Source organism: Psychrobacter sp. AOP3-A1-26 (assembly GCF_052378235.1).
In the GTDB taxonomy this organism is placed as follows: Bacteria; Pseudomonadota; Gammaproteobacteria; order Pseudomonadales; family Moraxellaceae; genus Psychrobacter.
This window is the reverse complement of the sequence record NZ_JBQSXN010000005.1, coordinates 1-57,671: the sequence shown is the minus strand read 5'-3', so window position 1 is coordinate 57,671 and position 57,671 is coordinate 1. Positions and strand designations below refer to the sequence as shown.

Annotated in this window: 41 protein-coding genes (1 of these 41 running past the window's edge); 24 read left to right on the top strand and 17 right to left on the bottom strand. The window is 43.3% G+C overall.

The window, feature by feature from the left end; genetic code table 11:
- Window positions 1–442 carry the start of a GntP family permease gene (locus ACT3TU_RS02020; protein WP_192528891.1) on the bottom strand. It extends 974 nt beyond the left edge of the window, so the window shows 442 of its 1,416 coding nt (coding positions 1–442); it begins with the start codon at window positions 440–442; the stop codon falls past the left edge of the window.
- 361 nt (window positions 443–803) lie between these two features.
- Here ACT3TU_RS02020 and ACT3TU_RS02015 point away from each other — a divergent pair, with 361 nt between their 5' ends.
- The 7 genes from ACT3TU_RS02015 (at window position 804) to dcd (ending at window position 8,236) form a co-directional block, all read left to right on the top strand.
- The gene (locus ACT3TU_RS02015; RefSeq protein ID WP_192528890.1) at window positions 804–1,517 is read left to right on the top strand and encodes a CoA transferase subunit A; all 714 of its coding nucleotides are present in this window, start codon (window positions 804–806) and stop codon (window positions 1,515–1,517) included.
- 178 nt (window positions 1,518–1,695) lie between these two features.
- Complete coding sequence (locus tag ACT3TU_RS02010) at window positions 1,696–2,325, top strand: 3-oxoacid CoA-transferase subunit B (protein ID WP_192528889.1); 630 nt, start codon at window positions 1,696–1,698, stop codon at window positions 2,323–2,325.
- Between the two features lie 71 nt (window positions 2,326–2,396).
- On the top strand, window positions 2,397–3,197 hold the full coding sequence (locus tag ACT3TU_RS02005) for a 3-hydroxybutyrate dehydrogenase (RefSeq protein WP_192528888.1): 801 nt from the start codon (window positions 2,397–2,399) through the stop codon (window positions 3,195–3,197).
- Window positions 3,198–3,395: 198 nt separating this feature from the next.
- Window positions 3,396–4,748 (top strand): magnesium transporter, encoded by a 1,353-nt coding sequence (gene mgtE / locus ACT3TU_RS02000; RefSeq protein WP_192528887.1) that lies wholly within the window; start codon window positions 3,396–3,398, stop codon window positions 4,746–4,748.
- Between the two features lie 221 nt (window positions 4,749–4,969).
- On the top strand, window positions 4,970–6,196 hold the full coding sequence (gene apbC, locus ACT3TU_RS01995) for an iron-sulfur cluster carrier protein ApbC (RefSeq protein WP_192528886.1): 1,227 nt from the start codon (window positions 4,970–4,972) through the stop codon (window positions 6,194–6,196).
- A gap of 155 nt (window positions 6,197–6,351) precedes the next feature.
- Complete coding sequence (locus ACT3TU_RS01990) at window positions 6,352–7,503, top strand: DUF2804 domain-containing protein (protein WP_225735189.1); 1,152 nt, start codon at window positions 6,352–6,354, stop codon at window positions 7,501–7,503.
- A 157-nt stretch (window positions 7,504–7,660) separates the two neighbouring features.
- A complete protein-coding gene (dcd, locus tag ACT3TU_RS01985; protein ID WP_192528884.1) occupies window positions 7,661–8,236 on the top strand; it encodes a dCTP deaminase in 576 nt (191 codons plus the stop codon).
- A gap of 105 nt (window positions 8,237–8,341) precedes the next feature.
- Here the strand turns inward: dcd and ACT3TU_RS01980 are convergent, their stop codons facing one another.
- From ACT3TU_RS01980 to ACT3TU_RS01955, 6 genes are all read right to left on the bottom strand, one after another.
- Window positions 8,342–8,779: a ClpXP protease specificity-enhancing factor gene (locus tag ACT3TU_RS01980; RefSeq protein WP_192528883.1), complete on the bottom strand. Its 438-nt coding sequence runs from the start codon at window positions 8,777–8,779 to the stop codon at window positions 8,342–8,344.
- A gap of 309 nt (window positions 8,780–9,088) precedes the next feature.
- Window positions 9,089–9,703: a glutathione S-transferase N-terminal domain-containing protein gene (locus ACT3TU_RS01975; RefSeq protein ID WP_192522809.1), complete on the bottom strand. Its 615-nt coding sequence runs from the start codon at window positions 9,701–9,703 to the stop codon at window positions 9,089–9,091.
- A gap of 243 nt (window positions 9,704–9,946) precedes the next feature.
- Window positions 9,947–10,654 (bottom strand): cytochrome c1, encoded by a 708-nt coding sequence (locus tag ACT3TU_RS01970; protein ID WP_192528882.1) that lies wholly within the window; start codon window positions 10,652–10,654, stop codon window positions 9,947–9,949.
- Complete coding sequence (locus tag ACT3TU_RS01965) at window positions 10,654–11,859, bottom strand: cytochrome b (protein ID WP_192528895.1); 1,206 nt, start codon at window positions 11,857–11,859, stop codon at window positions 10,654–10,656. Before ACT3TU_RS01965 ends, ACT3TU_RS01970 begins: the two co-directional genes overlap by 1 nt.
- Before the next feature lie 22 nt (window positions 11,860–11,881).
- The gene (gene petA / locus ACT3TU_RS01960; RefSeq protein WP_192528881.1) at window positions 11,882–12,466 is read right to left on the bottom strand and encodes a ubiquinol-cytochrome c reductase iron-sulfur subunit; all 585 of its coding nucleotides are present in this window, start codon (window positions 12,464–12,466) and stop codon (window positions 11,882–11,884) included.
- A 504-nt stretch (window positions 12,467–12,970) separates the two neighbouring features.
- Window positions 12,971–14,911 (bottom strand): ATP-binding cassette domain-containing protein, encoded by a 1,941-nt coding sequence (locus tag ACT3TU_RS01955; RefSeq protein ID WP_192528880.1) that lies wholly within the window; start codon window positions 14,909–14,911, stop codon window positions 12,971–12,973.
- A gap of 158 nt (window positions 14,912–15,069) precedes the next feature.
- Between ACT3TU_RS01955 and ACT3TU_RS01950 the strand changes: the two genes are divergently transcribed.
- From ACT3TU_RS01950 to ACT3TU_RS01915, 8 genes are all read left to right on the top strand, one after another.
- Complete coding sequence (locus ACT3TU_RS01950; RefSeq protein WP_192522805.1) at window positions 15,070–15,330, top strand: SlyX family protein; 261 nt, start codon at window positions 15,070–15,072, stop codon at window positions 15,328–15,330.
- Window positions 15,331–15,554: 224 nt separating this feature from the next.
- Window positions 15,555–17,045, top strand: coding sequence for an OmpP1/FadL family transporter (locus ACT3TU_RS01945; protein WP_192522804.1), 1,491 nt, complete (start codon window positions 15,555–15,557; stop codon window positions 17,043–17,045).
- 518 nt (window positions 17,046–17,563) lie between these two features.
- Complete coding sequence (locus ACT3TU_RS01940) at window positions 17,564–19,045, top strand: outer membrane protein transport protein (protein ID WP_192522803.1); 1,482 nt, start codon at window positions 17,564–17,566, stop codon at window positions 19,043–19,045.
- Window positions 19,046–19,528: 483 nt separating this feature from the next.
- A complete protein-coding gene (locus ACT3TU_RS01935) occupies window positions 19,529–20,914 on the top strand; it encodes an OmpP1/FadL family transporter (RefSeq protein WP_192522802.1) in 1,386 nt (461 codons plus the stop codon).
- Between the two features lie 291 nt (window positions 20,915–21,205).
- Window positions 21,206–24,934: a transferrin-binding protein-like solute binding protein gene (locus tag ACT3TU_RS01930; protein WP_192522801.1), complete on the top strand. Its 3,729-nt coding sequence runs from the start codon at window positions 21,206–21,208 to the stop codon at window positions 24,932–24,934.
- Between the two features lie 668 nt (window positions 24,935–25,602).
- On the top strand, window positions 25,603–25,872 hold the full coding sequence (locus tag ACT3TU_RS01925) for a hypothetical protein (protein ID WP_192528879.1): 270 nt from the start codon (window positions 25,603–25,605) through the stop codon (window positions 25,870–25,872).
- Window positions 25,838–31,684 carry a transferrin-binding protein-like solute binding protein gene (locus tag ACT3TU_RS01920; RefSeq protein ID WP_444783995.1) on the top strand — a complete coding sequence of 1,949 codons (5,847 nt, stop codon included), beginning with the start codon at window positions 25,838–25,840 and terminating at the stop codon, window positions 31,682–31,684. Before ACT3TU_RS01925 ends, ACT3TU_RS01920 begins: the two co-directional genes overlap by 35 nt.
- Before the next feature lie 126 nt (window positions 31,685–31,810).
- Window positions 31,811–33,388 carry a surface lipoprotein assembly modifier gene (locus tag ACT3TU_RS01915; RefSeq protein ID WP_192528877.1) on the top strand — a complete coding sequence of 526 codons (1,578 nt, stop codon included), beginning with the start codon at window positions 31,811–31,813 and terminating at the stop codon, window positions 33,386–33,388.
- Between the two features lie 91 nt (window positions 33,389–33,479).
- Here ACT3TU_RS01915 and putP read toward each other — a convergent pair whose 3' ends face one another.
- Complete coding sequence (putP, locus tag ACT3TU_RS01910; RefSeq protein ID WP_192528876.1) at window positions 33,480–34,979, bottom strand: sodium/proline symporter PutP; 1,500 nt, start codon at window positions 34,977–34,979, stop codon at window positions 33,480–33,482.
- Window positions 34,980–35,630: 651 nt separating this feature from the next.
- Window positions 35,631–36,503, bottom strand: a complete 873-nt coding sequence (locus ACT3TU_RS01905; RefSeq protein ID WP_192528875.1) for a LysR family transcriptional regulator — start codon at window positions 36,501–36,503, stop codon at window positions 35,631–35,633.
- A 382-nt stretch (window positions 36,504–36,885) separates the two neighbouring features.
- Here ACT3TU_RS01905 and leuC point away from each other — a divergent pair, with 382 nt between their 5' ends.
- The 6 genes from leuC (at window position 36,886) to ACT3TU_RS01875 (ending at window position 43,256) form a co-directional block, all read left to right on the top strand.
- Window positions 36,886–38,304: a 3-isopropylmalate dehydratase large subunit gene (leuC, locus tag ACT3TU_RS01900; RefSeq protein ID WP_192528874.1), complete on the top strand. Its 1,419-nt coding sequence runs from the start codon at window positions 36,886–36,888 to the stop codon at window positions 38,302–38,304.
- 25 nt (window positions 38,305–38,329) lie between these two features.
- Window positions 38,330–38,794 (top strand): hypothetical protein, encoded by a 465-nt coding sequence (locus ACT3TU_RS01895; protein WP_192528873.1) that lies wholly within the window; start codon window positions 38,330–38,332, stop codon window positions 38,792–38,794.
- 46 nt (window positions 38,795–38,840) lie between these two features.
- A complete protein-coding gene (gene leuD / locus ACT3TU_RS01890) occupies window positions 38,841–39,503 on the top strand; it encodes a 3-isopropylmalate dehydratase small subunit (protein ID WP_192528872.1) in 663 nt (220 codons plus the stop codon).
- Between the two features lie 140 nt (window positions 39,504–39,643).
- The gene (locus ACT3TU_RS01885) at window positions 39,644–40,381 is read left to right on the top strand and encodes a hypothetical protein (protein ID WP_192528871.1); all 738 of its coding nucleotides are present in this window, start codon (window positions 39,644–39,646) and stop codon (window positions 40,379–40,381) included.
- 142 nt (window positions 40,382–40,523) lie between these two features.
- A complete protein-coding gene (gene leuB, locus ACT3TU_RS01880; protein ID WP_192528870.1) occupies window positions 40,524–41,627 on the top strand; it encodes a 3-isopropylmalate dehydrogenase in 1,104 nt (367 codons plus the stop codon).
- Between the two features lie 414 nt (window positions 41,628–42,041).
- The gene (locus ACT3TU_RS01875) at window positions 42,042–43,256 is read left to right on the top strand and encodes a L,D-transpeptidase family protein (RefSeq protein ID WP_444783994.1); all 1,215 of its coding nucleotides are present in this window, start codon (window positions 42,042–42,044) and stop codon (window positions 43,254–43,256) included.
- Between the two features lie 276 nt (window positions 43,257–43,532).
- Here ACT3TU_RS01875 and infA read toward each other — a convergent pair whose 3' ends face one another.
- From infA to dinB, 7 genes are all read right to left on the bottom strand, one after another.
- Entirely contained in the window at window positions 43,533–43,754 is a 222-nt protein-coding gene (infA, locus tag ACT3TU_RS01870) for a translation initiation factor IF-1 (RefSeq protein WP_068036477.1), read from the bottom strand.
- Window positions 43,755–43,875: 121 nt separating this feature from the next.
- Window positions 43,876–44,715, bottom strand: coding sequence for a tRNA pseudouridine(38-40) synthase TruA (truA, locus tag ACT3TU_RS01865; RefSeq protein WP_192528868.1), 840 nt, complete (start codon window positions 44,713–44,715; stop codon window positions 43,876–43,878).
- A 106-nt stretch (window positions 44,716–44,821) separates the two neighbouring features.
- A complete protein-coding gene (locus ACT3TU_RS01860; protein ID WP_192528867.1) occupies window positions 44,822–45,907 on the bottom strand; it encodes an asparaginase in 1,086 nt (361 codons plus the stop codon).
- A gap of 193 nt (window positions 45,908–46,100) precedes the next feature.
- Entirely contained in the window at window positions 46,101–47,669 is a 1,569-nt protein-coding gene (locus ACT3TU_RS01855) for a FimV/HubP family polar landmark protein (protein WP_444783993.1), read from the bottom strand.
- A 51-nt stretch (window positions 47,670–47,720) separates the two neighbouring features.
- Window positions 47,721–49,586, bottom strand: coding sequence for a type IV pilus assembly protein FimV (locus ACT3TU_RS01850; RefSeq protein WP_444783992.1), 1,866 nt, complete (start codon window positions 49,584–49,586; stop codon window positions 47,721–47,723).
- A 144-nt stretch (window positions 49,587–49,730) separates the two neighbouring features.
- The gene (queA, locus tag ACT3TU_RS01845; RefSeq protein ID WP_444783991.1) at window positions 49,731–50,936 is read right to left on the bottom strand and encodes a tRNA preQ1(34) S-adenosylmethionine ribosyltransferase-isomerase QueA; all 1,206 of its coding nucleotides are present in this window, start codon (window positions 50,934–50,936) and stop codon (window positions 49,731–49,733) included.
- A gap of 394 nt (window positions 50,937–51,330) precedes the next feature.
- The gene (gene dinB, locus ACT3TU_RS01840; protein WP_444783990.1) at window positions 51,331–52,416 is read right to left on the bottom strand and encodes a DNA polymerase IV; all 1,086 of its coding nucleotides are present in this window, start codon (window positions 52,414–52,416) and stop codon (window positions 51,331–51,333) included.
- A gap of 420 nt (window positions 52,417–52,836) precedes the next feature.
- Here dinB and ACT3TU_RS01835 point away from each other — a divergent pair, with 420 nt between their 5' ends.
- Complete coding sequence (locus ACT3TU_RS01835) at window positions 52,837–53,100, top strand: hypothetical protein (protein WP_225735188.1); 264 nt, start codon at window positions 52,837–52,839, stop codon at window positions 53,098–53,100.
- A gap of 592 nt (window positions 53,101–53,692) precedes the next feature.
- The gene (locus ACT3TU_RS01830) at window positions 53,693–54,676 is read left to right on the top strand and encodes a formylglycine-generating enzyme family protein (protein WP_444783989.1); all 984 of its coding nucleotides are present in this window, start codon (window positions 53,693–53,695) and stop codon (window positions 54,674–54,676) included.
- A gap of 209 nt (window positions 54,677–54,885) precedes the next feature.
- On the opposite strand, the gene ACT3TU_RS01825 is transcribed toward ACT3TU_RS01830, so the two are convergent.
- Window positions 54,886–56,175, bottom strand: coding sequence for a DUF2931 family protein (locus tag ACT3TU_RS01825; protein WP_444783988.1), 1,290 nt, complete (start codon window positions 56,173–56,175; stop codon window positions 54,886–54,888).
- Between the two features lie 638 nt (window positions 56,176–56,813).
- Between ACT3TU_RS01825 and ACT3TU_RS01820 the strand changes: the two genes are divergently transcribed.
- A partial coding sequence (locus ACT3TU_RS01820; RefSeq protein WP_444783987.1) for a DUF6708 domain-containing protein occupies window positions 56,814–57,671 on the top strand: 858 nt, incomplete at its 3' end.

Genomic DNA, 57,671 nt, shown 5'->3' with positions numbered 1-57,671 from the left:
CAATTGCTGCTGGTATCAAGCGTTTAGGAATATCAGCCGCCTTGAACAAGTCTTTGGCGATAGGGTAAATGGCAAACGCTACGACAAATAACGACACGCCGCCGTAGGTTAAAATGGCGCAGACTAAGATAACCGCTAAAATCGCTTTACTGGCACCGAGTTTTTCTACCACGGTTTTGGCAATGGCTGTCGCCGCCCCAGAGTCTGCCATCAAACGCCCAAATAGTGCGCCTAATAAGAAGATAGGGAAGAACTTGAGCAAGAAGCCACTCAATGCGCCCATAAAGATATCGGTATAGGCGGGAATGCTGCTTAAAAAGTCGCCTGACAATAATACCGCTAACATCGCCATAATCGGTGCCAAAATCAGCACGGAATAACCGCGATAAGCGAAGAACATCAATAGTAACAAAGTAATGATAATAGCGAATGTGCTAAACATGAGAGCCTCTCCTTGGCCGGTGTTAAATCGCGAATAATTAATGTTTGCTGCTACTGCTCAATAAAAGAATCTTATTCAACTGTGGTTGGTATTTTGATAACAAAAGGTGAATACGAAAGCGATATTAATATCGCTATTATCGAGTAGCGCAAGCACTAAGCACCGCTCCCATTTCCTTATGGTTATTCTCTAGTCGCTGCGAGAATAATATGTTAAGTTAGCATAAGTGTCTTTTATATGATATATCGATATAGAATGTATTAATATAAAATTAAAAGATAAAAGGGTGGCTAGATTACTGATAGTGAATTCAACATACCCCAACTTAAATAACAAAAATGAGACTTGCAAGGAGATAAGCATGAGTCAATCAAAAGTATATAGCAGTGCCGAAGAAGCCCTAAAAGGTGTTGTTAGTGATGGACAAACACTGGCTATCGGTGGTTTTGGGCTGTGCGGTATTCCAGAAGCGTTAATCACCGCGCTACGCGATAGTGGTGTGAAAAACTTAACCTGTATCAGTAATAACGCGGGTGTTGATGACTTTGGCTTAGGATTATTATTACAAACCCGCCAAATCAAAAAAATGATTTCCTCTTATGTCGGTGAAAATAAAGAATTTGAGCGTCAATACTTGGCGGGCGAGTTAGACGTGGAGCTGACCCCGCAAGGAACATTAGCCGAAAAGCTACGTTCAGGCGGCGCGGGTATTCCTGCATTCTACACCGCAACTGGCGTTGGGACACTCGTCGCTGAAGGCAAAGAAACCCGTGATTTTGACGGGCGCACCTATGTGCTTGAGCATTCATTACGTGCGGATGTGTCCTTGATTAAAGCGAGAAAGGCAGATAAATCGGGCAATTTAATTTTTAATAAAACTGCCCGTAACTTCAACCCAGACTGCGCGATGGCTGGTAAAGTGACTATCGTCGAAGTAGAAGAAATCGTCGAGAATGGCATGCTCGATCCTGATGAGATTCATTTGCCCGGTATCTTTGTTCAGCGCATCGTCTTGAATGATAACCCTGAAAAGCGTATCGAAAAAACCACGACTAAAGCAGTCGAAGGTGCTTAGGTAATGGTTTAAAGAAAATATTTTTAAAGTGTTAAATTAATAATAGAATATCGTAATACTATTCCTAAAAATTTGAGTAGCAAGGAAAACGAGTGAAAGTGCTACATTTAGTAGACTAAGTGAGTTTAACGCCGCTAATCATATTTTTTGGGGTAGTTATAAAAATAAGGAAATCACCATGGCATGGACAAGAGAACAGATGGCGCAGCGCGCCGCACAAGAACTACAAGACGGCTATTACGTAAATTTAGGAATAGGCTTGCCGACCCTAGTAGCAAACTACATTCCTGAAGGTGTGGATGTCTGGTTGCAGTCAGAAAACGGCCTATTAGGTATCGGTGAGTTTCCAACGGCAGAAAACGTCGATGCCGATTTGATTAATGCGGGCAAACAAACTGTAACGGCAGAGGCTGGCTCTAGTTATTTTAGTAGCTCAGAGTCGTTTGCGATGATTCGCGGCGGTCATGTCAATCTGGCAATATTGGGAGCGATGGAGGTCTCAGAGCAGGGCGATTTGGCTAACTGGATGATTCCTAAAAAGATGGTCAAAGGCATGGGTGGTGCGATGGATTTGGTCGCTGGCGTGCAGCGCGTCATTGTATTGATGGAGCAAGTCAACAAACACGGCGATCCAAAAATTCTTGCCAATTGTGAGTTGCCATTGACAGGCAAGGGCGTGGTCGACCGTATTATTACTGAACTTGCGGTATTAGATATCACTGATAAGGGATTGAAACTGGTAGAGTTGGCAGAAGGTGTGAGCTTTGACGAGCTGCAACAAAAAACACCAGTAACCATTATTCAATAGTTATAGTGGAGTCACTTTAAAAATGAGACAGTGCTATCGGTTACTCGATAAAATAATAAAGAGGATAAATCATGGCGACGCAACTACAACAGGATTTGACCGGTAAGGTCGCTCTAGTCACAGGCGCGGCAAGTGGCATCGGCCGCGATATTGCTGAAACTTATGCTAAAGCAGGCGCAGCGGTCGGTATTGCTGATATCAATATTGAAGCGGCGCAGCAAACCGTTGATGCTATTAAAGCTGCTGGTGGCAAAGCACTCGCGATTGCCATGGATGTCACTTCTGAGGCGGCAGTAAACGATGGTGTACAAAAACTGGTAGATAGTCTTGGTGGTATTGATATTCTCGTTTCCAATGCTGGGATTCAAATCATTGATCCGATTAATAAGATGGCTTTTGAGGATTGGAAAAAAATGCTTGCCATCCATTTAGATGGTGCGTTTTTGACCACCAAAGCCGCCGTGCAGTATATGTATGAAGGCGATAAAGGCGGTACAGTCATCTATATGGGCTCAGTACATTCGCATGAAGCGTCGCTATATAAAGCGCCTTATGTCACGGCCAAACACGGACTACTTGGACTGTGCCGTGTATTGGCAAAAGAAGGCGCTGAACATAATGTGCGCGCGCATGTGGTCTGTCCAGGTTTTGTCAAAACACCTTTGGTTGAAAAACAAATCCCGCAACAAGCTGCCGAAAAAGGCATTAGTGAAGAGTCCGTGGTTAATGACATTATGCTAGCCAATACCGTCGACAAAGAATTCACCACCGTGGATGATATTGCTCAACTGGCTTTGTTTTTAGCGGCTTTCCCAAGTAATGTCTTTACTGGACAATCTATCGTTGCCAGTCACGGCTGGTTCATGAATTAGCGCGGCGTCTTTCATGTTTTTGATGGTTTTAACAAGCTTTTCATTGGTTTACTGTTTATTAAGCAGCTAAAAAAAGCCTAAAGCTTGATAAAAAAAGATCAATCCAGTAGGATTTAGCTTTATATTAACCTGAGCCAATAGTATTGGCTCTTTTTTGTGAGCGCTTGCTGCATTGTTTCGGGCGCACGGAGTAACATAATGACTAATGAAGATCTTGCGTTGAGTTTTGCAGCGAAACTAAGCCGTGCTATCGAACAACAGCATTTTGAGCAAGCTGTTAACGATGTTCAGACGCTACGTCCTATCGATATCGCCGATATAATCGCACTTATTGAGCCTAAATTGGCATGGCAGTTATTGGAGCATCTGCCCAATCGTTCGACGATATTTGCCTATTTAGACGCTGATATTCAGGTGGCGCTGGCTTATGTTTTCCCGCGAGCAGTGTTAGCAAAGATAGTAGGAGAGATGCCATCGGATGAGCGGGCGGACTTATATAAGCGTCTTAGTCAAGACCAACGTGATGTATTATTACCCGCCTTAGCCCAAGCGAAGCGTGAAGATATTCGCAGGTTGGCTTCGTATGCAGAGCGTACTGCTGGGGCTTTAATGAGCTCAGACTATGCAACGTTAGGCGCTGAGATGAATGTTGCTGAGGCATTAGCCGCGCTGCGATTAGAGGCTCCGGATGCCGAAACTATTTATCATGCCTATGTGATTGACGATAACCGTAAGCTACTAGGTGTGGTGTCATTAAGAGTGCTTATCTTAGCATCGCCTGAACAATTAATTAATGACATCATGGTCAGCTCTGTCATATCTTGTGATGTGAACGACGATCAGGAAGACGTCGCTAAAATGGTTGCGCGTTATGACTTAATTTCTTTGCCAATTACCGATGCAAGTGGAGCATTGGTCGGTATTGTCACCCACGATGATGCGATGGATGTGGCCAGCGATGAGGCTACCGATGACTTTCATAAGTCAGGTGGTGTCACGACGATGGTCGGTCGCTTAAAAGATGTCAGTATTACCGTCCTATATCGTAAGCGGGTTTTTTGGCTGGTATTTTTAGTATTTGGTAACTTACTCTCAGGGCTGAGTATTGCCAATTTTGAAGACGTCATTGCCGCCAATTTAGTATTGGTATTCTTCTTGCCTCTATTGGTTGATAGTGGTGGTAATGCCGGTTCGCAGTCGGCAACCTTGATGGTGCGTGCACTAGCAACGGGTGATGTGGTCATGCGTGACTGGTTCTCGCTACTAGGCCGAGAAGCATTGGTTGCCTTATTGCTGGGTGGTACGATGGCAGTCGCTATTGCTCTTATCGGTTATGTTCGCGGTGATGCAACAGTATCTATGGTACTGGCATTAAGTATGGTTTGTGTGGTCATGATTGGTAGTGTGATTGGCATGAGTCTACCTTTTGTACTCAGTAAGGTGGGTTTTGACCCTGCCACTGCTAGTGCGCCTTTGATAACTTCGATAAGTGATGCTTCAGGCGTGCTTATTTACTTATTCATTGCGTCAAAGTTTTTACCGATAGGTTAGTTTTTACTTTATTCTGTCTAACAAAATACTTCTAACGCTTAGCAGCGTCTTTGAGCCTCAGACCTACTGACAGTGTGGTTTTTTTATACCTCTCATTGAGCTACACTGTATATATATAAACCGTTTGGTTTAAATGTATTTAAAATACTTGTTTTCGTTAAAATGTTAGTTGAAAACATATTCTTTATATTTGCCAGACTTAATCATTAAGAGAGGTAGCCATGTTTAACTTTATAAAAAAAAGAGCAGCTTCGAAACCTGAGACTCCAGAGCAGCAAGCCGCACTTGATAGCGCCGTTGATAGGGTTTTGTTAGGTTATCATGTGGGTACGACCAGTATTGCTACCATGGTAACAGGGCTTGAACGCACGGGTGACCAGTTGACTTTAGATTTGCGCCTGCCACAAGACAGTAACCCTGAGACGATCCAACAAGAGCTTGGGCACCTATTGCACCCGCATGGCATCAAGGCCATTCATATGAATGTACGTCTGCCTGCTCCAGAAAAAGGTGCAGGCTCGAGCTTACCAAAGCAGATACCAAAGACCACCAATGCGATGGACAGTCAAAATCAATCGTCGGTAAATGCTAATAGTAAAACTACGGATGCTGAACCGCCAATTACCAAACCTGCACCGACCCAAGCATCACTAACGTCACATCCGCGTATCCGTCATATTATTGTTGTCGCATCTGGCAAAGGTGGTGTCGGTAAATCAACCACGACTGTCAATATTGCTTTGGCATTACAAAAGCTGGGCAACCGTGTTGGTGTGCTGGATGCGGATATTTACGGCCCCAGTATGCCGACAATGCTAGGTGTGGCCAGTGTAAAGCCTGAGCTAGAAAATGAGCAGTTTGTTCCTATCAATGCCCACGGTATGGCGATGTTGTCGATTGGTAGTCTACTGGATGGTGATAATACGCCTGTCGCGTGGCGTGGACCAAAAGCCACTGGTGCGTTGATGCAGCTGTACAACCAAACCAACTGGCCGCAGCTAGATTATTTAGTGATTGATATGCCGCCAGGTACTGGTGATATTCAATTGACGCTGGCACAGCGTATTCCAGTCACGGGTGCGGTGATTGTAACCACACCGCAGCATATTGCGCTACTGGATGCCCAAAAAGGTATCGAGATGTTCAACAAAACCAACATTCCAGTGTTGGGCGTTGTTGAAAATATGGCGCTACATACTTGTAGTAATTGCAACCATATCGAAGCCATCTTTGGTACAGGCGGCGGCGAGAAAATCGCTGAACAATATCATGTGCCACTGTTGGGACAACTGCCACTGGCCAGTGGTATTGGTGCGCAAGTGGATAAAGGTGAACCAAGCGTCTTAGCGGATGATGAGTTTGCACCATATTATCTTAGCATTGCCAAAAATATCGAAACCAATATCAGTAAGTTTGCCAAGCCGGTCGATGATAAGCGTATTTTCTGATAAATAAAAATCCTGTTGAAATGACAGGATCAACCTTGAAAGTATTGAGATTTCATTAAACAGAAGCGGATGAGGAAATCTATCGTTATCCGTTAATGAGTGGCCATCAAGGAACGGTGGCTACTTAAATTATATTTGGCCAGGATGCCATGACGATGAAGCAAGATTATAAAAAATCGCTGGTTAGCTTTCAACCCGTTGCGCTTGACCAACTTATTCAAAACGGTCAGCCTAGTTTTGGCGTCTTTTCTCAAGTCAAAGATATCAATTACCTAGATTACTACAGCCATCTTATTTCACAAAAATCACTGCCCAATTGGCGTAAAGAACTAAAAGCCAATCAGTTCTGCTTTATCCAAATTATCGAGTCGCCTTATCGAATTTGTTTGGCGCTTGCTACAATTAAGCTGGCAACCAGTGCGTTTGTTTACCTTTATAATGACAATACTGAGCAGCTAGAGATTTGTGAAGCATTGCAACCTTTGACACGCCATACAGTTTTGGAAGGTGATTGCTATCAAGGAAAAATGGCGTTTACTCACTCAAAACTGACATTAACATTAGATTTTACTCCTAAACAAGTTAACGTAGCATTAGACAGCCAGTATATTGCTGTAAATACCATGCTTACGCGTCAAGATCAGCCATTAGCAGTCTGCACACCGACTGGCAGGCGTGGCTGGACGTTCACTCAAAAAGAGCCGTTCACAGCGATAACTGGTCACCTATCAATCAAAGCCGACTCACGATTTAATGTGGGTGCTCCTAGTACGCCTCCCAAGCAAATAGACTTTACCGATACGACTATCGCCAATCTGGATTGGACGCTAGGCTATATGCGTCATGAGACCAATTGGTTTTGGAGCTGTATCAACAGTTATTTACCAGACGGTAGTCACTTTGCCCTAAATCTAGCGATGGGTGTCAATGAGACAGGCGCCAGTGAAAATGCTTGCTGGCTTGATGGGCAAATATTTTATTTACCACCAGTGATGTTTGCTCGTGATGGATTAAGTATATCACCCGACCAGCAAGATTTAGTGCCTAAGAGAGTGCCTAAGAATACAGTCATTAGCAGTCAGAAGCCTTGGCGTATCTATCATCAAAACCTAGGCTGGAGTCATGTCGATATCGATTTAACCTTTACGCCTATCCGCAGTTATAAAAAGACCGATAATTTTGGTGTCATTGCCAGTATTTTTGAGCAATGGATTGGTGAGTATAGCGGTGAGATTCGTATCAAAGATAAGGTGATTAAGCTTAACAAAGTAATCGGGTTGGCAGAAGACCATTTTGCTAAATGGTAGCGTAGCAAAATATATAGTGATGATAAGTGGGTTCTCGAACGTATTAACTTTAAAGTCGCTAATGCTCTATAAATCGCGCTATCAATTCCGTATAATCGTCGCTATCAAAATACCATTCAAGTTATAACCTCTATTTTATATCTGCTAAGGAACAACAATGTCTATCAAATCTGACCGCTGGATTCGTAAAATGGCTGAAGAGCATGGCATGATTGAGCCATATGAGCCAGGTCAAGTGCGCTTTAATGATGCTGGCGAACGTTTGGTGAGCTACGGCACCTCAAGCTACGGTTATGATGTGCGCTGTGCCCCTGAGTTTAAAGTTTTTACCAACGTGCATTCAGTGGTCGTTGATCCAAAGAACTTCGATGAAAAAAGCTTTATCGATATCATCGGTGACGAATGTATCATTCCGCCAAACTCATTTGCCTTAGCGCGTACGATGGAGTATTTTCGCATTCCACGTGACGTATTGACGATTTGCCTTGGCAAATCTACTTATGCGCGTTGCGGTATCATCGTCAACGTGACGCCGCTTGAGCCTGAATGGGAAGGGCATGTGACTTTAGAATTTAGTAATACCACCAATTTACCAGCGCGTATTTATGCGGGTGAAGGCGTGGCACAAATGCTGTTTTTCCAAAGCGATGCCGATGATGTTTGTGAGACCAGTTATAAAGACCGCGGCGGTAAATACCAAGGACAAAAAGGGGTGACGTTGCCTAGAACTTGATGCTCTACATTCTACTGAACACGTAAGGCGATGAACCTGCTAGATTAGCAATAAAAAAAGCTGGACGTATTAAGTACGCCCAGCTTTTTTATGCGGTAAGTTCTGTTATTTTAAAACCTTTAAACCTGCTTTGTTATCGCGTTTAGGCTTAGGTGAGGCAGTGGGGCTCTTATCAGTAGTTACTGTCGAATCTTCTTCTGGTTGATAGCCTTCATACTCTTTTGGATCAAAAAACATGCCTTGCGAATTTTCTTTTGCATAGATACCCATTACCGCAGTTAGTGGCACCCAAATATCTTGTGACACCCCACCAAAACGCGCACTAAAGTAAATGTAATCATTTTCCATACTCATATTACCAGTCGCACGGCTGGCGATATTTAGCACGATACGTCCATCTTGTACGTGTTCTCTTGGAATCTGTACATTTTCAGCGGTGGCATCAACCATTAGATACGGGGTAAGCGCATTGTCTTCTATCCATTGATATAGCGCGCGCACCATGTAGGGACGGGTTGGGGTAATAGATATGAGTTCACTCATCTAATGATTTCCTATACTAATGAATTGTAATAATTTAAAGATATTTTTTCAGTGCTTCGTTAGCTGTTATCTATAAGCGACACTTAGCTCCTATTTTCTTGTCATCTATCTTAAGACAGCGGTCAGGCATTGTCTAGGGCGCATCCTCATTTTGAAAGTGGTGATAAAAATGAGATAAATTGTAGCCAAACAAGGAAAATAGTACAGATAATATTGAGATGTGAGCAAGCTATTTGACGCAGTTTGGCAAAGATTTAGTCGTTTTTAGCCTATTTAAGGTTTAATGCTTAGGTTAAGAACATGTCCTAATTAACGCACACTTTTTTGAAAGCTTTTACGCTCAAAGACTCGCGTTTGATAGTCAAACAACGGGCGGCTAATAGCACGCGGTAGCTCGATACCCATTTCTTCAAGACGCCATAATAGAGGGGCTAAAAGCACATCACACCAGCCAAATTCATCTGCCATAAAATAAGGCTTATGCGCAAATAGGGGTGACAAAGTAATTAATGAATCAGTTAGCTGCTTTTTAGCGATGGCAGCTTGTGCTTTGTTAAAGCTGTCTGGATGCATCAATAAGCGTTTGCCCAACACCAACCAATCATGCTGAATACGCCAAGCCAATTGCCGAAATTGTGCACGCTCTTGCGGTGTATCAGGGAGCAATTTATTAGCGTGGTAACGCTCCTCTAAGTACTCAAAGATGACGTTGGTCTCATAGAGCGCAATCTCGCGCTGCTGCAGGACAGGTAAGGTGTGGTAGGGGTTTAGCTCAGTCAAGTCTTCAGGACGCTCAGAGTGCAGCCGTGACAAATAATAAGCCAGCTTTTTTTCTTCAAGTAATAGGCGTACCACATGACTGTCGTAGCCGTCATCAGCGTATAAAATTAGCTGACTACTTGGAATGTCATTCGCATCAATCATGAAAGCCTAATGTTAACAGTAAAGGCTGTTATCGTAAACAAAGTCGCACTGTTTATCAAGGCAACGTACGTAAACATTGCGTATGAGCCTGCTATCCAGCTAATGATTTATAACCATAGCGCGTGGCTATTAACGTGTCGATTTTATTTCGAACTGCCTATATAAAAATATCAAAGACATAAAAAAGGCACTACCGAAGTAGTGCCTAATCTTAGAATCAATTTCTGGGTTTTTATCGTCTGTTTATTTTACATCTTTCCAGAATTCTTTATTCAATAAATAAACTGGAATTAATAAAACGAGCAAGAATAAAATAACAAAGAAACCAATTACTTGACGGTCATGGCGAACAGGTTCTGCCATCCACGCCATAAAGTTAACCAAGTCACCGACTTCAGATTCAAACTCTTCTTGACTGAGCTCTTCTTGCATATTATGCAAGACATGCGGCATAGCAGCATTGGCAAGCACTAAGTTATTAGCGCCCCAAGGACGGCTTGGATCTTCATAGAATGACAATAGGTAGGTATAAACCCAGTCATCACCACGTAGCCTAGTCTCAAGCGATAAGTCTGGTGGCGCTGCACCAAACCATGATGCTTGTACTTCTTGGTCAATCTCAGCATTGATATGATCACCAATTTGATCGGTGGTCACCATCAGATACTTTTCAACCAGTTCAGGTGGTATCTCTAAGTCTTTAGCAATGCGCGAATGGCGAACGTACTGTGCTGAGTGACAACCTGCGCAGTAGTTCATAAACGTCTTCGCACCGTTTTGTAGCGATCCCTTATTGGTAAAATCAATAGGAGCGCTGCTACAAGCCAGATTTTCTACAACACCATCAGCATTGGTAAAAGTACCGCAATCAGCTGCCATCGACGTACCAGCAGTCAAGGTTAATGCCGCGCCTAAGCCTAGACCAGCTAGGGATTTAATTAGCGTGCTCATTAGTGACCTCCGGTAACGCGTTCTGGTGGCTGTTTACACTTCTCAATAGCCGTGTAGAATGGCATTAATAAGAAAAACAAGAAATACAAGACAGTAAATATACGTGCCAAAATAGTTGATGTTGGCGTCGCTGGTGTCGCACCTAAATAACCCAATACTACAAAGCTAATAGCAAAGATAACCAGTGCAATCTTAGATAAAATACCTTTGTAACGTATAGAGCGTACAGGTGATCTATCGAGCCATGGAATCAAGAACAGTACGGCAATCGCACCACCCATTGCAATCACACCACCCAGCTTATCAGGAACCGCACGTAAGATGGCATAGAAAGGGGTGTAATACCATACTGGCGCAATATGTGCTGGCGTTTTCAGTGAGTTTGCTGTCTCAAAGTTTGGTGGCTCAAGGAAGAAACCGCCGCCTTCTGGGAAGAAGAACACCACTGCAAAGAACAAGATAAAGAACACTACAATACCAACCATGTCATGCACAGTATAGTACGGATGGAATTCGATACCGTCTAATGGTACACCGTTTTTATCTTTTAGCTTCTTAATGTCAACACCATCAGGGTTGTTCGAACCCACGTGATGTAGCGCCACTAAATGCATAAACACTAAGCCGACCAGAACTAACGGAATCGCCACGACGTGTAAGGCAAAGAAACGGTTTAGGGTGATACCAGAAATGATGTAATCACCACGTACCCATTCAGCAAGACCGTCACCAATGACTGGTAGCGCTGCAGGTAGGTTTAAGATAACCTGTGCACCCCAGAATGACATGTTGCCCCAAGGCAGTAGATAACCGAAGAAACCTTCTGCCATCAACGCTAAGTAAATACCCATACCGATGAGCCAAATAAGCTCACGTGGTTTTTGGTATGAACCATATAGCAAGGCGCGGAACATATGCAGATAGACCACCACGAAGAACGCAGATGCGCCAGTCGAGTGCATATAACGAATGAGCCAGCCGCCTTTGACATCACGCATGATGTACTCAACAGAAGCAAACGCTCCTTCGGCGCTCGGGTTGTACATCATCGTCAGCCAAATACCAGTGACTAACTGGTTGACCAATACCACCATTGATAATACGCCAAAGAAGTACCAAAAATTAAAGTTTTTTGGTGCATAGTACTTTGACATATGGTATTCATAGGTTTCAGTCGCTGGAAAGCGCGCGTCCACCCAATGCATTAACTTTTTACCCATGCTCATATTAAGCCTCCCCAATCGTCAAGATGGTACCATCCATATTGTAATCTGGGACAGGTAAGTTAAGCGGTGCAGGAACGCCACTATAGACGCGACCTGCCAAGTCATACTTAGAACCGTGACAGGGGCAGAAAAATCCGCCATACCAATCATTACCACCCAAGTCAGCCGCGCCCACATCAGGACGGTAGTTTGGTGCACAGCCTAAATGTGTACAGACGCCTTCTACGACCAAGATTTCTGGTGAAATAGAGCGTTCTGGGTTTTTGCAATATTCAGGTTGCAATGATTCGCTAGAATCAGGGTCCGACAGTAAAGGTTTTACCGACTCTAAGGTCGTTAGCATATCTTCTGTGCGTTTGACGACAAAGATGGGTTTACCGCGGTATTTGACAACGATCATCTGTCCTGCATCGATAGAACCAATATCTTGGGTCACTGCAGCCCCTGCAGCCTCAGCTTTAGCGCTTGGGTACCAAGAACGGACAAAAGGTGTTGCCACAGCAGCTACCCCAGCTGCACCAATTGCGGCAGTTGAGGCAATAAGAACTCTACGGCGTTGTACATTAACGCCTTCGGCTTGGCTCATTAATACTTCCTCCAGGTGAATGAAATGGGATTATCCCACACTGGGTTTGTGGCTTAGAAAATATACAATATCAAGCCACTTTAGCTGTGCCTAATTTTGCTAATTGTTGCTATTCTAAGCTATTTCGGTGATAAAATAAATTATTGCGTTAAAAATAAAGCAACCTTAATAGAACATACTCTAAGGTTGAACATGACAATCAAGTCAAAACAGCTGTATTATCAATGTCTAACATCAGTTTCTGTATTAAAGATAGTAAATTTTATGACCTTATAATTAATAAGGATATTCAGCAATAGCGAATGATACTTGAAATTAAGGTAATGTTCACTAACTTTCAGTATCTAACCGCTTTGTAAGTCGCTGTAAATCCATAAACATTACTTCAAACTGCAAAGTAGTGTTTACTTCATGTCTTTTAAAACTGAGTCAAATCACTAACTGCTTATAAAAAAATTAAAATACGGTAACGATGTTATCAAGATAAAGGCTCACTGTTTGATTTTAGCCTTCGAGCGTGCTCCAGCGTTCAAGCTTGTTCATCATCTCTTCTTCAATCGTCAATAAACGCTCACTAGCAGCAGTAGCCGCGTCTATATCTTGGGTAAACCATGAGCCGTCAGCGAGTTTTTCTTCTAGTTGCGTTTGTTCTGTTTCTAACGCTGCGATTTCTTTTGGTAAATTATCGAGTTCGCGTTGCTCGTTATAATTCAGCTTTTGCACTGTTTTACTAGGCTTCGCTGTTACTGGTTTGTTAGCGCCTTTACTACTTGTGGCGTTATTAACAGGTGCTTTGGCCGCCTTTGCTGCTTCCTCACGGTTTTTTTGCACCAAATACTCTTGATAGCCACCGACGTACTCTTTGACGATGCCTTTACCGTCTGCATCGGTATCGAACACCCAAGTAGAGGTGACGACATTGTCCATAAACGAGCGGTCATGGCTGATAAGTAATATCGTACCGTTAAAGCTACTGACAGATTCTTCTAATAGCTCAAGTGTCGCCATATCCAAATCGTTGGTTGGCTCATCGAGTACCAGAATGTTAGCAGGCTTTAATAGTTGCTTGGCAATGAGGACGCGGTTACGCTCGCCCCCTGACAATGCCTTGACGGGCGTACGTGCACGCTCTGGGGCAAACAAGAAATCTTGCAAATAGCTCATAATGTGTGTCTTACGACCACCGACATCGACGAAGTCTGAGCCTTCTGAGACGTTTTGCGCCACACTGGCTTCTAGATCTAACTGATCACGCAGCTGATCAAAGAAAGCGATTTTTAGGTTAGTGCCAAGCTCAACGTTACCGGTCTTGATCACATCATCGTCTGACATATCGAGTAGGGCTTTGATAAGGGTAGTTTTACCAGCACCGTTGGGACCGACGATACCAATTTTGTCGCCGCGCATAATCGTGGTGCTAAAGTCATCTACGAGCACATGGTCATCGTACTGTAGGTGTAGATTTTTAACTTTACAGACCAGCTTGCCGCTTTTCTCGCCTTGACCCATGGTAATATTGACATTACCGACTTGCTCACGGCGCTCACTACGCTCTTCGCGTAGTGCTTTTAGCTCACGCACGCGACCTTCGTTACGGGTACGACGCGCTTTGATACCTTGGCGAATCCACACTTCCTCTTGCGCCAGTTTTTTATCAAAGTTGGCATTGTTCTTTTCTTCAGCCAATAATTGCTGTTCTTTTAGCTCTTGATAGCGTGCGTAACCTTTTGCGCCTTGGGTGACGTCATAGCTGGTTAACTGACCGCGATCTAGCTCAACGATACGGGTAGCAAGCTTATTTACAAACGCTCTATCATGGGTGACAAATAACAAGGTCAAACCCTGCCAGTCTAATAAAAAGCGCTCTAACCATTCGATGCTTTCAACGTCCAAATGGTTGGTCGGCTCATCAAGTAGTAGCACGTCAGGCTTAGTGACCAAAGAGCGCGCCAATAACACACGGCGCTTACGACCACCAGATAATGATGATAAGTCATCTTCTGGATCCAGACCCATCGTGGTAATCAGACGGGTGGCATCACGTTCTAAATCCCAGCCATGGACGGCATCGATATCATGTTGCAGCGTTGCCATATGCTCGCAGGCATCCATATCACCGTTGGCGCATAGGTCGACTTGCTTATTATAGTTAATCAGCAAATCAGCGGTGCGGCGGCTACCACCCATGACGATATCTAAAATACGTCCACTGGTTTCAGGAACATCTTGCTCGAGCATCGCCACGCGCATACTGCTGTTGGTGATAATTTCACCGCTGTCAGGCTGTAATGTGCCATTAATCAGCTTAAATAAGGTGGATTTACCTTCGCCATTGCGACCAATTAAACACACGCGTTCACCAGCATTGATCGAAAAATCAATGCCATCAAGAACTGGAGCGACGCCAAAGGCTAGATGAATATCTTTTAAATGTATCAGTGCCATAGAGTATCTTAAGCTTATATAATAGTGAGGTAAGGGGTTGTTGCAAAATTGCCAGCAGTATAACATGCCACCACGTGACTGTAGTGCGTGTAAATGGTTTTATCCATACTATTTATAGATTTTATAATGATTGTATTTACCACAACGTAGAGAAGAATATGAGCCAATCCAACGATCAAGACAGCGTTTCGACTGCGCACGCAGACTTACAAACCCAACAAGTCATTGAGTTACAAATGAGTATGGCGCATTTAGAGATGACCGTAGAGCGACTTGATACCGTCATTGCGCGGCAAGATAAAGATATTCAGACACTGCAACGCCAGTTGCAGCTACTTTATGAACAAGTTGAAAATCAAGATACAGAAAGCGGTATCGCCCCTTTTGATGTGATGGCAGACAGACCGCCGCATTATTGATAGGTAATGAAAAATAAAGCCGTTTTATTTGAATCTAGGTAAAATAATATCCACATTTAAACATAAAGGTACTGTCTGGTGACTGTTTAGTCATAAATGCGAAATAATGTGTTTTTGCAGTTGTTTTACTGTGCGAAAATCTTTACTATCCTCCACCTCGGATACTGCTTGCTTAGCGAACATAGGCATAGCAGTAAAACAATGCGGATGTTTGGAGATATATAATGCGCGCAACTTTTCATTTAAAAACTCTCACAGTTGCTGTTGCAGCTCTTTCTATTGCTAGCGTCGCTAGTGCTGCTGGTCTTGATCGCTCAGGCCAAGATATCACCGCATTCTTACAAGACGGCTTATATGCTGAAGCTGTTTACACTTACATCGATGGCGACGTTAGTGGTCACGATAATGCTTATGTTGGTAATGATAAAAACGCGTATCAACAAGGTAATAAAGTTGATGACGTTGCCGAATCTTATGACTTTTTCCGTTATGGTGTAAAAGCAGATATCAACGACACGTTTAGCGTTGGTATCTTATATGACGAGCCATTTGGTGCGGCGGCTGACTATAGTGGTGATAACAACTTTGTAGCGCAAGGTGATCTTGAAGCTTCTATTAATGCCATTTCAGGCGGTGCCGCTAGCAGTAAAGCAGACGCTGGTGAAAAGATTGGTCAGTTGACCCAAGGTGCCCAGCAAGCAGGCGGTTTGGCGGCAGATTTAGCAGAACAAGCGCAAGCTGCTACCACACCGCAAGCGGCTAAAGAACTTGCTGCTCAAGCGCAAGCGGCAAAAGAAAAAGCAGAAACGCTGGCAGGTCAAGCCCAATCGCTTGGTGCCGCAGTTGCTGCAGCCGAAGCAGAGCTTGCTACTAAAGGCGAAAGTACCAACGTTGAAGTACGCAGTGAAAGTATCACGGGTATCGTTGGGATGAAGTTTGGCCAAGACAAAAACTTCCAAGTCTATGGTGGTCCAGTAGCACAACAAATTCAGGCCGACGTAAAATTACGTGGTACTGCTTATGGCCCTGCGACTGGTTACACAGCCCATATCAGCCGTGATCAAGACTATGGTTGGTTAGCAGGCGCCTCTTATAGCAAGCCTGAAATTGCGCTAAAAGCTGCTTTGACTTATCGTTCTGAGATTGACCACAGTTTAAATATTGATGAGACATATCCTGTGGCGGGCGCACTGGGTAAAGAACCAGTACAGGGTAATAAGATTGATATCACCACGCCTAAGTCAGTAAACTTTGATTTCCAAACCGGTATCAACCCAACCACGCTAGCAACAGCAAAAGTACGCTGGGTACCGTGGAGTGATTTTGCAATCGTACCACCGCTATATAACGAAGTCAGCAAAAACGCGACCAAAGATGACACTGGTTTGCCGTTGGTAAGCTATGATAAAGATCAGTGGTTAGTAGAGTTAGGTCTTGCTAAACGTTTGACGCCAGCGTTAGCAGTGACTGGTAATATCGGCTGGGACAGTGGTGCTGGTGATCCAGTAACGTCACTAGGTCCTATTGAAGGCTACTATAGCGCGGGTCTTGGTGCTAAATATAACGTCACTGAAAACTGGGCAGTCTCTGCTGGTGGTAAATACCTATGGTTCGGTGATGCTAAAGGCCAAATCCCAACCAAAAATATCGTTAGTAACTTTGAAGACAACGACGGTTTTGCTCTTGGTGTAAAGCTTTCTTATCAAGCGAAGTAATACTGGCTATCATTTTAATACCAAACCCAAAAAGTACGATTAGCTGTGTCAAACTTGTTTAGTCTACAATGCGTAGCACTTACATTCGTTTTCCTTGCTACTCTAATTTTTGTGAATGGTATGACTATACTTTTAAGTTGATGAATGAGTAGCAAAAAGCGATCCTTAGGGGTCGCTTTTTTGTGCGTACTATAAATTAAAAATGTACTCATATATCTGTTTTATGTGTCTTATATTGCTCGGGTCAAGTTGATTATTATTGGATATAAGTTGGGTAATAAAGTATGGTAATCAGTATGAACACTTAATAACGTAAACTATTGTTTATCAAAGATATTTTTGACGACTTTATAATAAAATTATTGATAATAAATAAAGTGTTTTAACTGTTGTTTTAGTGTTAAAAAGTCATTACTATTCATCTTAGGACGTCGTTTACATAGTCTTATGTTTTAAGCAACAAAGCTAAACATTGATGATGAAGACGATTAAACAACGAGGATGTTTGGAGATACACAATGCGCGCTACTTTTCATGTAAAAGCTCTTGTCGTAGCAATCGCTACTCTTTCTGTCGCTAGCATGACTAATGCTGCTGGTCTTGATCGCTCAGGTCAAGATGTCACTGCATTCTTACAAGATGGTACCTACGCTGAAGCCGTCTATACCTATATCGATGCCGATGTTAGTGGTGTTGATAATAACGGCAATGACACAGGTGATGTTGCCGAATCTTACGACTTCTTCCGTTATGGCGTAAAAACAGATATTAACGATACTTTTAGTATCGGTGTGTTATACGACGAACCATTTGGCGCTGCTGCTGCCTATAATGGCGATAATAATTTTACTGGCGCTCCAACTGAAGCAATTGATGATCTTATTGCCACACAACTAGACGGAAAAGTGCCAGGGCAAACAATTACTAGCGCTGAAGGTTTAGATACTTATGTTGAGTCTATTCAAGATGATCTCGCAGCAGGTAGAGAACAGGTTAAACAAGCTGAAGCAGCCATTGCAGCAAACCCAGCACTCGAACCCGCTCTACGTCCAACAATTGAGGCTGGTAAAGCACAAATTGCGGCTGGTGAAGAACAGCTAGCTCCCTTAGAAGGACTAAACGGTTATGCTGCTAGTCAGCTTGCCAATACCGAAGGCACAAATGTAGAAGTGCGCTCTGAAAGTATCACCGCGATTCTAGGTGCCAAGTTTGGTGCTAATAAAGAGTTTCAAGTTTATGGCGGTCCAGTCGCTCAGCGCATTCAAGCAGATGTAAAATTACGCGGCAGTGCATACGGACCTGCCACAGGTTACACCTCGCATATCAGTCCTGATCAAGATTATGGTTATTTAGCAGGTATCTCTTATAGCAAGCCTGAAATTGCTTTAAAAGCAGCTTTGACCTATCGTTCAGAGATTGATCATAATATGAAGATCGCTGAATCCTATCCATTAGCAGGTTTATTAGCGGGTGATCCAGCTGCCGCAAATCAAGCGACTTCCATGGAAATCACTACCCCAAAATCAGTAAACTTTGACTTCCAAACAGGTATTAACCCCACCACTTTAGCCACGGCAAAAGTTCGCTGGGTACCATGGGGTGACTTTGCAATTGTACCACCGCTGTATAACGAAATTAGCAAAAACGCGACCCAAGATGATACCGGCCTTCCATTAGTGGATTATGATGATGATCAGTGGCAAGTAGAGCTTGGTCTTGCCAAGCGTCTAGCACCAGCTTTAGCGGTAAGTGGTACAGTGGGTTGGGATAGTGGTGCAGGTGATCCAACGACATCATTAGGACCTATCGATGGCTACTATAGTGTGGGTTTGGGGGCAAAATATAATGTCACTGAAAACTGGGCAGTATCAGCCGGTGGTAAATACTTATGGTTCGGTGATGCTAAAGGTCAATTACCGACTAAGCAGATCGTAGGTGATTTCCAAGATAATGATGGCTATATTCTTGGTGTGAAACTCTCTTATCAAGATATCAAGTAGTAAGAGAGTACCGAACAGTCAGTGAACAACTGTTGTTATTTTAAGTTTGTATATATAATAAAAAAAGCAGCCTATCATAGGCTGCTTTTTTTTCGTTTAAAGTATATATAGAAAAAATAATGTTAATAATCAGGTATTTATGTCAGTTCTTATAATAAAAAAATGCTTAATCCAGTCTAGTTAGTAGCAAGATATCACCCATCACCATCCTTATAGTAATAGCTAACTTAACATAAATCTGTCTTCTCAAAACCGTAAAGGGTGTTGCTATAGTGGCAAACTTTAATTATGATATTGAAATCAGTTACGTTGTCTTACATAGCGGTAATGTCTGATAACAATGAAAGTAAGGTCGCGTAAGCGATGATTACATTCAATAGTTAAGTCGTTTGGCAAAGGATTGCACTGCAGCAGCTTCAGTTGTTATGACAAATTGTAGTAACTAAGCTATTTGCCAGTTTTTTTATTCATGGAGGATGTCACGTGTCGCAAAATTTCCCTATTTCTAAGCTCACTCTAGCCCTTATCACCCTATCTGCTGCATCACTAACACAAGCCGCTGGCCTCGATCGTTCAGGCCAAGAAATCAAAGGCTTCTTTAACCCTGGTACTTATGCCGAAGTTGATTTTGCTTATATCGATACTGATGTTTCAGCACATGACAATGCCGGTGCTATCGTTACCCCAACTGACGAGATTCGTAATGGTATCACTTCTACAGAAGCGGCTTACGAAAAAGGTGTGTCAACTGGCAACGCTACTCCAGATTCCTATAGTTTTATGCGCTACGGGGTAAAAACTGACATTAATGAAAATTTCAGTATCGGTGTGTTTTATGACGAGCCTTTTGGTGCAGAAGTAGAATACTCTGGGGATAATGCTTTTGTTTCTCAAGCAGGCAAAGATACCATTGCTGACTCATCGTCAGGGACATCTGTTCCTAATGAAGTCATCAACCCTTCAGTATTAGATCCAGACTATGACAAAAACACCAACGTCAGTGTGCATACGGAAACGTGGACAGGGCTGCTTGGTTACAAAGCTAATGGCTTCCAAGTATATGGTGGTCCAGTGATGCAAAAAGTGAAAGCAGATGTGCATCTGCGAGGTCAGGCATACGGCCCATTGACAGGCTATGATGCCAATGTAAACCCTGACACTGACTACGGTTGGGTAGCGGGTTTAGCCTATAGTAAACCTGAAATTGCCTTAAATGCGGCACTAACTTATCGCTCAGAAATTAAGCATAAAACCCCAGTGGGCGAAAGAGTACCATTACTAGGATCACCGCTAAAAGATATAGCGTTAGGTAAGCTTGATATTGACCCAGACTCTGAACTTGGCCAGTCTATTGGTGAATATGCAACGACCGATGCGACTGTAACCACACCTGAGTCAGTGAATTTAAATATTCAAACTGGTCTAAGTGAGAAGTATCAACTATTAGGTACTGTAGATGTGCGCTGGGTACCTTGGAGCGATTTCACTATCGTCCCTCCGCTTTATAATGCTTATTCTAAAGCGGCTGACCCAGACGGTTTACCACTTTTATCCTATGACAAAGACCAATGGAAAGTAGATGTTGGTTTGGCCAAACGTTTTAATGAAAAGCTAGCGGGTTCCGTAACAGTTGGTTATGACTCTGGTGCAGGCGATCCTGTCAGCTCATTGGGTACTATTGACGGTTATTATAGCTTGGGTGGTGGTGTGAAATACAACGTGACTCCTGAGTGGGCCGTGTCAGTCGGTGGCAAATATCTGAAATTTGGTGATGCAACAGGTCAGCTACCCAACGGTAGTATCGTCAGTAAAGCCGAAGACAATGATGGTTATATCGCTGGTGTAAAACTCTCTTATCAAAGCCAGTAACTTATCACCTGGCTATGTTGTTTTACCATAAATACTAGAAGAGATCTTACTTAACCAATGGGTTAGGTAAGTGTTATCAAGCGTAAAAATTTTATTGATACTAAGTAATTATGCATAAAAATATCGAATAATTTAAAAATGAACGCTTGCGTTATATTTTACGAATGGTTATTCGATTTTGATAAATTGACTTAGTGAACTGAGTTTTATTATCTATATATATTGCCCAAATACTAATGTGGCAATGTGTAGATAAAGGAATATCTATCAATCATCCATGGAGGAAGAAGAATGTCACCTAACCGTCATTCAATCTCAGCTGTATCGACAGCTAAAAAATTCAAAACCCCTTTAAAAGCCAGTGTTGTGCTTTTAACATCAATGATACTCGCCGCCTGTAATACAACTGACGATCCTTCTTATAATCTTGATGATGTCTTCAGCCCAATACCTGGCGCGACTGATGCAGCACTAGAAAAAGCAAAAGCTGAGGCTGAAAAGGCTAAAGAGGAAGCCAAAAAAGCAAGAGAAGAAGCCGAGGCTGCGAAGAAAGAGGCGGCTGAGCAAATAGCTGCCGCTGAAAAAGCAGCTGAAGAAAAAGCAGATGCGGCTATCAAATCTCAGCAAGAGGCTGAAGCTGCCGCCGCTGCGGCTGAAAAAGCCAAAGCAGAAGCTATTAAAGCACAAGAAGAAGCAGAAAAAGCGTTAGAAGACGCTTTAGCAAATGGTGGGGGTTCAGAGGCCCTACAAAAAGAAGCCGACCGCAAAGCCAAGCTAGCAGAAGAAGCAAAGGCAGACGCGCAAGCTGCTGAAGCCGCTGCACAAGCTGCTCAGCAAAAAGCAGAGGCAGAAGCGACAGCAGCCCAAGCAGCCCAACAAGCTGCACAGGATGCAGCACAGGATGCAGAGATTAAAAATGCTCCAGAATCTGTGAAAACTGGTGTCCAACACATCAGTATCGATGCGTCTGGTTTAGGCCAGGGGGCATTAACGACTACTACTCGTGACTTTGATATCACAGATGAAACCCAAGTAGATGCACGCGCAGATGAAGCTTCAGGTGGCTTAGTTTCTGATCCGGTAGCATTAAAAGTTAGTGGTGATAACGACGATGTAGTAGCGGAATCTAATGGCTTCAAATCTTTTGAAAATACGACCAAAGTTAATACTTCTTCATTAGGTGAAGTCGATCTAGTTTATACCTCAACCTATAAAGATTTTGGCGATGACTTAAGAGTTGCCCATATTGATGGTGCTGCTGCTGGTTTGTTACCAGTCAACGGTGTTGCTGTGGTGGGTAATGCGACCCAAGCTGAGAACATGCCGACAGAAGGTAAAGTTGGTTACACGGGTGATGCAACTTATCGTGAAACTGGTCAAAATAAAGATATTAAATTTGGTACCTCAGTATTCACCGCTGACTTTGTAGCCAAGAATATCAAAGGTGACTTAACCTTTAGTGATAAGAACATTGGTTTAGAAGCAGACATTGATGGTAATAAGTTCTCAGGGAGCAAAGACGATTATAATACCGACGGTGGATTCTATGGTGGCGATGGTCAATACGTAGGCGGTATATACGAAGGTAACGGCGCTCAAGGTACTTATGGAGCGAAATCTGACGCTCAAATTAAAGCTGAGGAAGATGCTAAAGAAGCGGCTGGAAAGGCAGATGCTACAGAAGAAGCCTTAGCCAATGCTAAAGATCAAGCGGCACAAGCGCAAGCCGCTGCAGAAAAAGCCCAGGCTGACGCTGCAAAAGCCCAAGAAGCTGCAAAGAAAGCCCAAGAAGCTGCGGATAATGCAGGTAGTGGCGGTGATGATGAAGCACTTCAAGATGCTTTAGATAGAGCAGAAGCGGCTGAGAAAGCAGCTGAGAAAGCCGAAGCAGATGCAAAAATTGCAATCCAGGAAGCTACAGAAAAAGCACAAGAAGAAGTGAAAGCGGCACAAGATAAAGTCGCGGCAGCTCAGTCAGAAGCAGCAGCTGCTAAAAACACCGCTGCCGCCGCTAAAGCAGAGGCAGAAGCTGCTGAAAAAGATGCAGCAGCCAAAGTGGCAGCTGCAAAGTCAGCTGCAAAAGAAGATGTAGCCGAAGCTAACAAAGCAGCAGACCTAGCCAAAGAAGAAGCTAGAAAAGCTAAAGCCGCTCAAAAGGAGGCGGAAGGAGATACTAAGGCAGCCGAGGATAGAGCGACAGCAGCAGCAGCAGAAGCAGCAGCAGCGGAAAAGAAAGCTCAAGAGTTGCAAGATAAGTTAGATGCAATAAACAATCCAGATGAATATAAGTCTGAAGCCGAAACAGAGAAATCAGGGGTTCAGCATCTATCTGTCGATGCAAGCGGTCTAGGTCAAGGCGTTAAAGCAACAACAACTCGTGACTTTGCTATCCGTAGTACTTCTGATGTCGATGCTCGTGCCGACTTAGCGCTTGAAGGTGTAGTTCCAGAACCTATAGCCATTAAGGTTTCTGGAGAAAATGATATTGACACAGCCAACGGCTTTAAATCTCACGAGGATACAGCCACTGTATTAGCAGAAGGCGATCTAGCTTACACCTCAGTCTATAAAGACTTTGGTGAAAATGGTGAGATGCGCATTGCTCATATTGACGGTGCCGTCAGTGCAGGAGGTGGAGCAATTACAGTCCCTGTAGATGGGGTAGCTGTAGTGGGTAATAAGACAGCGACCTTACCGACAGAGGGTAAGTTTGAATATGCAGGTGACGCCACCAATCGCAAAGTCGGTTTAGACAATGAGATTGAATATGGTAGCTCAGAGTTTACCGCTGACTTTGTTGACAAAAAAGTCGACGGTACACTGAAGTTTGCTCAAGCGGGTGATATTGCGCTGGAAGGAGCTATTGATGGCAATGAGTTCTCAGGTAAAAAAGGTGACTACAACACAGAAGGCGCTTTTTACGGTGAAGATGCTAATTACATCGGTGGTATCTACGAAGGTAATGAGTCGCAAGGTACCTTTGGCGCTGAGAAAGATGGTACACCAGCCGACGTAGATACCCCAGTAGAGCCAGAGTTGCCAGAACCCCCTGTCAATCCTGGTGATCCAGCTAACGAAGATGTGACTGGCGTTATGAGTAACACCATTAGTAGCGAATCAGGATTGGGTACTGAGGATGCGATTGGTTTCCGTCAGTTTGTTACAGACAATGAAACTTTTACTGAGACAACTGGTGAAGGCGAAGACATGACGCCGACCATAGTTGAAGATAATACTATAGATAACTTGCCAGGCTATGATCAGTTTGAAGCCCGTCTTGATATTGTTAAACCTAACAAATTCAAGCAAACAGCTACAATTACAACCGTTAGAGACAGTGATATCGCTTTTGATGCTGATAGTGGTTTCATGAAATCTGATGGTCAGAATACGGTCACTTTCGAGGAAGTTGGATCTATTGTTGGTGATATTGAACTAAAATATGACTATGATTCTGTATATAAGAACTTTAATTCACAGATGCAGATAGGTCACGTTTACGGAGATCTTCGTAAAGAGAATCCATTCGGTGGTGTGAAATCACGTTATGCCAACGTTTACGTAGTGGGCAACAGTACTGCTCAAGCTGATATGGACTACATGCAACAGCAAGCTCAGTATAATATTGATAACAACATCAACGATGGTAATGTTCAATATGCTGGTGTCGCGACCTATATGGATAATATTCATTTAGGTTCAGGCGCTATAAACAATCCAGTGGTCAATGGCGAATCTAATTTTGACGTTGATTTCGTCAATAACTCTTTATCAGGCAAATTAGACTTTGCTGATATTGACAAAAATATTGATATTAAGGCTAATATTGAAGGTAATACCTTTGCTGGTAGAGAGGGTAATGTTGAGACCTCAGGTGGTTTCTATGGCGAGGATGCTAATTTCTTAGGCGGTATCTACCAAGAAGCTCAACTTGATGGTGAAGACGGCGTACCAGGAACGGGTACTACTCCTGGAACCGGGACAACCTTCCAAGGTACCTTTGGCGCTGAAAAGCAATAAATTAATATGAAAGCTTTTGAATAAGAAAAGCACCTTAGGGTGCTTTTTTTTATGCTTTAAATTATGTACCAAGAATTAGAAATAGTGATATTAGATAATAAAATTATTAAAACGATAGATGGCGAATTAGTAAACTAGTGTTTGCCTGTATAGTTAGGTTTTTAGCAGTGATTATATGGAATTTATTGAAATTAAGAGGGTTTTCTATGATTTTTGATGCTTGATAAAACAAAGTGTTAAAAGGATATTCTATAAGTATATAGGTTGTTTTTTAATAAAATAAGTATGCTCAATACACTGTATTTTTAATTTAAAAATTTTATTTGGAGGTATGATTATAAAAACAAATACTTGAGCGGACTCAGTATACAGTTGTTTTTATTAGTTATTTTAAGGGGTTGTTAGGCTGGATTTTATTTAAAATATTTATTAATTTAAAATAGTGTCTGATGTAAACTACATTTTCAGTCCATAATTTCGATACATCTTATCTTGGTTAAGAGGTGTTTTTAAGCTAATTAGTAACTAAAAGTTACCTATAGAAATATTTGAATAATAAAGTTTGACTTTTTGTAGGCGATTTGTTTATCTATTCAAAGCACCGGATTTATGTTGTGCTTCAAGGATTAAATAATAGAATATCACTAATTCTTCATGGAGGAAGACGAATGTCACCTAACCGTTATTCAGTATCGGCTGTATCTACAGCAAAAACGCTAAAGACCCCACTCAAGGCCAGTGTGGTTATTTTGACTACCGTTATTTTGGCTTCATGCTCCTCTAGCAGTGGAGATAACGCTATTACACCTAAACCCACTCCTACAATCCCAGTAGATGATAATGGAACGGGAGGAGTGGCTGAGGGTGAAGGTTCAGGCGGTAGTGGATCTGATGGAGGTGGGGTTGGTACTACTACTGAAGCAGAAAAAAACGATTAAAGCTGCGGAAGAAAAAACCAAAGCCGCAGAAGAAGCGCTTAAAGTAGCAGAAGCAAAAACCAAAGTAGCAGAGGCAGCTTTAAAAGCAGCAGAGGCAGGTTTTGGTAAAGAATCAGAGAAAGCAGCAGAAGCATCAAGAAAAGCAATTGATGCTGCAAAAGAAGAGGCAGCGAAAGCGAAAACCGCCGCAGAAGCAGCTCGAGTGGAGGCTGTCACGAAAATCGAAGCCGCTGCGAAGGCATCTAAGACAAAAGTAGATGCTGCTAAAAAAACAGCAGCCGATGCAGTCGCTAAAGTCAAAGCCGCTGAAGAAAAAGCCAAAGCAGCAGATAATCGTGCAACAGTAGCAGAAACCAAGGCTAAAGAGGTCGAAGCATCGCTAAAAGCTGAAATAGCGGCGAAAAAAGCAGCGCAAGTAAAAACCAAAGCCGCAGAAGCTGAAACTAAAAAGGCTCAAGCTAATGCTAAGACAGCAGAAGAAAAAGCAGCAAAAGCAGTTAAAGATGCGAAAGCTGCTAGGACTGAGGCTGATAAGAAGGTTGCAGATATAGAAAAAGCATCAGCGAGCCAGATTGCTGAGGCTAAGAAAGCTGCAAAAGATGCCCAAGACGCACTCGAAACTGCAGAAGCTAAAGCAATTACTGCTGCAAAAGTGGCTGCAAAAGCTGCTGCGGATGCTGCAGATGCTGCCCTTAAAGAAGCTGCAGCCAAACTTGACGCTGTCAAAACTGCCTCCGCAACCCAAATTGATGCTGCCAAAAAAGAGGCGGCAGACGCTCAGGCACGTGCTGAAAAAGCAGAGGAAGATGCCGCCGCTGCTCAAACACGTATAGAAGCAGCGGAAGCTACTGCTAAATTAGAAGCTGAGAAAGCTGAGGAAGCATTACTAGCCAAACAAAACGCAGAGCAAGCAGCAACGGCTGCCCAAGCCCAAGCTGAAAAGAAAAAGGCAGAAAAAGCCCAAGCCGAAGCCAATAAAGCCAAAGGCGAGTTAACGACTGCACAAGAAGAGTTAGCTGCCGCCGAAAAAGCCCTAGCAGACGCACTGGCCTCAGGTGGTGGTAACACCGAAGCCCTGCAGGCAGAAGTGGATCGTCGCCAAGCGGCACTGGACACAGCAAATGCTAAAATCATTGCTACCGAGCAAGCACAAGCTGATGCCGCTGCCGCCGCCGAAGCACAGTTAGCTGCTGCCAACCAAGCCACGCAAGCGGCCAAAGATGCATTAGCTGCCGCACAAATCAACAATGCTCCTGAAACTAAGAAGTCAGGTGTACAGTCATTAAGTATCGACCCATCAGCTGCTGGCCTACCTAACGCCTTTACCGCTACCACCCGTGACTTTAATGCCACTGATAATAGCGTTGAAGCTCGAGCAGACACCGCATCAAGTGATCTACTACCAATCGTCAACGTCACCACCTCTGGCGCAGATGATACCAACTTACAAGACGGTTTTAAATCGCACGACGACAGTACCGAAATCACAACCGCTCTTGGCGTACTGCCATTGAATTACAACTCAACCTATAAAGACTTTGGCGATGACATGCGCATCGGTCACATTGACGGTGCAGCAGCCCTTGGCGACAACCAGCTACCAGTAAACGGTGTTGCTGTCGTTGGTAATGCGACTCAAGCGGCAAACATGCCAACCGACGGTAAAGTTGGTTACACAGGTGATGCCACTCATCGTCAGCTAGGCATTGGTAATGATATCGAATTTGGCAAATCAGTATTCACTGCTGACTTTGTGGCTCAAAACGTCAAAGGCGATCTCACCTTTGATAAGGCCGGTAAGATTGGTTTAACCGCTGGCATCAATGGCAACCAATTCTCAGGTACCGCTGATGATAATGCTGGCTATAACACCGAAGGTGGATTCTTTGGCGGTGATGGACAGTACCTAGGCGGTGTCTACGAAGGTAATGGCGCTCAGGGTACCTATGGTGCCAAGAGTGACAAACAAACCGCAGCAGAACAAGCGGCAGCAGACGCTCAAACCGATGCTGATAACGCTCAAGCTGCTATCGCCGATGCTAATGCCCAAGCAGCAGCAGCCCAAGCCGCTGCTGACAAAGCCAAAGCGGATGCTATTAAAGCTCAAGCCGCCTTGGCTGCCGCTGAAGATGCCTTAGCGAATGCTGGTACGGGAGATGGTGGTCTAGCCGCTGCATTGGCCCGCGCAGAAGCCGCAGAAGTCGCGGAAGCCGCAGCGTTACAAGCTGCAGAGACTGCAGAGGCGGCAAGAGCTGCTGCTCAAGCCGCACAAGTCGCTGCTGAAGAATCTGCCTTGAAAGCAAAAGCAGCTGCTGATAAAGCAGTTGGTGATGCGAAGGTAGAAGCGGATAAAAAAGTAGCAGAAGCCAACCAACAAGCGGCTGATGCTAAAACACGAGCTGATAAAGCTGAAACTGATGCTACCACTGCTAAAGCTGCAGAAGCCAAAGCTAAAGCCGAAGCTGCCACCACTAAGGCTGAAGCCGCAGAGGCAGTGGCCGCCGCCAATGCCAAAGCAGATAAGGCTAATCAACAAGCGACGGCTGCCCAAGCCCAAGCTCAAGCTGAAAAGAAAAAGGCTGAGAAAGCTCAAGCTGAAGCCAATAAAGCCAAAGGCGAATTAACGACTGCACAAGAGGAGTTAGCTGCAGCAGAAAAAGCCCTAGCAGACGCACTGGCCTCAGGTGGTGGCAACACCGAAGCCCTGCAGGCAGAAGTGGATCGTCGCCAAGCGGCACTAGACACAGCAAATGCTAAAATCATTGCTACCAAGCAAGCTCAAGCTGATGCCGCTGCCGCCGCCGAAGCACAGTTAGCTGCTGCCAACCAAGCAACGCAAGCCGCCAAGGATGCGTTAGCTGCCGCACAAATCAACAATGCTCCTGAAACTAAGAAGTCAGGTGCTCAGTCTATTAATGTAGGTACAACAGCTGCGGGTTTACCAAGTGACTTTATAGTAACGACCCGTGATTTTGAGATTGGTGAAAATAATGTCATAGCTCGTGCTGACGTAGCTTCTGGAGATCTACTACCTAAAGTTGATGTCAATATTTCAGGTGCAGGAGATACCGAGCTTGCTAATGGGTTCAAAAGCCATGATGACAGTACTTCTATTACAACTGCTTTAGGAGAGTTGCCATTAACTTATACCTCAGTGTATAAAGACTATGGTGATGACATGCGCATTGCTCACATCGATGGTGCCGCAGAACTCCAAGGCACTGAAATTCCTGTAGATGGCGTCGCTGTCGTTGGTAGTGCAACTCAAGCGGCGAACATGCCAACCGACGGTAAAGTTGGTTACACAGGTGATGCCACTCATCGTCAGCTAGGCATTGGTAATGATATCGAATTTGGCAAATCAGTATTCACTGCTGACTTTGTGGCTCAAAACGTCAAAGGCGATCTCACCTTTGATAAGGCCGGTAAGATTGGTTTAACCGCTGGCATCAATGGCAACCAATTCTCAGGTACCGCTGATGATAATGCTGGCTATAACACCGAAGGTGGATTCTTTGGCGGTGATGGACAGTACCTAGGCGGTGTCTACGAAGGTAATGGCGCTCAGGGTACCTATGGTGCCAAGAGTGACAAACAAACCGCAGCAGAACAAGCGGCAGCAGACGCTCAAACCGATGCTGATAACGCTCAAGCTGCTATCGCCGATGCTAATGCCCAAGCAGCAGCAGCCCAAGCCGCTGCTGACAAAGCCAAAGCGGATGCTATTAAAGCTCAAGCCGCCTTGGCTGCCGCTGAAGATGCCTTAGCGAATGCTGGTACAGGAGATGGTGGTCTAGCCGCTGCATTGGCCCGTGCAGAAGCCGCAGAAGTCGCGGAAGCCGCAGCGTTACAAGCTGCAGAGACTGCAGAGGCGGCAAGAGCTGCCGCAGAAACGGCTCAAACCGCAGCAGAAGATGCAGCTATAAAAGCACAAGCTGCGGCAGATAAAGCTATTGGCGATGCCAAAGTAGAAGCCGACAAAAAGGTTGCAGAAGCCAACCAACAAGCGGCTGATGCTAAAGCACAAGCTGCAAAGGCGCAAACTGACGCTGATGAAGCTGAAACTGCAAAACTAGAGGCTGAAGCTAGGGCAAAAGCTGCAGAAGATGCTTTAGCAGCAGCAGAGGAGCTACCACCAGCACCAACCAATCCACAGGCCCCTGTAAATGCAACAATAAGCGGTTTCCAAAACACTATTTCAGGTGATGACAATAGTGCTATCAATACCAATACTTCTGATAACTACGATAAGCTTAAGGTTAATATATTAGAAACTGGTTCTGGACGCTATGATGATAATACTACCACTGACTTTGCTTTGCGTAATGAGGCTGATCTAGACTATGAAGGTGGCTTTAAAAAGAGCTCTCTATATTCACTGCCAGCAGGGTATTTGAACAGACGTTTTAAATACACGTCAACCTACAAGAATTATGAGGATCAAATGCAAATAGGTCACATTCATGGTGATCTTAAGACTACGAACAATGGTGCTCGACTAGATTTAATATCCAACGTCTACGTGCAGGGTAACAGTACAGATAATGCCGATATGCAGTACATGAAAGACCTATCACAATACAATGTTGATAATGGTATCAACGACGGTAAGGTCAGCTATAAAGGTGATGCTAGCTACATAGGTAACAGTAAGGATGAAATCATTGGTCACGATCCAATCATAGGTACTTCAGAGTTTTCAGTTGACTTTGTTGACAGCCAAGTCGATGGTACGTTGTTATTTGAAGGTACTGGTGTCAGTGAAAAGACTATCAAAGCCGAGATTAATGGTAATAGCTTTGCAGGTAACTGGAATGGGGTTGATACTAAAGGAGGCTTCTTTGGTGAAGATGCAGGCCTACTAGGTGGTGTCTATCAAGTTAGTGGAGGTAAGGGTACTTATGGTGCGACCAAAGTGGATCCAGAAGCGGCACCTGATCCTACTGAGTCGAGAATGACTGGCTTCCAATCGACGGCACTGAGCAGTAAAGAGAAAACCTTACCCTTAGGTTTGGGTCAATTAGATAATGCTATTGGCTATGTAGACATTCGCGATGATAAATCTGATTGGACTGAATTGAAGACGGAGAATGGCTCTGAAGTACCAGTGGATAATGGCAAAGGTAACAATTTTAATAGCTTTAAAAATGGCGTGGTTCGTGCCGATATGGTCAAGCCCGATTCTGTGTTAAAACCTATAGCAGTGTCTCTCACTGATAACGGATCAGTAAAGGTAGATGCAGGTAAAGGTGGACAAAACCCAACCTTTAACTACAACGCCGTATACAAAAACTTTGATTCGCAGATGCAAGTAGGACATGTCTATGGTAACTTTAACTCATTAGTCGGGGACGTATCACGTGCAGCCAACGTCTATGTAGAAGGCTATCTGACTTCTCAAGCAGGTATGGATAACTTGAAGAATGTCAATGATGGTACAGCCCAGTATCATGGTATGGCGACTTATATTGAAAATATTCATCTGGATGATAACGCTTCTACTGCGCCAGAGAATGGAACTTCTGCTTTCAATGTTGACTTCGTTAATGGCTCAGTTGATGGTACATTAGCGTTTGATGATGGTGACTATAAATACATGCCTGCTGGTAATGAAATTAAAATCGATGCAGACATCACAGGCAACACCTTTGCTGGCAATAAAAATGGTATCGATACCGCTGGTGGTTTCTACGGTGAAGATGCACAGTTCTTAGGTGGTATTTATCAAGATGCTGCAGACCAAGGGGGTAAAGGGACTGTTGCTGGAACCGGTACTAAATTCCAAGGAACCTTTGGTGCCGAAAAGCAATAAATCGCTGTGACTGTACAGAGTAAAGAAAAAGCGTCCTAGGGCGCTTTTTTTCTCGCTTAAACGACTAAAATCCCTTAGGATACTTATGTTTGGAAATTTATAGATCGTACTTAGGTAAGGATACCCATGAATAATCAATATATGCGCAAACCTCTCACAGCCGCTATTTTACTATCGATGATGGCGGTTTCTATATCAGCTGTGGCTGCTCCAGTTGCTCCAGACGCCCCAGACGCCCCAGACGCACCAGAGATAGGACCTGATCTCGACCAAGCTACTGAGCTGCTCAAACGTGAGAACCAAACGTCAGTCTCTAATCCTACTGCACCTTCTACCAGCGTCTCTGATACAGAGGCACAGAATGCTATCAGAAGCCGTCAACAACTTGCCGCTGCAACTGCTTATAACTTAGAAGCCTTAAAAGCCAATCCATCAGCGTTTAGCAAGTTTTTGAATGATGCATTAGCTGCGCAAGATATGGTGACCGTCAAGCAGATACTTCCCCATTACAAAGCGTTAGAGATCAACGATCCAATGCTTATCAAGTTTGCTGATGCACTCGTCTATCGCAGTGAAGCTAAAAACAAACAAGCCATTGCCATCTATCGCGGTATGTTAGCGGAAGATCCAGACTTCCATCCAGTACGTTTAAATATGGCCATCGCTATGCAAGCAGATAAGCAATATGCGGCGGCAAAAGATCAGCTTTTAAAACTACAGTCTGTTGATTTGCCAGCGCCTGTCATGGCCAGAGTGAAAAACTCATTGTCTCAAATAAATAGTTCAGAAAAATGGCGATTCAATGCCTCTGCCAGCTATGTAAGGGATAGTAATATTAATGATGCACCATCGTCATCTATTCAATCTGACTTAGGGCGCTCGATTGAGCAAAAGTCTGCCAACGGTATACAGGTGTCCGGCAGTGCAAATAAACGCTTTAACTTACCTGATAACTTTTATGCAACGGTAGGTGGTAATGCCTCGTTAAAAGGCTATTGGGATGAAACTGATTACAACGATTATCTATTCACAGCCTCTGCTGGTGTCGGCTATGATGATGCGAAAAACGACGTTTCTTTGACGCCATTTGTAACCAAACGCTACTATGATGAGGAGCCTTACAGTTTACGTAAAGGGGTAACGGTCAGTGGCTCACGCTGGGTCAAGCCTAAATTGAAGCTGTCAGCTACAGGCATTGTTTCTAAAGAAAACTTTGAGGATGATAGCAATTCAAATCGCAAAACAGATGGCCGATTCTTGGGGTTGAATGCTTTTTATATTAAAGATGCTAAAGAATATTTCTATGGTGGGCTTGGTAATTATAACAATGATGTACCCAAGTCGAGTATTATTAGTTACGATCGTAATTCTGTGAATGCTGGTTGGGGACGTGAATGGAAGCGTGGTCTCTCGACATTAGCGACAGCAGGCTATGGAATAAAAAAATATGACAATCCTGGAGATGCCTACCCAGAAGGAAGCGGTGCATGGAAAGGCTACTACAATGCGGTAGGCGGTGAGCCTGGCTCAACCAGAAAAGACAAAACCGCTTCCTTAGGTTTGCAAGTGTGGAAACGCGACTTTACGGTATATGGTTTGACCCCGCGCTTAGTGTTTGATTATGAAACCACCTCAAGTAACTTTGCTTACTATGATGATCGTGATGAAAAATCTGCGACCGTGTTACTAACCAAAAGCTTTTAAAAACATGTTCATTACCATGTGCACATAATAAAAAACCTCGCCAAATCATAGCGAGGTTTTTTTGTACTTATGAGACAATAAATAGTAATTTTTACTTATTCAAGTTCATTTCCATCTCTTTAAACTTCGCAGTAACAGACGCTTTTGGCCCACCTGTCATAATACTCACCGCAAAGATGGCGATAGTACTTAAAATAAAGCCTGGAATGATAGCGTATAACCAACTGTTTAATGGCATACCATTCATCTCGAAAGGACCATAGACCCATAGGATAACAGTCAATGCACCGATAACCATACCAGCAACAGCACCGTTACGGTTCATACCGCGCCAGATTAGACTGAAGATAACCAACGGTCCAAATGCAGCACCAAACCCTGCCCAAGCGTTAGAGACTAGGCTTAATACAGAGCTATCAGGGTTAGAAGCAAGTAAAATCGCGACTACAGCAACGACTATTACTGAGATACGACCGACCAATACTTGGCGAGCTTCAGGTGCTTCTCTATCAAAGAATAACTTGTAAACGTCTTTAGTTAGTGAGCTTGATACCACCAATAGTTGTGACGAAATCGTACTCATAATGGCGGCTAAAATAGCTGCTAATAAGAAACCAGACACCAATGGATGGAACAAGAATTGAGTAAATACCAAAAAGATTGTTTCAGGATCGTCTAATGTCATCGCTGTTTTTTGTACATAAGCGCGACCAGCAATACCTGTTACACAAGCACCGATAAGACTGATGATCATCCAGCTCATACCGATGTTACGCGCAGTTGGGACGTCCTTTACTGAGCGAATCGCCATAAAGCGGACAATAATATGTGGCTGACCAAAATAACCAAGTCCCCAAGCGAGCAAAGAGGCGACACCAAGAAAAGTAACACCACTAGTAATATCTAACATACTTGGATCGATGGCTCTGATGGCATCTGTTGTTGCTCCAACACCACCGAGGTCAGTCAAAGCAACGATAGGTACAATGACCATTGCAAACAGCATAATGATGCCCTGTACAAAGTCAGTCATTGAAACGGCTAAGAAGCCACCAAATAGCGTATAAGCGACGACCACACCAGCAGTTACCCAAAGGCCTGTGCTATAAGAGAGGTTGAGCGAGCTTTCAAAGAGTTTGCCACCGCCGACCAAACTTGCCGCGGTATAAACAGTGAAGAATAAAATGATAACCACGGCTGAGATGACGCGCAGCATGTGCGACTTATCTTCAAAGCGGTTGGCAAAATAATCGGGTAAAGTAATGGCGTTATCTGCGACTTCGGTATAGACACGAAGGCGCGGCGCCACGATGATATAGTTTAAAAACGCACCCAATGTCAAACCAATGGCAATCCAAGCACTGACAACACCGTCAGCATACATGGCACCTGGTAGGCCTAATAATAACCAACCCGACATATCTGACGCGCCTGCTGACAGTGCAGTCACTGCAGGGCCGAGACTACGGCCACCAAGCATGTAGCCTTCGGTATCATTAGCTTGTTTAAAGTAGGCGTAAATGCCAATCCCAATCATTACCAAAAAATAGGCGCCAAGTGATACCAGCACGCCACTAGAAACTCCGTTCATATAAAATCCTTAACCAATGTTGTTGGCTGTCATTATTTTTAACGAGAAAAATTAAGTCTTACAAGACGATACCCAAAACAATATCTAAAGACAAAAAAAGCCATTAAGTAGGACATAATGGCTTTTATTCAATATCTTCTGTTAGTTTTATATGATTGATGCTGTTTTAGGGCTAATACTTATCAGTAGTGCTTTGAGCAATGGGAGCATTACCTGCTTAACTTGATTGCTCGCATCTGCCAATTAAATACTAATATCAGCCGCCTATATAACCAATCATTTAAAACCATTAAACCTACTGCTAACCATCATATCTTACTCGAAGTGTTCAATATATGTATATCAGTGTGGTTATGGTAAGTTTTTGTTATAGAAACAACGTCAAGCGTATTATAACGTATGAGCGCCTTAATTGCGAATTCGGTACTTTTTAAAGCGCAAGGCGCTCTTGGCAAACGGTCTAGAAGACTCTAGGGCATGTCCTCAATTCAAGCGATTGTATCTAAATGGGCTAAAAATGGCTAAATTTTGCCAAACGTCGTCAAATAGCTGATTAATATCCCGATATTATTTGCGCTACTTTCCTCGTTTGACTGCAATTTATCTCATTCTTATAACCATTTTTAAAAAGAGGACACACCCTAATGACTTTTATTCAATAGGAGCAAGCAAGTCTAGTAAGGCAGTAACACTGCTAGATTGTGTGAGTTTTGGATTGATGACCACACCTAAATAGCGCTGCAATTCAATGTTGTCTGCCATGTCGATACGTTCTAAGTCCTGACTGATCATGGTTTGAGGTAATACTGACCAGCCGAGTCCCACAGAAACTAACATACGGATAGACTCGAGTGGATTGGTGCTCATCGTGGCATAAGGCTTTAGGTTGTGCTTAGCGAACTCAGCCAAGGTAATTTGACTGGTAAAGGTATTGGCTGATGGCAAAATAGCAGGGTAACGTGCCAATTGCTCTAAGGTCACTTTGGATTTGGTCGCTAAAGGCGATAGCGTGCCCGTCATAAAGTAAAGTGGGTCTGACCACAGCGTGTGATAGGTCAAGCGTTTATCATAAACTGGTGGCAGCGTGACAAAGGCCAATGATAAATCACCATCCAGCACGGCTTTATGCGCCTTTTCTGAATCGACAAAGTGAACCTCTAGTTGAACGGCAGGATAGGCTTGAATAAAGTGTTTGAGCACAGGCGCTAGGTGATGCAGGCCGATATGGTGGCTGGTGCCGATGACCAGCTTACCAGACACAATGTGCTGAGAGTGCTGCAGGTTGATTTTGAAGTTTTCATAGTCTTCAAGCCAGCGCTTGGCGTGAGGGAGCATCTCACTAGCCGCTTGGGTTGGGACAATTCCACGACCTACCGTATCGAACAAAGTAATGTTAAACTCATCTTCCAAATTTTTGATGCGTTTACTGACGGCAGGCTGAGTGATAAACAGCTTCTCTGCTGCGCCTGAGATACTGCCTGTGTGCATAACGGTGACGAATGTCGTTAAATTTGTGGTGTTCAAACGAGTTTCCTTAGTAACTTGGGTTACTTAGCGAGCTATAAATAAAAGTTGGCGGACATGATAAATAATGTATTAGAAATAAAAGTTTGTGTCTAGAAAGAAATCATCAATTATTATTATAGAATTAGCCTGCTATAATCACAAGACATCGAGACGTATTGTGACATATTTATTATATTTACGGCGTAAGTCGCGATATAAAGCTTATTTTTTAACCGTTATTCAGTAATAACTATAAAATTACGCCAAGCGATGTTTATATTATGAACAGCATTGAGCCAAATTCTAGCTCACGTCCTAGTAAGAATACGAGACACAGAAGCAGGCGAAACATACAAGTAAGTGAAAAACTAAGCAATTAGCAACCAATGAGGATAGCAACATGGCTGGTCAAACGTTATATGACAAACTTTGGAACGCTCACGAAGTCACTAAGCGTGATGATGGTTCGAGCCTGATTTATATCGACCGCCATCTGCTACACGAAGTGACGAGCCCGCAAGCTTTTGAAGGCTTGGAGTTGGCCAATCGAGCGCCATGGCGGCTGTCAGCCAATATCGCCAGCCCTGACCATAATGTGCCAACAGTGACCAAAGAGCGTCTAGAAGGCGTACCGGGTATTAAAGACAAGGTGTCACGCTTGCAGGTAGTGACATTGGACGACAACTGTGCCAAATTTAATATCGCTGAATTTACCATTAATGATGCCCGTCAAGGTATCTTGCACGTAGTCGGCCCTGAGCAGGGCTTGGTCTTGCCCGGTATGACCGTCGTTTGTGGTGACTCGCATACAGCGACCCACGGCGCGCTCGGCTGCTTGGCACATGGTATCGGCACATCCGAGGTTGAGCATGTATTGGCCACTCAGTGCTTGATCGCCAAAAAAATGAAAAACATGCAAGTCCGCGTTAACGGCAAGCTTGGTGCTGGCGTGACCTCAAAAGACGTGGTGCTGGCTATTATCGCGCATATTGGCACGGCTGGCGGCACAGGCCATGCCATCGAATTTGCTGGACAAGTATTCGAAGATATGAGCATGGAAGGACGGATGACCGTCTGTAATATGGCGATTGAGGCAGGTGCTCGCGTCGGTATGGTTGCGGTTGATGACATCACTATTGATTACGTCAAAGGTCGTCCATATGGCCCAATCGCTGAACAGTGGGAGCAAGCTGAAGCTTACTGGCGCACACTTTATTCAGATGATGATGCAGTATTTGACACCATCGTTGAGATTGATGGTAGCGAAATAGCCCCGCAAGTGTCTTGGGGTACATCACCTGAGATGGTCGTTGATATTACCCAGTCAGTACCAACCCCTGACCAAGCAGCAGATGAAGCGCAAGAAGAGGGCTGGTTACGTGCTTATACCTATATGGGTCTAGAAGCTGGTCAAAAAATCACCGATATCCAGCTGGATCGTATTTTCATTGGCTCATGTACCAACTCGCGTATCGAAGATTTGCGTGATGCCGCCGCGGTCATCAAAGGTCGTAAAGTTGCTGATACTGTGAAAGAAGCCATCGTCGTGGCTGGTTCTGGTCAAGTGAAGTTGCAAGCAGAGGCAGAAGGTTTGGATGTCTTATTTACCGAGGCGGGTTTTGAATGGCGTGAGCCAGGCTGCTCAATGTGTCTAGCGATGAATGCTGATAAGCTTGAACCAGGGGAGCAATGCGCCTCGACCTCGAACCGTAACTTTGAGGGTCGTCAAGGTGCAGGCGGTCGTACGCACTTGGTCAGTCCAGCGATGGCAGCAGCGGCAGCGTTAGCGGGTCACTTTGTAGATGTACGGACGTTTTAATTCTATAGTTGTATAGAGCACAAAGATGAAAAGGCTGTTTGTTTTATTCTGCTTATTGAGCAGCTCTCAGCTAGCGATGGCTCGTGATTACTGTAATGGAAGATTTGCCTATTGTGTCGATGTGCCAAATCAATTGAAATGGTTGCCAGAAGCGGATAATGGTGATGGTCGTCATTTTAAGTTGCCCAACTCCAATGCCACTATTTTGGTCTTTGGGAGTAATACACCAAATGTCTTCTTTTATACAGATAGTGATTATTTGAAAGAAAAGCAGCATCGATATAAAACAGGCATGACAGTTACTTACGAGCGGTTAAAAGATAAAACCTATACGGTAAGTGGCTATAGAGAGGATGGTCAAGTTTTCTATCATGTTATTAAGGTTAATAATGGTCAGGAAGTAGTATTACATCTGAACTATCCTGAGAGTGAAAAAACTAAAATGACAAGTATTGTTAAACAAATGGCACGCTCTTTTGAGCTTCATTAAGCAGCTAGGAAATTTACGTTAGTAATCGATATTTTAAGGAAAAACCATGCAAGCTTATAACACCCAAACGGGTATCGTTTGCCCACTTGATCGCGCAAACGTCGATACCGATCAAATTATTGCAAAACAGTTTTTAAAATCCATTAAACGTACTGGATTTGGTGTCAATTTATTTGATGATTGGCGTTACCTTGATGAAGGTGTGCCTTCTTTAGGTGATGGTCAAAACGACACTGCACGAGTGATTAATCCAGATTTTGTTTTAAATCAACCACGGTATAAAGGTGCTAATATTTTACTGGCGCGTCGCAACTTTGGTTGTGGCTCTAGTCGTGAGCATGCGCCTTGGGCGTTGTCTGAATACGGCTTTCGTACGGTAATCGCCCCAAGTTTTGCAGATATTTTTTATAATAACTGCTTTAAAAACGGTATGCTCCCAATTGCATTGGACGAGGAAATCGTTGATACCTTAATGAAAGCTACCTTTGCTAATGAAGGTTACGAGCTAACAGCAGATCTAGAGCGTCAAGTGGTCATTACACCAACGGGTGAAGAGTATGCCTTTGAGGTCGACGACTTTCGTAAGCACTGTTTGCTAAATGGTCTCGATGATATCGGCCTGACTTTACAGCATAGTGATGCTATTAAAGGTTATGAGCATAAAATGATGCAAAAAACACCATGGATATTTAATGAAGTACACGCTTAGTTTGACCAATATATAGGTCGCTGCTCATAAAATCGCTCAACAGTAGCAATGCAGCGTTGAGTTATGGCGGTGAACTGGCTAAAATGAAGGGTAGTTTTGACAAACTTTTATTATCTCTCTTATGAATAGTAGCCGCCATTATGAATAAAAAACGTTATGCTTTATGGACCAGTACTGTTGTTACTGCAAGCTTATTGCTATCAGGCTGTCAGCTATTAACTGGTTATCAGAAAATAGATGAGGCCGAAGAAGCAAAGGTGTGGGCAGGGAATATTCAAGCTGTCGATGGTGAAGTAAATATTGCTTGTATAGGCACTTATCACTGTGAGATTGTACAAATCGACCGCACTCTGGTGATTGCGCCTGATACACACAAACCCTTCAATGCCAGTATGCTGGTCGCGATGAAAGCGGCTAATAATGAGCGTTCGCAAGCGCCTATTTCGCAAGAGTCTATAAAGATGGATATGACACCATTGGCCAATAAAAACTCGATAAAAATTGTGCCATTATCGGCCTCTGGTATGCCAGGACTGACCAATTATTATGCTCGAGTAAAACCTGCCAAGCGTGAAGTACATGTCGATTTTTATCCAGAGAACAACGTGGGTTATGTCGAACGTTTTGCGATGATTCATGATTTTGTCGAGGCAGGTACATACCAATTACGCGCTTATCAAGAAAAGTCTCGTGAAAGCTCTGGTAGCTTACTTGACACAGCATCACCTGAGCCTTTATGTATCGAGCTACTACAAGGCAGTCAGGTACAGCGCCGATTCTGTAAAGAGCTGGGCACCGAGCATCAGGGTGAGTTTGTAGAAGCCAGTATGAATAAGACAGTACCAGCGACCTCTAAAGCCAAAAAGGCTAAGGTATAAGAGCTAAAGTGTCGTCATCGATACATTGATTTTTAAAACATTGATTTTTAAAGCATTGTTTTTTAAGTCATTAGCTATATTCGGCGATAATAAATCAATAAAAAACCACCTAAGTTAATAAAAACTATTCAAAAGGACCAGTATGGCAACGATTTTAACATTAGCGGGCGATGGTATCGGCCCTGAGATCATGACTCAAGCCATTGATGTGCTCAATGCGGTCAATCAAAAGTTTGCGTTAGGGTTAACACTGGAGTCTGGATTGATTGGCGGTGTGGCTATCGATGCAACTGGCGAGCCTTTGCCAGCTGAGACATTAGCTCGAGCCCGCGCAGCAGATGCTGTGTTATTAGGAGCCGTTGGTGGTCCAAAATGGGATGGTATCGAACGCAGTAAGCGTCCTGAGCGTGGTCTGCTTAAAATCCGTGGTGAGCTAGGTCTATTTGCTAATCTGCGTGTGGCGAAGCTTTATCCGCAGCTTGCTAATGCCTCAAGCATCAAGCCTGAGATTATCTCAGGCTTAGATTTGCTGATCGTTCGTGAGCTGACGGGCGGTATCTATTTTGGTGAGCCACGTGGTATCCGTACCCTAGAAAACGGTGAGCAGCAAGGCTATAACACTATGGTGTATAGCACTAGCGAGATTAAGCGTATCGGCAAGGTGGCTTTTGACTTGGCGAAAACACGGGCGCAAGCAGCAGATACGGCAGCAAAAGTGTGCTCAGTGGATAAGGCAAATGTCTTAGAAGTTACCGAGCTGTGGAAGCAAACCATGATTGAGATGCAGCAAGCGGATTATACCGACGTAGCGTTATCACATATGTATGCGGACAACGCCTGCATGCAGCTGATCAAAGACCCCAAGCAGTTCGACGTCATGGTAACGGGCAATATGTTCGGGGATATCTTATCTGATGAAGCGGCGATGCTCACAGGCTCCATCGGCATGCTACCATCAGCAAGTCTCGATGAATCAGGAAAAGGCATGTATGAGCCATGTCACGGTTCAGCGCCTGATATCGCAGGGCAAGATAAGGCCAATCCATTAGCAACGATTTTATCGGTTGCCATGATGCTGCGTTATACCTTTAAGCAAGAAGAAGCCGCGCAAGCGATTGAGCAAGCGGTAAGCGACGTCCTAGACGACGGTCTACGCACTGTAGATATTTTGGATAATAGTGAAGCTGGCCTCAAACAAGTGGGCTGTAAAGAAATGGGTCAGGCGGTATTGGCCAAACTGGTCTAATAGACACCGCTAGACACTGCGTTAATATGAGCTGATTTTTTAAATACTTATAGTGATAAACCCATAACTTGCTGAGAAAGTTATGGGTTTTTTTGTGCTTGATTGAAAAATTTGCTAACGGTAACACACTAAACCATATACTCCCAAAAAAGTACCTTTTTTAACACAGACACCGCAGGACAAGGGTTTTATTAACATAAAGCTGTTATATCCTCACAGGGGGATATGACATTATTAACAGCACATAAACGACTAGAAAGATAAATGACTGCTGCAAAAAAATAGTGGTAAAAACCTTATCTTAGCAAAATCGGCTATTAAAGCATCAAAACTCAAAATAACAAGCCTTGACGGCCATATCATAAAAGAAGAATTACTTTTATAAAAATTATTTTTAAACATTAGGGGCATAACATGTATAAATTAACGAAGATTAGCAGAGCGATAGCTGTTATTGGTCTATCAACGGCAGTTTTTATGGGTCATAGTGTGGCCGCAACCACTGATGGTAAAAATACTACGGATAGCATGAGTATTGATCGTAACGTCGCTACTAATATGGTAAAAAATAGCAGGGCGATAAAAGATAGCAGTGCGATAAGAGACAGCAGTGCGATAAAAGACGGCAGTGCGATAAAAGACAGTAGTCCGGTGACCAATGAGGTCAGTCAAAAGCTAACAGGCGATAGCCAGACAGTAACGTCACTGAATAAACTACTACCTACGATAAAATATACGACAGACAATTTGCCAGAAGTTGCCCAAAAAGTTAATGCCGCTACTTGGACAGCAGGTAGCGAGATTGACCGCAGTACGGGTACAAAATTGCAAGCATTATTAAACTGGCATCATAATGGTGTTGGTCATATTGATGGTTATTGGGGTGAAAATACCAGAAAAGCTATGCAAGCGTTTCAAAAAACAAATGGTTTAGCGGTGACTGATACGTTAAATAGCGAGACATGGCAAGCATTGACTAAGGATGAGCAGCTTACGGCACAACCAGTTCTAGTGAGTTATCAGCTAAATGAGTCGGATGTCAATATCAAAACCACAAAGATACCTGCTGATACTAATGCAAAAGCCAAGCTCGATGGGATGTATTATGAGCGTATTACAGAGGGGCTGGCGGAGAAATTCCACATCAGCGAGAAATATCTCAAGACACTGAACCCTAACGCCAGTTTTACTGCGGGCGAGACTATCACTGTTTATAATCCAGGTAACCCTAATACCAAGCCTGTCAGTCGAGCGGTCGCTGATAAAGCCACTGAAACTTTATATGCTTATGATGACCAAGATAATTTGATTGCCAGCTATCCGACCACAGTGGGTAGCACTGCAACGCCGTCGCCAACAGGCACCCATACGGTCGAAGTGAAAGTCCATGAGCCCAACTATACTTATACGGCTGATGATGGGAGTAAGTCTATTTTACCACCAGGACCTAATAATCCAGTCGGCTCAGTATGGATTGGTCTGAGTAAACCTTCGTATGGTATTCATGGTTCACCAGACCCTGATCGCATTAGCCGCCAAGCGTCAGCAGGTTGCATACGTTTAACCAACTGGGATGCGTTATCGCTCTTAGGTGTTATCAAAGATGGTGCGACTGTGGAATTCCAATAAATTTCTGATTTTTATTTTTAGATTGTTGTCTTAAAAAGCCATAAAATCCAGACACAAAAATACCGCTCATATGTAGCGGTATTTTTTATGGTAAAAACAGGTATTAACAAACTAAAATATTGATAGGCAATAATGAGCAGGTTGGCATTTTCATTATTATTATCAGTTAAACCACTCAAGCGTTCGTGTGTATATAAGCTATCAGCGATAAAGAAGCTGTTCGACAACGGGCTGTATTTATATAAACGCTTTTATAACCATTTCAGTTAATAAAAATTAGTTTTTACCACGATAAGTAATGCGACCTTTGGTGAGATCATAGGGGGTCATTTCAACCTTAACCTTATCACCAGTCAGAATGCGGATGTAGTGCTTACGCATCTTGCCAGAGATGTGTGCAATAATTTCGTGTCCGTTTTCTAAACGAACTTTAAACAATGTATTTGGAAGGGTATCAATGACTTCGCCTTCAAATTCAATAATATCGTCTTTTGCCATAATTTGTATCAATCGATTGAAAATAAGCCCATATTATACGTAAGTTAGCGGATTAAAGCAATACGGAACCTGATTTTTGCTTGACAGTCTGTAAGTGATATGTATGCCAGATTATATTACTTTAGTTAGGCAAGTTTAACCAGATAGGGGTCAAAGGCGCATCTGGAAATAATCGCTGGAAGCGTTCAGGATAATAAGCATTGATAAAGTATAAACCATCGCCAGAGGCGGTCGGCGGTGCAATGGTACGGTCTTTTTTATGCAAAATAGTCAGAAAATCTGTTGGCGCTAACTCGTGTCTGCCGATAGCATATAGCGTCCCCATTAAGTTACGAACCATATGATGCAAAAATCCATCGGCCTGAATATCAAAAACGATAAATTGCCCATGGGCAAAGAGATTGGCGTGGCTGATGGTACGTACTGGCTGATTGGATTGACACGCGGCGGCGCGGTAGCTACTAAAATCATGAGTACCAACGATATCAGCCGCAGCCAGTTGCATCGCTGCCAAATCAAGAGGCTCATAAATATGGGTCACTTGGTGATTGAGGATAGCAGGGCGCTGTGGCTGATTGAGAGTGATATAGCGATAACGGCGGGCAATAGCACCAAAGCGCGCATGAAAGTCTGCTGGCATCGGTTGGATCCAGCGTAGAGCAATGTCGTCAGGCAACAGGCTATTCACACCGCGTAGCCAGTTGTGAGTAGGGCGGTAGGCATGAGTGGTGAAATGGGCGATCATATTGCTAGCATGCACACTGGCATCAGTACGTCCCGCCGCAACGACCTCTACTGGTTCGTTGGCGACTTTGCTGATAGCTGTCTCGAGCGCTTCTTGTACTCCTAGCACTTCTCGCTGCCGTTGCCAGCCATGGTAATGTGTGCCTAAAAATTCAATAGCAATCGCTAAGGTATAGGTTGGCGAGCCTTCAGATTCGCTAATATTGGTGTCGGACATGGTAGTTTTGGTGCTTATCATTGGTGGAGAGTAATATAATCAGTTCAAAATAAAATTATAGCCAATAGTGCTGTATCGTTTTTGAAGTAAATTAACGGTATCGTCTTTAGCGTTTTTTAATGGCTGTCCCAGTCTGACTAACATTATTTGACCAGCGCTGACGGCGTTTCGCTGGACTGTCATAACGCAGTAACAGCCATAATAGTCGGGCATAAATGGCAGGAATGGTTAAGCGTCCACCAGCAATTACCTGATGATCGTATTGCCAGCTACCCGCTGCATAAGTGTCACTGACACCACCGTATGGTGATTGACTGGCACATATCACCATATGTCCTTTTTCATAAGCAAGATCTAACGTTTCTGCTAGTGCTACAGAGTAAGGCACATTACCAGCGCCAAACCCTAGCAAGATGATGCCAGAGGGCGGTTGTGATAATAAAGCCTGTAGCTGATTGCTCATTACTTCCGTATTGTTAGGTAAGCAGTACAGGGCATGGATACGAGCTTGCTCAGCGCGAGTTTTGATATCCTTAAGCACCGCTTGCTGATCGTCGATCCAATGCACTCGGCGGGTGTCTGGGAGGCTTTTGATATAGCTATTGGCGGGATAGGCTGCCCGTGAGTGCCCTGTAAATGCCATCAAGTCATGGCTGTGAATTTTTTGTACCGTTTGCGCAGGCCACGACTCACCACCAAAATTAATTTTAACCCCTGATTCGCCTGCTGCGGCCACTTTTAATGCATCGTTAAGGTTGTCCCACGCGTCGCTATGAGCATCGATACGGTAGTCGTGCAACACCTCACTGTCCAATAACGGACGCATACTGCCAGTAACCACCACACAAATATCGCTGCCAGCAAATGCCTCTGCTAAAAATGCCCCCAAATAGCTCAAGGTATCGGTGCCAGTGATTAACACAAAGCGCCTATCACCTTGTGCATAAGCGGTCAGTAAAAGCTGATAAAAATGCACAAAATCATTGGGAGTAAGTTGGCTACTGTCTTTAATCAGGGCATTATCTAACCAAGAGATTTTTGGTAAATTGACGGCGTTGTCTTGTTCGGTCAGTAGTGTTTGCAACGTTGGCAAAAATATCTCTGCCGATAAAGGCGTTAAAGGTCGGCCGTAGCTACCAAATGTACCACCAGCATAAATCAGTTGAATAGGGTCGGAGAGTGTCTTTGTCATAGCAGAGGTTGGCTTATATTGATGCAGTAAAGGAAGATGAAGGAGGTACTCTAGTAGCAGCTACAGCATGTCTTATTGTGATAATAAAGAGTATAAAGGCTAAATGCAAAAAAATCGGCAAGTATTCTTCAGCGATAGAATACTTGCCGATATGGTTTTTAGTGTTCGAATAACAGCCGTTTATGCATTATTGCTATGCTGTACGCTCCAGTAATGCTTGTGCTTGGCTTTGTTGTTCGCTATTGCCTTGATTGATTACTTCATTGAGCAGACGTTTGGCGCTGTCATACTCACCCAACTGTAAGTATTGGCCAGCCAAATCCAGTGTCACTTGATTGCTGTCTAATGCTTTTACAAAATCAAAGTCTGCTGCAAAGCGCGATGAGAAGTCTTCTGCTGTTTCAACAGGCCCTTCAGTAGAAAAGCTTTCTTCAGTCGCAATCTCAGTCTCAACGTCGACTGGGGTAGCTGCTGTTGGCGCGTCTAAATCATACGCATCATCTAGTGAGGTATTGTCGTCGAATAGCATGGGTGCAGTCGGTGCAACACTGGTTTCTTCAGGCTGGCTGATTTCTAGCTCATTATCCTTAAACGATTCTTCGAGGTTGATGCTTTCAAAGCCATTATCTTCTAGCACAAGACCATCAATATCACTATTGGATTCAAAGGTAGGTTTGTCGCTTTCTAACGCACTTTCTAGACTATTTGACTCATCGAGACTTTCTAAAGACAATGTAAAATCATCTTCAAGGCTTTGGCTTGCATCGCTAGTTAATTCTGCAGCAATTGTTGCATCAGTATCTTTATCGGTATCGCTGACTAAATCGTCAAAATCTAAAACAAATTCTTCATCTTCTAGTGCCATTTCTTCGTTAGTACTATCAGCGCTGTCTGAAGCTATCGAAGTTGTCGTTAGGGTGTCATTTTCTTCAGGTAAATCAAGGCTAAAGTCGAAGTCACTAAGGTCATCAGAGTTACTAAGATTATTTAAGTTACTGTCTTCGACGATTGCCGCGTCATTACCAGATGTATCGATATTAACCGTATTGAGGCTTTCATCGTCTGCCATATCTAATGTTGTGGCAGGCGCAGCATCGGTTGTGTTAGGTTCGTTAAGATCGTTCTCTAAATCACTCAGTGTAAGATCGAAGCTATCCTCGATAGTTTCATTTATCGATGTATCACTGTAAGAGTCAACGACTGGTTCTTCAGCTAGTGTGTTTTGCTGATCGACTTGATGGGTAGGGAGGTCAAAATCGATACTCTCAAAGTTCTTTTCTTCTTCCACTGGTAGGTTTTGTGTGAGTTCTGAATTCTGTTCTTCAAAAAACAACGTCTTTAACTCATCGGCCAACACAATGCTTTCTGCGTCATTCTGTATTTTAATCGCATCATAAACTTTATTGAAGTTTTCTGGCTGATTAATGGTCGCATATATGCTGAGTAGTTTAAGAGACAGCTGGTTATCTTTAGGTCTTTCGATTAGCCCACGGTTAAGCGTTTCAATCGCTTTGTCATAGCGCTGCTGATCCATAAAGCGTTGGGCAATCGCAATATGATCGAATTTATTGTCACCCTCTTTGTTGCTCGGGATGGTAGTGTCAATATCTGCTTTTGGCATCGGTGTTGGAGTAGAGGCATCTCTTCCTGATTTTACATACGGCTGGGTCGGAGGTTGTTGCGCTTTCTTTTTGCGCAATACCAATCCAGCTATTAATAATATAAGCACCAATCCTGCGATGATATATAGCATATTGTCCATAGTTACTCCCACGCCTATGATCGCGGCATATTGCGTTGATCAGTCAGGCAGTTATTGATTGCGTAGTTTTTCGAGACGAGCTTGTAGCTCAGCCAGTTTTTGGTTTTGTAATTGAATTTTTTTGGTATAGCTATCAAGTGCACTACTGATTTTTGACAATTGCTGAGCTTGTGATGCTGTGTTTTTTCTTGATGCCTTGAGGGTTGCTAATATATCTGTACTGAGGCCGTTACCCGTCGCCGAAGCTGACTTCTCTTGAGTGCCATCCGCGCTACCATTACGACCAGGAGCGAGCAATGAGAACTGTGCTTTAGGCAGTGTTTGCGTTTTAGTAATTTTTGGCTTTTTAGGGCGCTTGGTCGCTTGAGCTGTCTTAGGGGGTGTTTTAGTGGTTTTCTTTATTACCGGTGTATTCGCTCGGCGGCTATATTGTTTTTGCGCGCTAATAGCAGCTTCTAAATTCTGCTGTGATGGGACGACATCGTAACTGGGTAAGCTGAGCTTGGCATCGGCTTTTAATTGACCAGCATCTTTATTAATAAAAGCACCGGGGTTTTGCGTTTGAATTTGCTTCATTACTGTCTGAATGTCTAAATTATTTTCCTTCGCGATCTGCTGTGCGATAACCCATAGGCTATCGTTGCGTTGTACTTGATACTGGGCTGCACTGTTACTAGTTGCTGTGACAGCAGTAGTACTATTATTATTGTTGAGCTTAGGCGATGTATTAGCGGGTATATTACCGCTTGAAGTAGCGGATGTAGCTGTATTACTAACCTCAGAGTTAGCGTTCGATGTGTCTAAGACGTCGTTGTTTGGTGTTGGCGTAAGAGGTGACGCTGCCGTTATGCTAGCACTAGCATCTGTTTTATCACTTGGCTGTATCTGGCGGATGATTTCTATGTTTAAAGTGTCGAATGATTTATCAGGATTCTCAGCAGCTATCAGTGCCTTGCTACTTGCACCTTTATTATCAGCGACGTTTTTATTGTTTTTTACATCATTTGCAACATCATTAGATACGTTTTTAGCAGAGCTGATGTCGAGATTACTAGCATCAGCTGTCATAACAGCATTGCTTGTGTTTTTACTTAAGCGGCCATTGTCTAGGCGGCTTGCCGAGCTACGCTTGCTACCATTAGCATCCGAGTTGTTGGCTGTGTTTTTCACCTCAAAGCCGTTGTTTAAACGATCATTATTCAAACGACCATTATCCAGACGACTAGGGGCATAAGTAAGGTTGTTACCTTGCAAGGTAGAGGTCACTGTCGGTGCCTGAATATTGGGTGCTGGCAATTTTGAAGCCAATAACTCTGTTGATGACTGAGGCGCTGATATTTTAGGTTCTGATGTTTTAAGTGATGATATTAAGGGCGGCGGTGTGCCTTTTCTGACAGTCAATGGCTGATCATTGTTTGCCGACACGCTTGGTAAGTTAGGTTTTTTTGCACCCGTTACGATATTTTTAGCGGTTTTTATAGGGACGCCATCTATAGGTATGCCATCGCTGAGTGGCATCAACAATGTCTTGGGCACAACATTACGTTGGCCTTTATCATTGATGGCTAGCACCACATCTGCAAATGGTTTAGATACAGGCTGCGAGGTGGTAATAAATACTTGACCACTGGTCGCGGAAGTTGGCTTAAAGCGGACGGTCATCGAGTCAGTTGGTGTCAAACCCATTTGTTGATAAATATGTGAGTTTGCTAAGCTTGCTGAAAAGTCAGCCGCGTGGATGTTGGTAACCATGATACTTGCTGCGAGAGGCTCATGTTGAGAAGAGGTGACAACCGTCTTACCAATCGTTGCAGCTTGCGCACTCGACACTAAGGCTGCGTAACTTATAGAACAAAGTAATGCCATCGATACCGCGCGATGTACAGTAGTCAAGCGATGAGATAAATGACAAGACATGTGCAGCCCTTTAGGATGTAGGTTATCTTTGTTGTTATAACAAAATAGCGTTTAGTTTACCAGTTTATTTCACAACTGTTGTTACCAATACACAAAATGTTTGAATTGTGTTCCATAAGTTTTTCCTCGACTATCATTGATTACTTAAGCAACGGCTGCTTTATCAAGCAACATGGCATCGCCGTAGCTAAAGAAGCGGTACTGCTTATTAATAGCATGTTGGTAAGCATGCTCAATAGCGCTTTTACCCGAAAATGCCGATACTAGCATTAAGAGTGTGGATTTGGGCAGATGAAAATTGGTCAACAGTCGATCTATCACCCCGAACTCAAACCCCGGATAAATAAATATATCGGTGTCACCGGACCAGCTAGAGAGCGCTTGCCCGTCAACTGCTGTTTTTTGATAAGCCGTTTCGAGCACGCGTGTCACTGTCGTACCAATCGCGATAACCTGCTTGCCATTGGCATGAGTTTGATTAATAAGGTCGGCAGTGGCTTGTGGTAGATGGGCGTATTCGCTATGCATGGTGTGATTGAGCAAGTTGTCTGTTTTCACTGGCGCAAATGTGCCTGCACCAACATGCAAGGTGACAAAAGCAGTATTAATCCCTTTTGCAGCAAGTTTGCTCAGTACCGTTTCATCAAAATGTAGGCTTGCGGTAGGGGCGGCCACACTGGCAAGCTTGGTTGGGTCGTGAAAAACCGTTTGATATCGAGTGTTGTCTGTGTCATCAGCATGACGCTCAAAGTAAGGCGGAATAGGTAGCTCACCATAAAGCTCTAAATGCGGCAAAATAGGCGCATCAAAGGCTAAAATAAATAAATTGTCCTGACGACCAATCATCATTGCATGCATATGACCATCAGCAAGTTGCAGACGTTGCCCAAGCTTAAGCGCTTTACTCGCTTTAATATGACAAAGCGCAACGTGCTCTGTTTTAATAGACTCATCATCTGTAGACTTTAAATGTAAAGTCGTGATGTCTAAATCTGAGATAGCAACCAAACGCTCAATCAATGCTTCAATCTTACCGCCTGTATCTTTTTGACCAAATAGCCGCGCTTTCATGACTTTTGTATCATTAAATACAATCAGGTCCCCAGTATTTAATAAGTCAGGCAACTCAGCAAACAAACGATCCTTTATGTGAGATTTATCACTTTGATTATCAGCAGGCAAGTATAGTAATTTTGAGGCAGAACGCTGCGTTAAGGGATAGCGTGCAATCAGGCTGTCTGGTAGCACATAATCATAATCCTCAACGCTCAAGTAGTTTAAGCCGCCGTTGTTTTTATCGGTATCAATCAAGGTGTTGGTATCAGAGTGCACAGTGTGGGAATTGGTCATAATCAGTCTTTATATGAATATATAATTTTGGTGTAATTGTAGCAGAAACAGACCTATGAAAGGATGGTTTAATAAGGACTTATGCGCATAAAAGCCACTTGAAAGTCGTTTGAAAACCATTTGGAAATACTAAATAGCCTAAGCGTTAAGTGTTGATATTACCGTCAATAAAATATTTAGAGTCGGCTGCTTATTTTATAATAAGTCTAGGGCATGTCCTCAATCTGAACGAAATCAACTAAATGGGCTAAAAATGGCTAAATCTTGCCAAACTGTGTCAAATAGCTGGCTAATATCTTGATATTATCTGTGCTATTTTCCTTGTTTGACTGCAATTTATCTCATTTTTATCACCATTTTCAAAATGAGGACACGCCCTAAGACACGGCCTAGCTTATTCAAATAAATTCAACTGCGGTAGTAATTGCGCAGCAGGGGTTAATGAAGAAAAAGTCACGCCCACTAGGCGAATAGGTAGCCCACGAGGAATGTCTAAAAATAATTTATTGAGCCAATAATGCGCAGACTTAGCGCTATCAAATGCCGTCGATAGCGTGTGTGAGCGGGTAATTTGAGTAAAATCTGCGTATTTGATTTTAAGCGTAATGGTATAGGCGAGTAGCTGTTTTTTTTGCAATTGAGTAAAGGCATCGGCGTTTTGCTCATAAATCTGTACGCGTAATTGGTCATCATCACTTAGATTGTCTCTAAAAGTGGTCTCCGAGCCAACAGACTTGTGCGTCCGCTCAGATTTCACCGCACGCTTGTCACGCCCATGAGCGATATCGTGATAAAACTGTCCACGCTTGCCAAATTCCTGTACCAATACAGCGGCTGGCGTGCGTCGAAGGTCAGCGCCATTACTGATACCCATCGCATGCAAGCGCTTGGCAGTCGCTTTGCCAATACCGTGGAAGCGCTCGATAGGCAAGGTGCTAATAAAGGCATCGGCATCTGCTGGGGTGATAATGGCTGTACCATTGGGTTTATTGATATCAGAGGCAATTTTGGCCAGCATCTTGTTAAATGATACGCCAGCAGATGCGTTCAGACCTGTGTGCTGTAGGATTTGCGCTCTTAGCCAATTGGCCATTAATGTCGCTGATCCCTTATGGACTTGTAGCCCTGTGACATCAAGATACGCCTCATCCAACGATAGCGGCTCAACGTGCGGTGTTAAACTGTGCATGATTTGACGGATGTCGCTACTTACTGCCCGATAGACCTCAAAACGCGGCCTGACAAATATCACCTCGGGACAACGTTTTCGCGCTTCATAGCAAGACATAGCCGAGCGTACGCCAAATTTACGTACTTCATAGCTGGCTGCCGCGACCACACCTCGACCACTTGGATCACCGCCAACGACCAATGGTTTACCGCGCAACTCAGGAAAGTCGCGTTGCTCTACACTGGCATAAAAAGCATCCATATCTATATGAATAATTTTACGAGGATTAAGGTTTATAAAAGCTGTCATAATCACTATTTTACCTGATTTAGCCGCTTTTTTAGTGTTATTAGCTGAATTTTAACGAATTTTGAGTAGGTAGATAAATAGTCAGGTAGGAAAAGACAGTATAGTGATATAGTCGAGTCCCTTTAAAACTGTACCAGCATGATAAATGTCCATTACCCTCAAATATTAGTCAACGTAACCTACCATTTGTCCTGACAATTTCACCGTTTGTCATGTATTTCAAAATTAGATATGTTAGTTTCGATTAGGGTGTTTTACACTATAGTGTCCAAAGGAATGGATTTTTGTAAAAAAAGTAAGCAACGCCTTGGGCTGTTTTTCATACATACCGCAGTAGTTGCTTATAGCTCATGCCGATACTGAGATTGAGTGTTGGTGAAATTAATTCTTTAACAATGTGCTGTTGTTAAAGGGTTTAGGATGATTGAGGGGCTAATGATGAATAACGATTTGAAGGGAAGCGATTTAACACGAGCGATGATATTACGTGGTGATAAGCAGATATGGTGTGCAGTTTGTGATGAGAGTGACGAGCTCGCTATGATGGATCATTGTGGTAATGATTTTACCGCTTATATTGTGTCATTTAGCGATGGTTTTTTTTATTGCAGTGGTGGTGCGCCATGGGGCTTTGCGGTACCGATTAAAATAAGTGCGGTCATGCAATCCGAAATAGGGATATAAGCACAAAGATAAGTATATTGAGCAAGGTCTACGGTAAAGTATGACGGTGGTGAGTTAAAATACTTTAAAAACGCTACGATACTGCGGGTATAGTTTTTTTGCAGCCTCTGTCTGCGTAGGCACAGCAAGCAAGAAAAAACGGTACCTGCAGTACGTGATGTAGCGATATTACTTCTCACTGACTATAGATATAAGACAATATAAATAAGAGCTGATTTATTAAGCTCTTTTTTTATCAAAAAGCGCCGTAAAATCATATCACTTCTAGGGTGTGGAGTCAGGCGTCAGCAGTGATGGCGATAAGTTGCAAACTAAAATCACTCATCACTATGTTGAAAAACCAGCCATTGCTCAACGTACCAAAATCAAAAATACCCGAAAAGATTTCACCCATCAGTTCACCAACAAACTTGTCAAAGCCAGCAACTTAAGTGTCGTTGGTAAGATAAAATCCAAATCATTCACTTCAAGCAAGCTCGTCAAGTCTGTCTATGATGTTCGTTGAGTTATTTAATATCTCTACTTAGACAATCCACACAAATTATTAGTATAATCCTTCTGAATTCTCAACAAAAAATCACTGTAGCTTGTTATGACGCTAAAGCCTTTATTCGTATCTTTGTTCATCTTACCGCTATTTGCCATGACTGCTTGCGCTAAAGAGCCTGTGACTTCGGCAGATAGTAACGGTGTGCCGCAAACCCGTAGCAATTTAACCAATGCTGAACAGCAGCAACTAGCTGACTTCTTAGCGCAGCAAAAAGCCAACATGCGCTTTATCGAAGGTGGCAGCTATGAGATGGGTGACTTTGGTCCTAAACTTGACTGGACGGAAGGGCTGCCAATCTCTAGCGGTAGTGATAATAAGTCATTGCATAAGGTGACACTGGATAGCTTTAGTATGAATGCTTACAAGGCAACATTTGGTGACTTTGATATCTATAGTATGGCGACAGGAAAGCCTAGAGAAGGAATGCAAGAGTACGCCATAGAACTACATCAGCCTAATGCTGCTGCTGGAATCAACTGGCAAGGCGCGCAGCACTATTGTCAGTGGCTGGGTCAACAGCTGGAAGTGCCGATGAGTTTACCGACCGAAGCTCAGTGGGAGTATGCGGCGCGTAATCGCGGTCAGTATGTGTTATTCCCAACCGATACTGGCAAAGTAGATGATGGACGTAATGTATGGACATTTGCGCAAAAACAGGAAGTAAGTAAGAAATACAACAGTATTTTGGACGTACCAATTGTTGGTTTATATCCACCCAATCCATTAGGACTGCATGATATGACCAATCAAAACTATGAGTGGATGATTGATTGGTATGATGCCAAGTATTATGGAAATAGTCCTGAGCATAACCCACAAGGTCCATCAACTGGTAAAGAAAAAGTATTGCGCAGCGTGGATGCCAATGAAGGTAGTGCTAGAAACATTAAGTTTATGGGCCCTGTGACTGTAGGGCGCTGGCATAAATTGCCCAATCCACCTCTAATTGATGACGATTCTAAACTTAATCAAAATCGTGCAACATCAGTACGTTGTGTCGCTAACTCCACTCAGTCATTAAAATAATAAGCGCTATTCTTTTATCGAGTACTACCTCTTACATATAAATTTCCATCTCATCAAGCTTGATAACTGTCATCAGATGAATAATTATTAATACTGTATTACCCAGTAAGCCATATCAGTTATTATCCACAAACACGCCAATGCTACCGTTAGTAATGCAAAAATAGCGATTAATATCAACGTTACCGCAATCGACACTAATATTTGGCTCAATCAATATCCACAAACGCAGGATCGCTTAAGTCTTCTGCATTTGGTTCAGTAATAAATAAAGGATAACCCCGTTCAGCGGTATATTGACCTTCTTCAAGATCTATTGGCGCACGAGAAAATTGATAAGCGCCTTCAATCGGTATTTTCTGATTGCCCTTTTGCAAGTAAGCTTCGGTTAAAACTAAGTCTTTATCAAAGTTTATCTTGAGAGTTGCAAACTCATCATGACTGGCTGGCTCTTCATTAGTTACAAGGGAACGATTGGGATATAACTCTTTAAAGTATTTAAAGAAGCGGTTTAGATTGGGGTCTTGGTAGTAGGGCTGATAGGAGGCATTCCTAAGACTTCGAGCAGACCACTGCGGTCTAGGGTATAGATGTACTTCAGCTTCGGTGCGCTCGCCAGACTCTTGATCAGTCGCCCACGTTCTTATTTTAGTAGGTACTGCTTTAAGCGTGTTTTCGTATTTACCCAACTGCTCATCGAGTACGGTAAATCTTTCGATATTGGCAAATTCAGCGTAGTATTCGCCATTCCATTCTTGCCCATCGATACTGATAGATAGATTCCAAGGGTATTTGGTCTGCATCTGCTTGTACCAGTCTGATGAGATAGTCCATGCGCCTGATTGCCATTGCTCATAACCCTCTGGGCTTTTATCCTTAAATGCTGAAAGGCTTTTGTTTTTGGTAATATCTTTATTCTTTAGATAATATTTGTAGTCAATATAAAGATATTCATCGTCACTAGATACCGGCTCACCTTCTAGTGTTTTTGGATCAGGCTCGATAGGGGTTGCTTGAAATGAGGCGATCTCTTTACGTCCTGGCCATCCTGTGACAAACACTATAACCCAACCGTTAGGAGCAAAAGCCAGTTCAATGGCGTAATAGTTGCTATCAAATCCCACATCATTAAGGCGTTCACTTTCCATATTCTTGTCAGTATTAGTCATCAGCGCATATATCTTATCGGTAGGCAGATTATGCTCGCCTTGATAGTACTGGTTGGCTACATTGTCTAAATAAGTAACACGTACTTTATCAGGTAGTGGCTGTTCAAACCTATTACCGCCCAGTGGAGTACTACCGTAGCCCCAAGAACCAGAGCCGCCAACAAGCGAGCGCAGCCAAGTATCGTCTGCTAAATAAAAGCTGGTACTGTAACTGGGTATTTTATCCGATGCTTGTAAACTAATTTCCGTACCAAAGTTGTCCGATTTATATAGGGTATAGTTGGCTCCTGCTGTACGAGCACTCCATTCGACGACTTTATTCTCTCTCATAACCTTTTCCTCATGTTTTTCATAGGTATTTATAGCAATAAACAAACTTACAATGAATAAACACAAGCCAAGCAGTATCTTTATGTTGAGTGAGCTAAGTTTTGACATAGGGGTTTACTCTATTTGTCTTTGGTAAAATGAGGCTAAGAAGCGTTGTTATTTTAGGATGTAATCAGATTTCATTTTTCAGCCCTACATACTAGGGCGTGTCCTCAATTCATCTGCAACTTGACTGTGGTGAACCTCACCCCAGTGATTTTAAAATCGAGCGGATATCCATCGGCATCACAGGATAGGTGTATCTTTATAGTTGCTCCATTACGGCTTTGTCCAACTGCCCGACAAAACGCAACAGGATAGAAGGTGTTTATCACTAGGGTATTGGTATGAGCGGTAATTTTATGTAAACGATTGGTCTGACCGTCCTAGCTCTAAGAGTGGGGCGGTTTATTTTTTTGGTATTTATCATCAACAGAATAAAAAATATAGTGTAACAGAACAACTGTCCGAAAATTGTGTGTAGGATGCAATATATTTATAGGTATCGGCGCTGCTAAAACAAGGTCAATCAAATATGAGTTTGACCAGTTCGACCGTGCTGTAGCAGGTGAAGATATAGACCTAAAGGATAACTAATAATGAGCGGATATATTGTAGACATGGAAGGACGGTTTCGACTGACCAAGAAGCCACCATTTTTGACCCCTGGTTATCAGGCAGTTGGGCAAAAGCTTGCAGACGTTAAAGGCATCCATAAAACAGTGTCTTTGGAAAAAGATAAAACCTATGATGTGCCATTGCACCCTCAACAAACGGTGGTACAGTTTAATTCGACTTATCTTGAGACCACTGGTCGCAATGAAAGAAGACGTGGCGATGCGGTAGGATGGGGATTGCTTATAGGGTTTGTTGGACTTTCTATGACTAGTCTTTATGGGTTTCTTCTAGCCGATTTAATCAATAATTTTGATATTTTTATCTTATCTATAGTGGTTTTTTTCGTTGTCATAATACCAATATTCTTTGGTTTATTAATAAATGTGCTCTCAACCGAGTTATTTACCACATGGCATTCTCCTATCCGCTTTAATCGTAAAACTCGTAAAGTCTATGTCCGTCAATATAACCGTAAAGTAGAAGTATATAACTGGGACGACTTAACCTTTTTTATTGCCTATATTAATGAAGATAAAGACATCAGAGCCGTGACCTTTGATAAGGATGGTGAAACCGTTACAGGCATGTTTGCACTAGCCTTTCAAGATGAAGTTTTTGATAAAAGTCTAATCAGTTATTTTGAGTTTATCCGTCGTTATATGGAAGGCGACGATCAGCAACTAAAAGAAGTCAAAGAAGCCATACGCTACATCTATCCCATTCATAAGAAACGTGAAACCCCGCTGATGTCATTTAAGCGTTTGATATTGAACGTAGTACACTACTCTCATGAAAATATGGAATACCCTGAACGAACCTTTAGATTTTATCCAGTGACA

What these genes read in the sequence shown, in the direction of transcription:
- ACT3TU_RS02015 (WP_192528890.1), top strand. Translation starts at nt 804, where the DNA reads ATGAGTCAATCAAAAGTATATAGCAGTGCCGAAGAAGCCCTAAAAGGT.
- ACT3TU_RS02010 (WP_192528889.1), top strand. Translation starts at nt 1,696, where the DNA reads ATGGCATGGACAAGAGAACAGATGGCGCAGCGCGCCGCACAAGAACTA.
- ACT3TU_RS02005 (WP_192528888.1), top strand. Translation starts at nt 2,397, where the DNA reads ATGGCGACGCAACTACAACAGGATTTGACCGGTAAGGTCGCTCTAGTC.
- mgtE (WP_192528887.1), top strand. Translation starts at nt 3,396, where the DNA reads ATGACTAATGAAGATCTTGCGTTGAGTTTTGCAGCGAAACTAAGCCGT.
- apbC (WP_192528886.1), top strand. Translation starts at nt 4,970, where the DNA reads ATGTTTAACTTTATAAAAAAAAGAGCAGCTTCGAAACCTGAGACTCCA.
- ACT3TU_RS01990 (WP_225735189.1), top strand. Translation starts at nt 6,352, where the DNA reads ATGAAGCAAGATTATAAAAAATCGCTGGTTAGCTTTCAACCCGTTGCG.
- dcd (WP_192528884.1), top strand. Translation starts at nt 7,661, where the DNA reads ATGTCTATCAAATCTGACCGCTGGATTCGTAAAATGGCTGAAGAGCAT.
- ACT3TU_RS01980 (WP_192528883.1), bottom strand. Translation starts at nt 8,779, where the DNA reads ATGAGTGAACTCATATCTATTACCCCAACCCGTCCCTACATGGTGCGC.
- ACT3TU_RS01975 (WP_192522809.1), bottom strand. Translation starts at nt 9,703, where the DNA reads ATGATTGATGCGAATGACATTCCAAGTAGTCAGCTAATTTTATACGCT.
- ACT3TU_RS01970 (WP_192528882.1), bottom strand. Translation starts at nt 10,654, where the DNA reads ATGAGCACGCTAATTAAATCCCTAGCTGGTCTAGGCTTAGGCGCGGCA.
- ACT3TU_RS01965 (WP_192528895.1), bottom strand. Translation starts at nt 11,859, where the DNA reads ATGCATTGGGTGGACGCGCGCTTTCCAGCGACTGAAACCTATGAATAC.
- petA (WP_192528881.1), bottom strand. Translation starts at nt 12,466, where the DNA reads ATGAGCCAAGCCGAAGGCGTTAATGTACAACGCCGTAGAGTTCTTATT.
- ACT3TU_RS01955 (WP_192528880.1), bottom strand. Translation starts at nt 14,911, where the DNA reads ATGGCACTGATACATTTAAAAGATATTCATCTAGCCTTTGGCGTCGCT.
- ACT3TU_RS01950 (WP_192522805.1), top strand. Translation starts at nt 15,070, where the DNA reads ATGAGCCAATCCAACGATCAAGACAGCGTTTCGACTGCGCACGCAGAC.
- ACT3TU_RS01945 (WP_192522804.1), top strand. Translation starts at nt 15,555, where the DNA reads ATGCGCGCAACTTTTCATTTAAAAACTCTCACAGTTGCTGTTGCAGCT.
- ACT3TU_RS01940 (WP_192522803.1), top strand. Translation starts at nt 17,564, where the DNA reads ATGCGCGCTACTTTTCATGTAAAAGCTCTTGTCGTAGCAATCGCTACT.
- ACT3TU_RS01930 (WP_192522801.1), top strand. Translation starts at nt 21,206, where the DNA reads ATGTCACCTAACCGTCATTCAATCTCAGCTGTATCGACAGCTAAAAAA.
- ACT3TU_RS01925 (WP_192528879.1), top strand. Translation starts at nt 25,603, where the DNA reads ATGTCACCTAACCGTTATTCAGTATCGGCTGTATCTACAGCAAAAACG.
- ACT3TU_RS01915 (WP_192528877.1), top strand. Translation starts at nt 31,811, where the DNA reads ATGAATAATCAATATATGCGCAAACCTCTCACAGCCGCTATTTTACTA.
- putP (WP_192528876.1), bottom strand. Translation starts at nt 34,979, where the DNA reads ATGAACGGAGTTTCTAGTGGCGTGCTGGTATCACTTGGCGCCTATTTT.
- leuC (WP_192528874.1), top strand. Translation starts at nt 36,886, where the DNA reads ATGGCTGGTCAAACGTTATATGACAAACTTTGGAACGCTCACGAAGTC.
- ACT3TU_RS01895 (WP_192528873.1), top strand. Translation starts at nt 38,330, where the DNA reads ATGAAAAGGCTGTTTGTTTTATTCTGCTTATTGAGCAGCTCTCAGCTA.
- leuD (WP_192528872.1), top strand. Translation starts at nt 38,841, where the DNA reads ATGCAAGCTTATAACACCCAAACGGGTATCGTTTGCCCACTTGATCGC.
- ACT3TU_RS01885 (WP_192528871.1), top strand. Translation starts at nt 39,644, where the DNA reads ATGAATAAAAAACGTTATGCTTTATGGACCAGTACTGTTGTTACTGCA.
- leuB (WP_192528870.1), top strand. Translation starts at nt 40,524, where the DNA reads ATGGCAACGATTTTAACATTAGCGGGCGATGGTATCGGCCCTGAGATC.
- ACT3TU_RS01875 (WP_444783994.1), top strand. Translation starts at nt 42,042, where the DNA reads ATGTATAAATTAACGAAGATTAGCAGAGCGATAGCTGTTATTGGTCTA.
- infA (WP_068036477.1), bottom strand. Translation starts at nt 43,754, where the DNA reads ATGGCAAAAGACGATATTATTGAATTTGAAGGCGAAGTCATTGATACC.
- truA (WP_192528868.1), bottom strand. Translation starts at nt 44,715, where the DNA reads ATGTCCGACACCAATATTAGCGAATCTGAAGGCTCGCCAACCTATACC.
- ACT3TU_RS01860 (WP_192528867.1), bottom strand. Translation starts at nt 45,907, where the DNA reads ATGACAAAGACACTCTCCGACCCTATTCAACTGATTTATGCTGGTGGT.
- ACT3TU_RS01855 (WP_444783993.1), bottom strand. Translation starts at nt 47,669, where the DNA reads ATGGACAATATGCTATATATCATCGCAGGATTGGTGCTTATATTATTA.
- ACT3TU_RS01850 (WP_444783992.1), bottom strand. Translation starts at nt 49,586, where the DNA reads ATGTCTTGTCATTTATCTCATCGCTTGACTACTGTACATCGCGCGGTA.
- queA (WP_444783991.1), bottom strand. Translation starts at nt 50,936, where the DNA reads ATGACCAATTCCCACACTGTGCACTCTGATACCAACACCTTGATTGAT.
- dinB (WP_444783990.1), bottom strand. Translation starts at nt 52,416, where the DNA reads ATGACAGCTTTTATAAACCTTAATCCTCGTAAAATTATTCATATAGAT.
- ACT3TU_RS01835 (WP_225735188.1), top strand. Translation starts at nt 52,837, where the DNA reads ATGATTGAGGGGCTAATGATGAATAACGATTTGAAGGGAAGCGATTTA.
- ACT3TU_RS01830 (WP_444783989.1), top strand. Translation starts at nt 53,693, where the DNA reads ATGACGCTAAAGCCTTTATTCGTATCTTTGTTCATCTTACCGCTATTT.
- ACT3TU_RS01825 (WP_444783988.1), bottom strand. Translation starts at nt 56,175, where the DNA reads ATGAGAGAGAATAAAGTCGTCGAATGGAGTGCTCGTACAGCAGGAGCC.